The 57,671-nt window shown below is 40.8% G+C and carries 51 protein-coding genes and 1 pseudogene; 22 read left to right on the top strand and 30 right to left on the bottom strand.

Features of this window, described 5'->3' with window-relative positions; genetic code table 11:
* Positions 1-101: 101 nt before the first annotated feature.
* The 5 genes from V7K61_RS15950 to pgmB all read right to left on the bottom strand — a co-directional run bounded on the left by V7K61_RS15950 (position 102) and on the right by pgmB (position 6,625).
* On the bottom strand, positions 102-590 hold the full coding sequence (locus V7K61_RS15950) for a DUF2243 domain-containing protein (protein WP_335054523.1): 489 nt from the start codon (positions 588-590) through the stop codon (positions 102-104).
* Between the two features lie 97 nt (positions 591-687).
* Positions 688-1,080, bottom strand: coding sequence for a pentapeptide repeat-containing protein (locus tag V7K61_RS15955; protein WP_335054525.1), 393 nt, complete (start codon positions 1,078-1,080; stop codon positions 688-690).
* 80 nt (positions 1,081-1,160) lie between these two features.
* Positions 1,161-1,598 (bottom strand): RrF2 family transcriptional regulator, encoded by a 438-nt coding sequence (locus V7K61_RS15960; RefSeq protein WP_094351784.1) that lies wholly within the window; start codon positions 1,596-1,598, stop codon positions 1,161-1,163.
* 183 nt (positions 1,599-1,781) lie between these two features.
* Positions 1,782-3,131: a PAS domain-containing sensor histidine kinase gene (locus V7K61_RS15965; protein ID WP_335054527.1), complete on the bottom strand. Its 1,350-nt coding sequence runs from the start codon at positions 3,129-3,131 to the stop codon at positions 1,782-1,784.
* A gap of 389 nt (positions 3,132-3,520) precedes the next feature.
* Positions 3,521-6,625, bottom strand: coding sequence for a beta-phosphoglucomutase (gene pgmB, locus V7K61_RS15970; protein WP_335054529.1), 3,105 nt, complete (start codon positions 6,623-6,625; stop codon positions 3,521-3,523).
* Positions 6,626-6,669: 44 nt separating this feature from the next.
* Here pgmB and V7K61_RS15975 point away from each other — a divergent pair, with 44 nt between their 5' ends.
* On the top strand, positions 6,670-6,909 hold the full coding sequence (locus V7K61_RS15975; RefSeq protein WP_335054531.1) for a hypothetical protein: 240 nt from the start codon (positions 6,670-6,672) through the stop codon (positions 6,907-6,909).
* A gap of 80 nt (positions 6,910-6,989) precedes the next feature.
* On the opposite strand, the gene V7K61_RS15980 is transcribed toward V7K61_RS15975, so the two are convergent.
* The 4 genes from V7K61_RS15980 to V7K61_RS15995 all read right to left on the bottom strand — a co-directional run bounded on the left by V7K61_RS15980 (position 6,990) and on the right by V7K61_RS15995 (position 13,158).
* Entirely contained in the window at positions 6,990-7,151 is a 162-nt protein-coding gene (locus tag V7K61_RS15980; protein WP_335054533.1) for a hypothetical protein, read from the bottom strand.
* The gene (locus tag V7K61_RS15985) at positions 7,148-9,559 is read right to left on the bottom strand and encodes a sucrose synthase (protein ID WP_335054535.1); all 2,412 of its coding nucleotides are present in this window, start codon (positions 9,557-9,559) and stop codon (positions 7,148-7,150) included. Before V7K61_RS15985 ends, V7K61_RS15980 begins: the two co-directional genes overlap by 4 nt.
* A 611-nt stretch (positions 9,560-10,170) precedes the next feature.
* Complete coding sequence (locus tag V7K61_RS15990) at positions 10,171-10,554, bottom strand: beta-lactamase hydrolase domain-containing protein (protein ID WP_335054537.1); 384 nt, start codon at positions 10,552-10,554, stop codon at positions 10,171-10,173.
* Between the two features lie 138 nt (positions 10,555-10,692).
* Entirely contained in the window at positions 10,693-13,158 is a 2,466-nt protein-coding gene (locus tag V7K61_RS15995; protein ID WP_335054539.1) for a PAS domain S-box protein, read from the bottom strand.
* 625 nt (positions 13,159-13,783) lie between these two features.
* Between V7K61_RS15995 and V7K61_RS16000 the strand changes: the two genes are divergently transcribed.
* Complete coding sequence (locus tag V7K61_RS16000; protein WP_335054541.1) at positions 13,784-14,035, top strand: hypothetical protein; 252 nt, start codon at positions 13,784-13,786, stop codon at positions 14,033-14,035.
* Positions 14,036-14,380: 345 nt separating this feature from the next.
* On the opposite strand, the gene V7K61_RS16005 is transcribed toward V7K61_RS16000, so the two are convergent.
* Entirely contained in the window at positions 14,381-14,608 is a 228-nt protein-coding gene (locus V7K61_RS16005; protein ID WP_335054543.1) for a DUF4327 family protein, read from the bottom strand.
* Positions 14,609-15,252: 644 nt separating this feature from the next.
* Here V7K61_RS16005 and V7K61_RS16010 point away from each other — a divergent pair.
* On the top strand, positions 15,253-16,485 hold the full coding sequence (locus tag V7K61_RS16010) for a cysteine desulfurase-like protein (RefSeq protein ID WP_335054545.1): 1,233 nt from the start codon (positions 15,253-15,255) through the stop codon (positions 16,483-16,485).
* 182 nt (positions 16,486-16,667) lie between these two features.
* On the opposite strand, the gene V7K61_RS16015 is transcribed toward V7K61_RS16010, so the two are convergent.
* The 3 genes from V7K61_RS16015 to V7K61_RS16025 form a co-directional block, all read right to left on the bottom strand.
* A complete protein-coding gene (locus V7K61_RS16015; RefSeq protein ID WP_335054547.1) occupies positions 16,668-17,909 on the bottom strand; it encodes a molybdopterin molybdotransferase MoeA in 1,242 nt (413 codons plus the stop codon).
* 23 nt (positions 17,910-17,932) lie between these two features.
* On the bottom strand, positions 17,933-18,559 hold the full coding sequence (locus tag V7K61_RS16020) for a PEP-CTERM sorting domain-containing protein (protein WP_335054549.1): 627 nt from the start codon (positions 18,557-18,559) through the stop codon (positions 17,933-17,935).
* Positions 18,560-18,717: 158 nt separating this feature from the next.
* Positions 18,718-21,177, bottom strand: a complete 2,460-nt coding sequence (locus V7K61_RS16025) for a diguanylate cyclase (protein ID WP_335054551.1) — start codon at positions 21,175-21,177, stop codon at positions 18,718-18,720.
* Positions 21,178-21,601: 424 nt separating this feature from the next.
* Here V7K61_RS16025 and V7K61_RS16030 point away from each other — a divergent pair, with 424 nt between their 5' ends.
* The 6 genes from V7K61_RS16030 (at position 21,602) to V7K61_RS16055 (ending at position 25,200) form a co-directional block, all read left to right on the top strand.
* Positions 21,602-22,159 (top strand): RDD family protein, encoded by a 558-nt coding sequence (locus V7K61_RS16030; protein ID WP_335054553.1) that lies wholly within the window; start codon positions 21,602-21,604, stop codon positions 22,157-22,159.
* Positions 22,160-22,202: 43 nt separating this feature from the next.
* Positions 22,203-22,397 carry a 50S ribosomal protein L33 gene (rpmG, locus tag V7K61_RS16035; protein WP_099100649.1) on the top strand — a complete coding sequence of 65 codons (195 nt, stop codon included), beginning with the start codon at positions 22,203-22,205 and terminating at the stop codon, positions 22,395-22,397.
* A gap of 5 nt (positions 22,398-22,402) precedes the next feature.
* Entirely contained in the window at positions 22,403-22,618 is a 216-nt protein-coding gene (rpsR, locus tag V7K61_RS16040; protein ID WP_012411240.1) for a 30S ribosomal protein S18, read from the top strand.
* A gap of 112 nt (positions 22,619-22,730) precedes the next feature.
* Positions 22,731-24,791, top strand: coding sequence for a ribonuclease catalytic domain-containing protein (locus V7K61_RS16045; RefSeq protein ID WP_334701437.1), 2,061 nt, complete (start codon positions 22,731-22,733; stop codon positions 24,789-24,791).
* A 117-nt stretch (positions 24,792-24,908) separates the two neighbouring features.
* Positions 24,909-25,073, top strand: a complete 165-nt coding sequence (locus V7K61_RS16050) for a type II toxin-antitoxin system ParD family antitoxin (protein WP_335054555.1) — start codon at positions 24,909-24,911, stop codon at positions 25,071-25,073.
* Complete coding sequence (locus tag V7K61_RS16055) at positions 25,063-25,200, top strand: hypothetical protein (protein WP_335054557.1); 138 nt, start codon at positions 25,063-25,065, stop codon at positions 25,198-25,200. The genes V7K61_RS16050 and V7K61_RS16055 overlap by 11 nt, the downstream gene beginning before the upstream one ends.
* Positions 25,201-25,305: 105 nt before the next feature.
* On the opposite strand, the gene V7K61_RS16060 is transcribed toward V7K61_RS16055, so the two are convergent.
* Complete coding sequence (locus V7K61_RS16060; RefSeq protein ID WP_335054559.1) at positions 25,306-25,716, bottom strand: GNAT family N-acetyltransferase; 411 nt, start codon at positions 25,714-25,716, stop codon at positions 25,306-25,308.
* A 715-nt stretch (positions 25,717-26,431) separates the two neighbouring features.
* Between V7K61_RS16060 and V7K61_RS16065 the strand changes: the two genes are divergently transcribed.
* From V7K61_RS16065 to V7K61_RS16075, 3 genes and pseudogenes are all read left to right on the top strand, one after another.
* Positions 26,432-27,526: a hypothetical protein gene (locus tag V7K61_RS16065; RefSeq protein ID WP_335054561.1), complete on the top strand. Its 1,095-nt coding sequence runs from the start codon at positions 26,432-26,434 to the stop codon at positions 27,524-27,526.
* Between the two features lie 224 nt (positions 27,527-27,750).
* Positions 27,751-27,978: pseudogene (locus tag V7K61_RS16070) on the top strand (type II toxin-antitoxin system RelE/ParE family toxin); the annotation flags it as partial.
* Positions 27,979-28,017: 39 nt separating this feature from the next.
* Entirely contained in the window at positions 28,018-28,866 is an 849-nt protein-coding gene (locus V7K61_RS16075) for a 2-isopropylmalate synthase (RefSeq protein ID WP_335054563.1), read from the top strand.
* 33 nt (positions 28,867-28,899) lie between these two features.
* On the opposite strand, the gene V7K61_RS16080 is transcribed toward V7K61_RS16075, so the two are convergent.
* From V7K61_RS16080 to V7K61_RS16100, 5 genes are all read right to left on the bottom strand, one after another.
* A complete protein-coding gene (locus V7K61_RS16080) occupies positions 28,900-30,021 on the bottom strand; it encodes an NAD(P)/FAD-dependent oxidoreductase (protein ID WP_335054565.1) in 1,122 nt (373 codons plus the stop codon).
* A gap of 44 nt (positions 30,022-30,065) precedes the next feature.
* Entirely contained in the window at positions 30,066-31,664 is a 1,599-nt protein-coding gene (locus V7K61_RS16085) for a B12-binding domain-containing radical SAM protein (RefSeq protein ID WP_335054567.1), read from the bottom strand.
* A gap of 248 nt (positions 31,665-31,912) precedes the next feature.
* The gene (locus V7K61_RS16090; RefSeq protein ID WP_335054569.1) at positions 31,913-32,872 is read right to left on the bottom strand and encodes an NAD-dependent epimerase/dehydratase family protein; all 960 of its coding nucleotides are present in this window, start codon (positions 32,870-32,872) and stop codon (positions 31,913-31,915) included.
* A 181-nt stretch (positions 32,873-33,053) separates the two neighbouring features.
* Entirely contained in the window at positions 33,054-34,115 is a 1,062-nt protein-coding gene (gene hemE, locus V7K61_RS16095) for a uroporphyrinogen decarboxylase (protein ID WP_335054571.1), read from the bottom strand.
* A 358-nt stretch (positions 34,116-34,473) separates the two neighbouring features.
* Positions 34,474-35,157 carry an Npun_F0296 family exosortase-dependent surface protein gene (locus tag V7K61_RS16100; RefSeq protein WP_335054573.1) on the bottom strand — a complete coding sequence of 228 codons (684 nt, stop codon included), beginning with the start codon at positions 35,155-35,157 and terminating at the stop codon, positions 34,474-34,476.
* Positions 35,158-35,965: 808 nt separating this feature from the next.
* Between V7K61_RS16100 and V7K61_RS16105 the strand changes: the two genes are divergently transcribed.
* Complete coding sequence (locus V7K61_RS16105; protein WP_335054575.1) at positions 35,966-36,703, top strand: hypothetical protein; 738 nt, start codon at positions 35,966-35,968, stop codon at positions 36,701-36,703.
* Between the two features lie 33 nt (positions 36,704-36,736).
* The gene (locus tag V7K61_RS16110) at positions 36,737-37,360 is read left to right on the top strand and encodes a hypothetical protein (RefSeq protein WP_335054577.1); all 624 of its coding nucleotides are present in this window, start codon (positions 36,737-36,739) and stop codon (positions 37,358-37,360) included.
* 158 nt (positions 37,361-37,518) lie between these two features.
* Here V7K61_RS16110 and V7K61_RS16115 read toward each other — a convergent pair whose 3' ends face one another.
* From V7K61_RS16115 to V7K61_RS16130, 4 genes are all read right to left on the bottom strand, one after another.
* Entirely contained in the window at positions 37,519-38,838 is a 1,320-nt protein-coding gene (locus V7K61_RS16115; protein WP_335054579.1) for an ABC transporter substrate-binding protein, read from the bottom strand.
* An 18-nt stretch (positions 38,839-38,856) separates the two neighbouring features.
* Positions 38,857-39,510 (bottom strand): glycosyltransferase family 2 protein, encoded by a 654-nt coding sequence (locus V7K61_RS16120; RefSeq protein ID WP_334933430.1) that lies wholly within the window; start codon positions 39,508-39,510, stop codon positions 38,857-38,859.
* 130 nt (positions 39,511-39,640) lie between these two features.
* Complete coding sequence (locus V7K61_RS16125; RefSeq protein WP_335054581.1) at positions 39,641-40,609, bottom strand: glycosyltransferase; 969 nt, start codon at positions 40,607-40,609, stop codon at positions 39,641-39,643.
* 32 nt (positions 40,610-40,641) lie between these two features.
* Positions 40,642-41,748 carry a methyltransferase domain-containing protein gene (locus tag V7K61_RS16130; RefSeq protein ID WP_335054583.1) on the bottom strand — a complete coding sequence of 369 codons (1,107 nt, stop codon included), beginning with the start codon at positions 41,746-41,748 and terminating at the stop codon, positions 40,642-40,644.
* Between the two features lie 412 nt (positions 41,749-42,160).
* Between V7K61_RS16130 and V7K61_RS16135 the strand changes: the two genes are divergently transcribed.
* Positions 42,161-42,940 carry a class I SAM-dependent methyltransferase gene (locus V7K61_RS16135; protein ID WP_335054585.1) on the top strand — a complete coding sequence of 260 codons (780 nt, stop codon included), beginning with the start codon at positions 42,161-42,163 and terminating at the stop codon, positions 42,938-42,940.
* Between the two features lie 26 nt (positions 42,941-42,966).
* On the opposite strand, the gene V7K61_RS16140 is transcribed toward V7K61_RS16135, so the two are convergent.
* Together V7K61_RS16140 and dacB are read right to left on the bottom strand one after the other, a co-directional pair.
* A complete protein-coding gene (locus V7K61_RS16140; protein ID WP_335054587.1) occupies positions 42,967-43,875 on the bottom strand; it encodes a S66 peptidase family protein in 909 nt (302 codons plus the stop codon).
* A 29-nt stretch (positions 43,876-43,904) separates the two neighbouring features.
* Positions 43,905-45,374: a D-alanyl-D-alanine carboxypeptidase/D-alanyl-D-alanine endopeptidase gene (dacB, locus tag V7K61_RS16145; protein ID WP_335054589.1), complete on the bottom strand. Its 1,470-nt coding sequence runs from the start codon at positions 45,372-45,374 to the stop codon at positions 43,905-43,907.
* A 213-nt stretch (positions 45,375-45,587) separates the two neighbouring features.
* Here dacB and V7K61_RS16150 point away from each other — a divergent pair, with 213 nt between their 5' ends.
* Entirely contained in the window at positions 45,588-46,187 is a 600-nt protein-coding gene (locus V7K61_RS16150) for a hypothetical protein (protein WP_335054655.1), read from the top strand.
* A gap of 512 nt (positions 46,188-46,699) precedes the next feature.
* Positions 46,700-48,067 carry a sensor histidine kinase gene (locus V7K61_RS16155; protein WP_335054591.1) on the top strand — a complete coding sequence of 456 codons (1,368 nt, stop codon included), beginning with the start codon at positions 46,700-46,702 and terminating at the stop codon, positions 48,065-48,067.
* A 298-nt stretch (positions 48,068-48,365) separates the two neighbouring features.
* On the opposite strand, the gene V7K61_RS16160 is transcribed toward V7K61_RS16155, so the two are convergent.
* On the bottom strand, positions 48,366-48,611 hold the full coding sequence (locus V7K61_RS16160; RefSeq protein ID WP_335054593.1) for a type II toxin-antitoxin system HicB family antitoxin: 246 nt from the start codon (positions 48,609-48,611) through the stop codon (positions 48,366-48,368).
* A 190-nt stretch (positions 48,612-48,801) separates the two neighbouring features.
* Positions 48,802-50,403, bottom strand: a complete 1,602-nt coding sequence (locus V7K61_RS16165) for an alkaline phosphatase D family protein (RefSeq protein WP_335054595.1) — start codon at positions 50,401-50,403, stop codon at positions 48,802-48,804.
* A gap of 258 nt (positions 50,404-50,661) precedes the next feature.
* On the opposite strand from V7K61_RS16165, the gene V7K61_RS16170 reads away from it, so the two are divergent.
* Positions 50,662-51,564 carry an ABC transporter ATP-binding protein gene (locus V7K61_RS16170; protein ID WP_335054597.1) on the top strand — a complete coding sequence of 301 codons (903 nt, stop codon included), beginning with the start codon at positions 50,662-50,664 and terminating at the stop codon, positions 51,562-51,564.
* 2 nt (positions 51,565-51,566) lie between these two features.
* On the opposite strand, the gene V7K61_RS16175 is transcribed toward V7K61_RS16170, so the two are convergent.
* Positions 51,567-52,247 (bottom strand): tetratricopeptide repeat protein, encoded by a 681-nt coding sequence (locus V7K61_RS16175; RefSeq protein WP_335054599.1) that lies wholly within the window; start codon positions 52,245-52,247, stop codon positions 51,567-51,569.
* A gap of 652 nt (positions 52,248-52,899) precedes the next feature.
* On the opposite strand from V7K61_RS16175, the gene V7K61_RS16180 reads away from it, so the two are divergent.
* From V7K61_RS16180 to V7K61_RS16190, 3 genes are all read left to right on the top strand, one after another.
* Entirely contained in the window at positions 52,900-53,226 is a 327-nt protein-coding gene (locus V7K61_RS16180) for a YbjQ family protein (protein ID WP_094327544.1), read from the top strand.
* Between the two features lie 335 nt (positions 53,227-53,561).
* Complete coding sequence (locus V7K61_RS16185) at positions 53,562-54,194, top strand: hypothetical protein (RefSeq protein ID WP_335054601.1); 633 nt, start codon at positions 53,562-53,564, stop codon at positions 54,192-54,194.
* Between the two features lie 234 nt (positions 54,195-54,428).
* Positions 54,429-54,779, top strand: coding sequence for a hypothetical protein (locus tag V7K61_RS16190; protein WP_335054603.1), 351 nt, complete (start codon positions 54,429-54,431; stop codon positions 54,777-54,779).
* A 176-nt stretch (positions 54,780-54,955) separates the two neighbouring features.
* Here V7K61_RS16190 and V7K61_RS16195 read toward each other — a convergent pair whose 3' ends face one another.
* Together V7K61_RS16195 and sufR are read right to left on the bottom strand one after the other, a co-directional pair.
* Positions 54,956-55,216, bottom strand: coding sequence for a hypothetical protein (locus tag V7K61_RS16195; protein WP_229484329.1), 261 nt, complete (start codon positions 55,214-55,216; stop codon positions 54,956-54,958).
* Positions 55,217-55,281: 65 nt separating this feature from the next.
* Complete coding sequence (gene sufR / locus V7K61_RS16200) at positions 55,282-55,965, bottom strand: iron-sulfur cluster biosynthesis transcriptional regulator SufR (protein WP_335054605.1); 684 nt, start codon at positions 55,963-55,965, stop codon at positions 55,282-55,284.
* A gap of 241 nt (positions 55,966-56,206) precedes the next feature.
* Between sufR and sufB the strand changes: the two genes are divergently transcribed.
* Positions 56,207-57,646, top strand: a complete 1,440-nt coding sequence (gene sufB, locus V7K61_RS16205; protein WP_094351746.1) for a Fe-S cluster assembly protein SufB — start codon at positions 56,207-56,209, stop codon at positions 57,644-57,646.
* Positions 57,647-57,671 lie beyond the last annotated feature (25 nt).

Genomic DNA, 57,671 nt, shown 5'->3' on the forward strand with positions numbered 1-57,671 from the left:
TGACCAATGACCAATGACCAATGACCAATGACCAATGACCAATGACCAATGACCAATGACCAATGACCAATGACCAATGACCAATGACCAATGACCAATGACTAATTACTAATGACTCTTGACTCTTTTTTTATAATTAGCCAGCCGATGAGAACAAGTAGCGCACCGAATGCAAGAAATCCTATGTCCCAAGTTAACTCATTTGGGCCTGGTTTTACATGATGGACACCGAGAATTTGATGGTCAATTAAACCTTCAACCAAGTCGAATAACCCAGTCCCAATCAGTATCGATCCAATAAAGGTTTGTGATGACCAAGGAACATCATCACGTCTTCCAGCACGCCATAGTAACACTAGTCCTGCCACGGTGAATACCCAATTTATGGTATGAAAGAACCCATCCCATACCATGTTTAAATCTATATTCGCCCTGTTTGTTAGAGGTCTAATGTTACTCAGCATGTGATGCCACTGGAGGATTTGATGCAGTAAAATTCCATCAATAAACCCTCCAAGACCCACACCAAGAAAAATTCCAGCAGTAATTAGTGGTGCGCGTCGGTTGAGGGTTTCACTTTTCGCCTCCATTGTCAACCTCATAGATAGGCTTTTCTACCAAAATACAACTCTTTTGAGAGAAATATCTTCTATCTTGAGGCCAGTGCGATCGCTCAACTTAAATTAATCAATCTTCAAATTTAATCTGCATACCCGCTTTGGCTGGGTCGAAATCTTGGGGAAAATGGGTGTTGCCATCGCAGTCTGCTTTTTCCAGGTTCGCTCCTTTGAGAGCGGCTTGGCGGAGATTCGCTGACATCAATAATGCTCCCCTAAGATCGGCATCCTTCAGATTAGCTTGACTCAGATCGGCAAAGCTCAAATCACTTCCCCTCAAATTAGCGCTACTCAGGTTAGCTTCACTCAAGTCAGCATAACTTAGGTCAGATCCTTTCAAGTTAATGCCTTGCAAATCAGCATTACCCAATTCTGCTTTACTAAAGTTCCGTTTTCCTGCTGCATAACTCTCCACAAGAGTAGCGGCACTATTTATAGGCTGTTGAAAATTGACTTCAGGCATATAACAGCGTCACAGATTGTCTCGTTATTATTTTCACATACCCTTTTAATTACGAATTAGTAATTATTTGGCCATCCTTGTTAAATGTAATACATTAGCTCCTTCTGTTCTCGGATCGATCTTCGTTCACAAAGGTCTTGGAGTGTATATTTTTCCAAAACGGAGTTAGCAGCCTGACGTGCTTCTTGCCAAACTTCCTGAATTAGCTCACCTTCTACCGTGTTGGGAGTCGGCTCAGAAGGAGAGACAACAATATCTGATCCTTCCATGCAGCTAAAAGCATCCAACACTGTAATTTTTCCAGGATCTCGTGCCAGAACATAGCCACCTTTGGCTCCGCGTATACTCTTAATTAAACCTCCACGTCTTAATGTTGCTAGAAGTTGTTCTAAATAGCGGTTCGGGATATCTTGCAAGGCCGCTATTTCTCGAATTTGTAAGGCTTCACCCTTAGGGTAGCAGGTTGCTAACTCTAACAGGGCTAGAAGTGCGTATTCTGATTTGTTAGAGATTACCACAGGCGTAATATTTTAAGCTCATATTTAAAGATACAAAGTCTTTGAGTTCGTTTCCCTAAGCTACTGCGAAGAAAAACTTTACAATCAACCTATTGTTGACCGGCTTACTCTACTTTAAAGACCTTCCACCATACAAGCAAATACTTTTTTTTTTAAATTCGATAAATAAAAGTGATTGATTAGCTATATATGGAAATTTATTGAAAATGGCAGAATGACAGTAAAGGTAGTTCCCGTACCGATCGCACTTTCAACTGTAATCTCGCCGCCATGTAAATCTACAGCCTGTTTGACGATGGACATCCCCAATCCCATTCCTGCAATATTGGCTGTATTACTGGCGCGATGGAAGGGTTCAAAGATGTGTTCAATGTCAGAAGCGGGAATGCCAATACCAGAGTCTTGAGTCTGGAATATAGCTTGCTCGTTGGCAGTGGTTACAGAAAACCTAACCGTAGTACCAATGGGAGAATATTTTAGACAATTTGAGAATAAATTACTCAAGATTTGTCGGAGTAGTTTAGCGTCTAAATTGGCTGGTGTACATTGGCACTCACTGCTAAAAACGATCGCATGTTGGAAGCGATCGCTCTGTTGTAATTCTTCTAATAAATCGCGGCAAAATTCCACCAAATTTATGGGTGTTGGATTAAACTCTAACTTGCCTGTTTCATCCTGACTCACCATCAATACATCATTCAACAACTGGGTAATATGCATCACTGATGCTTGAATACGACGTAGATGGGTCTGTTGTCGCTGTTCGCTCCAGAGGTGGCGATAATGTTCTAGTAGTTCCGCAGAAGAGTGGATGGTAGCCAAAGGGGTGCGAAACTCATGTGAGGTAATGGTGAGCAAGCGGGATTTAAGTTCGCTAAACTCCCTTTCTTTGGCAAGTGCTTGTCGCATCGCCTCTTCTGCCCATTGCAGCTTGGCTTTGATTCGCTTGCTTTCGCTAATATCCCGCAATAGCCAGCGCAGACCAACTAACTCACTAGATTGATTACGGATAGCAGCAACCTTAACCGCAGCCATAATAGGTGTTTTGTCACGCGGTCGCAAGTTTACTTCCCACTCTTGCATTTTCCAGTCTGGGAATTGGGTGCGATCGCGCAGATGATTCAGTTTCAAATGAAAAGCAATTACTTCTTTCTCAAGCACAAAAATCCCTATGGATTTACCCAACAACAAACTTTTGGAAATGTTGAGCAGAGTGGTGGCGGCTGAGTTAGCTTCCTGAATTATCCCTTTTGTATCAGTCACAAAATAAGCGTCTGGTACTTCCTCAAATAATTCTTGGTAGCGTTGACCTTCTGCTACCAAAGCCTGTTGAGTTTTGGATAATTCTTCATTCTGTTGCTTTAAATCTTCATTCACTAGTTGGAGTTCTTCCAAAGCTAGGTAAACTTCTTTGAATACTGCGGTAACGAGTTCAATATCTGCTTGTGCTTTTTGCTGCTCACTTTGGCGTTGCAAGAGGGCGACGCGCTTACGCATGTTCTCTATCTGCAAAGCTAAATCGTCCAAATTCACGCTCTTGCTCCTAATTGCTCAAGTTGGGTTTTGTTTTAGATTCCCTACTTAGACGATCTTAGCTTTTGGAGTTTAGCAGTTATCAGTCATTTCAGTGTAGTTTTAGGTAGTTTTAGCAAGAAAGGCAGAGGGCAGGAGGCAGAGGGCAGGAGGCAGGAGGCAGAAGGCTCAGTTTAAATCCCCATAAATAAATTTAGGGGATTTAATAAGGACGCTGTAAATATGCGCTGCGCCACTCGTTATACATATTTTTTCTTTTTTTCATAAATAAATTTAGGGGCTTTAAACCCTTTTGGCAGAGGGCAAAAATTATAAATTATATTTTCTTCCTCCTGCCTCCTGCCTCCTGCCCTCTGCCTTTCTTCGGTAATCAAGCAGTTGTCGTTTGTTTAATGTTTTTGTCTGGAAATGTTACTCAATTGCTCTTGTAGGTCTGCCCATTTAATACCTTCTAGGCTGGGAAAAACAATATGAGCGGCTCCAACTCGTTCAACGGGGCCGAGTCCGACTGCCCACATCCCAGCAGCTAGAGCGGCTTCAACACCGGCTGCGGCATCTTCTACAACCACAGATTGCCCTGGTTCGATTCCTAGCTGCTTGGCTGCATACAGAAATAGGTCGGGCGCTGGCTTAGGTTCTTGTACACTGTAACCGTCTGCGATCGCATCTACTTTGTCCACAATGCCCAATCGCTCTAGCACTGGGCGGGCATTTTTACTCGCTGAACCAATACCGATCTTAATATCAGCTTGCCGCAATTCATTCAACAAGGCGATCGCACCTGGTAACAAATCCTGGGGTGTCATGTTTTGGATCAATTCGACATAGTAGCGATTCTTGCGCTCCATCATCTCCTCGATTTGTGCTTCCGAATACGGTCTATCCCCAACAATCAGCATCAGGGAAGCACGACGGGATACACCCCGCAAGGCTTCGTTAGCTTCCCGATTAAACGGTATACCCTCTTCATCAGCTAGCTTCTGCCAAGCTAGATAGTGAAGTTCTGCTGTATCTGTTAGTACACCATCTAAATCGAAGATGAATCCTTGGATGTTAAGCATGGGAGATGGGGCATCGGGTACAAGAGGCAGAGGGGCAGCACTTCGGCTACGCTCAGTGACCGAGGAGCAAAGGGGCAGAGGGGAAAAATTTCCTCCAACTTCTCCCCTGCTCCCCTGCTCCCCTGCCTCCCCTGCTCCCCTGCTCCCCTGCTCCCCTGCTCCCCTGCTCCCCTGCTCCCCTGCTCCCCTGCTCCCCTGCTCCCCTGCTCCCCCGCTCCCCTGCTCCCCAGTCCCCAATCCCTTCAAATCAAAGTCATGCCATTTCCCGCGCCAGTGCAGTTTAAACTTTAGGCGCGTCCAGCCAGGGGGTAGGTGGGGATTAGCTACGGGGCCATTTTCAGTTAGTTGGATACCGCCGAATCCAAAAATTACAGCTTGCCAAATTCCACCAGCACTAGCGCCGTGAATTCCGTCGTTGGTATTACCTCGGTTATCTTCAAGATCCACCATTAACGCCCGCATAAATTGTTCGTAAGCTACGGTTGATTTGCCCAAATCGGAAGCTAAAATGGCTTGAACTGCTGGGCCAAGGGACGAACCATAAGTAATATCGGTGCGGGGTGCGTAGTAGTCCCAGTTTGTCTGTAATGCTTTTTCGTTATAGGGAAAATCTGCTGATTCGCGCATTAAATATAGGAGCATTAATACGTCTGGCTGCTTTAGTACTTGAGATTTGTTGGTTTTATCAATACCCAAGATCGGTTGCATGGAGCGATCGCGTGGTTCATAATCTGCTAAGTTGATATCTTCCAATTGGAAAAATCCCTCGAACTGCTCGATTAGTTCTGTTGGTGGGTCATAGAAAAACAATATTTTGGCGACGATCTCTTGCCATTGCGTTCGTTCCTCTGGGGTCAGCTTTAGTTTCTGTTCTAGTTCGGTGGCTCGTTCGGGGAATTTGTGAGCCAGCCAATCATAGACAGCGATCGCTTTTTCTAAATGCCATTGCGCCATTCGGTTTGTAAAGGCGTTGTTGTGGACAAATTCATGGTATTCATCCGCTCCGATTACTCCCCGAATTTCATATTGGTCGCGCTCAGAATTGAATTCGACTCGGCTATTCCAAAAAATGGCGGCATCCAAAATCACCTCTGCACCGCACTTTTGCATCCAGTCATCATCACCAGTTGCTTGCCAATAGTTCCAAATTGCGTAGGGGATATCTGCATTGATATGAATTTCGCGATCGCGACACCAAATCCGCACGTCTTCACCATAAAAATCACTGCCGATAGCCCAACGTGGTGTCACTTCATCTCCAGTAGCAGCACTTTCCCAGGCAAACATTGCCCCTCTATAGCCGTAATGGGTTGCCTTGCGTCTAGCTCCTGCTAAGGTGTGCCAACGGTAACTGAGTAAATTACGGGCGATCGCTGGTTGAGTAAACAGAAATAGGGGTTGCATAAAAATTTCTGTATCCCAAAAAATATGACCGCGATAGCCAAACCCCGAAAGGGTTTTAGCAGGAATGCTCACCCTGTCATCATCCCGTGGCGCAGCAATCAGCAGTTGAAACAGATTGTAGCGAACCGCAAAAGTAGCTGTGCTATCCCCCTCAATCAGGATGTCACTTTGCTGCCAAACCTCATCCCATGCCTGCTCATTGGCTTTTAGTAATGTTACGTAGTCTGTCAGTTGTGCCAGTTTTTCTTGAGCTGCTAGAACTGGTGCTTCAATCTCCCGTGAGGTAAAAACTGTCACAAGTTTTTCCACCGTCACAGTCTGCTGCGCTTTACCCAAGAAGGTTGTACTCAAGGTAGGATAACCAGGTGCGGTATTGACTTGCAAAGATGCTTCAGTGCCTAGTATTGTCACCTTAGCTGCCATACCAAGTTCAATTCGAGAGTTGCGCGTGCGGCGTTGCAACCAGATTCCTTGGTTAGTCTTGCCCTGATCTAATTCTTCCCAGTGATTGAAACCCTGATTTTCGGGATAGCCATTGATGCTAGCTTGAACTTCGATTAACCCCTCGAAATCTATTGGTGTTAAATGGCAGCGTAGCGCCAACACGTGCGGATCTGCAAGACTAGCAAAGCGTTCAAAGCTAATGTCTATGGTGTTTCCACTGGGAGAGCGCCAACGCAAGGCCCGAGTCAGTAGTCCTTGGCGTAAATTGAGCTGGCGATCGTAGCTTAATATCTCACCTTGATCGAGACGGAAGCGATCGCCATTCACAATCACTATCAAGGGTAGCCAGTCAGGGCAATTTACCAGTTCAGTGTACACCACAGGCACATCATCGTAGACACCGTGGATAAAAGTAGCTGGCAATGTATGAGGATAACCTTCCTCAAAACTGCCTCTTGTTCCCAGGTATCCATTGCCGATTGTAAAGACGGTTTCTTTGGAGTGCAATTGCTCAGGGTCAAACTGGGTTTCGATTAATATCCAGTCTGTGTAGATAAAATGGCGAGAACGACCTTTTGTTTGCATAAGAAGTTGTGGGGATTGGGGACTGGGGATTTTGAGTCTTTGAGGTGGATGAACGGAGTTCCGAGGTGGATGAACGGAGTTCCGAGGTGGATGAACGGAGTTCCGAGGTGGATGAACGGAGTTCCGAGGTGGATGAACGGAGTTCTGAGGTGGATGAACGAGTATCTGAGGTGGATGAACGAGTATCTGAGGTGGATGAACGAGTATCTGAGGTGGATGAACGGAGTTCCGAGGTGGATGAACGGAGTTCCGAGGTGGATGAACGGAGTTCCGAGGTGGATTAACGGAGTTCTGAGGTGGATTAACGGAGTTCCGAGGTGGATGAACGGAGTTCCGAGGTGGATGAACGGAGTTCCGAGGTGGATTAACGGAGTTCTGAGGTGGATGAACGGAGTTCCGAGGTGGATGAATCCAGTTCTAACTCTCCCCTGCTCCCCTGCTCCCCTGCTCCCCTGCTCCCCTGCTCCCCTGCTCCCCTGCTCCCCTGCTCCCCTGCTCCCCTGCTCCCCACTCCCCACTCCCTCATCCCCCCTTATGCTTTTCCAAAATCTTTTCGACTCTGGGTTTATAAATGAGATGAAATAAGGTTTCCATGTAGCGATCTCTGGCTTCGTTATTTTCGGGAGCAACAAAGTTCCAAAAACTAAACATTTTAGCAAGCAGTAGTAATTGATTGCTATGTAAATGCCAATTATATTTGTGATGAATTCGCTGACTCATCCATTCTGAAACTTCTTGCCAGTATTCCGCACGAGCATCACAGTGTTCAAGGAAATCTAAAATTTTCGTTGCTGTTCCTTCTAAGTCTGTAGGATTAACATTAAATCGGTTTTCTTGGTTATCAAGAATTTCTAAAGAGCCGCCAAATTGGGTAGTGAAAGTAGGTAAGCCGGAAATCATGGCTTCCAAAATACTCCGCCCGAAGGATTCAAAGCGGGCAAAATGAATATAAATCCCCTGAGAATCTGCAACTACTCGGTAGGCTTCGCCAAGTTCATTGCTAGGGATACGCATCCCCACCCAGCGAATTTTGCCATAGAGATGATATTCATCAATAATGTTGTGGAGTTTTTGGATTTCTTCTGCTTCTTCTGAGTTTGTAGCTTCATCTGGACGCAGTTTACTAGTTAAGAGAATCAGATTGCAATGCTCTTGCAAAGCCTGACTTTTACCAAAGCATTCAGCTAAACCAGTGAGATTATTGATTGAGGTGACGGTATCAACGGCAAAGATTGATCGCTTATTAGGATCATCTAACTGACCAATAATTTGAGAGTCTTCGCGGGTAAAGAGTAAGTCGTGGATTTGTGTACGAAGGTTAGAGTCCCGATGTTCTTTTTGGCTATAGGGAAAGAAAATATTTTCATTTACCCCCGGCGGCACTAAGTTAAATTTAGGACTAAACAAATCAATGCCATCAACCACATGATACAACTGCGGCATCGTAAACCACTTGTACGACTCGTATTGACCTATCGTGTCAGGTGTGCCGACAATTTCTTGATAGGACGATGTAATAATGAAGTCGGCAGCATTCATACTAATCAAATCGGCGGTGAATTGTACGGAAAAGTGGTATTTATCTTCTAAATCTTGCCAATACAAATTGCTAAATAGATATTTAGGTTTTGCTAAGGAATGGGCAATATTGCACTGGGTGACTTTCATTCGGCGAGATAGGAGAAAAGCTACTAAATTACCATCACTGTAATTGCCAACAACTAGATTAGGCTTGCCTTGGAAATGAGCTAGTAATTCTCTTTCTGCATCTACAGCAAATTGCTCTAAATAGGGCCAAATATCAAATTTAGAAATCCAATTATTCGTAATTTCTGGATTGAATTCACCAAAAGGAACGCGCAATATCCAAGCATTCTCTGTATCTTGGACTTTTTCTAAGGGAAGGTTACAAAATGTTCCTTCGCAGTTAGGGATTAATCGAGTCAGAATAATTACATGAGGTTTAATGCCTAGCCGATCGAGTCCAGAGAGTTTGATTTGTTCGCGCAGTTCATTTTCTAAGCTGCGGGCTTGTTCGAGGACATAGATAACTTGACCAAGTGTTTCATCTCTTCCCAAAACATCTTCCTGTCCCACCCAGCCGTGAACGGAAACGAGAACGACGCGAAAGACGGCGGGGACGCGAGCTACAAATGTTTCTAAGATGCCAGGTTCCGGGGAGTAAATGAGTCGGTCGAGGAGTTCTAAAGTTTCAGAGACTCGCGCCGCAGTGTTACCCCAACCCGGCTCAAAGCCGAGTTCTTGGAGGTCGAAGCTAAATTTTTCATAAGGTTCATCAGGCGATCGCTCACTCAGCAATTTCAGCGCTGGCTTAATTTGTTTGGCTAACTCAATACCAGAAGAAATGCGATCGCTCAACAATAGGTCAATACCATTGCATTGCAACCTATGTAACGCTTTAAATAACATTTCTACCCAATATTCAGAGTCAGTCAACAATTGATTGCACAGGTAGCGGTTGAGGAAGGCTAAACCTTGACCTATATTTCTCGCGTCGTCAATTCTTGGAGAACTCTCATAGAAGGGGTGGAGATCGATTTCCAAAATATGGGGTTGGTAGCGGTTGACTAGACGATCTCTCACATCTAACAGCGCTTGAGGTGTCATCTGCTCGAACCTGCTAAAGTCGGCTGTCAGTTGCCAAACTTCTTGATTAGCAATCCTCGGTCGAATCACGAACCAAGTGCTTTCCTCTTCAAGAATTATTTCGTGGGTATATTGTATTAGTTTGCCAACAGCAGAAGAGTAGTAAAAATAAGCAGGCTTTTGGGATTGATGACAGTAATCAGCAAAAGCTTGCAAAATCTCATTTCTTAGGAAGTAATGCTTACCTGAAACACTCAACGCATAAATCAACTGATGTAGAGCAGTTTTTTCATCACCGTTGGAGAGAGCTTGAACTATTTCATACATGATGACGAATTCCAGAAATTTAGCTAGGTAACAACCTCATTTCTCTTTCCAGTTTTCGGTTTTGTGAGGTACATTTCCCCCATGATGGTAAATTACTATAAAAATCTTTGCGTCTAGCTATGGGATGAGAATCTGTAACCCTACATCCACCTTTTTTTTGCAAAGCCAAATTGGAGCGATCGCTACTAGAACATCACCCCATGAATAAATTAAATCCATCACAATACCTTTAGGTTAAGGGGAAAAGGGGAAGGGTAAAAGGGAAAATAAAAGCTTTTAACCCAAACCCAGTAACCTTTTCCCAAAGCCCAATTTCAAGTTAAAAATGCTTAACCGAACAGTATTCAAATCCAGCAATGTTTTATACCAATTCACGAAAATTCTGATATACCTGATACATATATATTTCTTGTAAGGGCATGGCAATGCTGCCCCTAATAGCGTATTTGTATGATTATTAAAGTGAAATGGTCTTAGCAGAATTAAATTATCTAAAAATACAATTTTATTTCTCAAAAATTCGTATATCTATAATCTTTTATTGCCTATTCCCTATCCCCTATCTTTTATCTCCTATCCTTACGAGTAGTTGAAAAATTCAAATCCTCGTCTTATATCAAGCCTAAATTAATAACTTTTTGCAGTGCTTTTTCAAATGCTATGCCTTGTTTGAGGGCGATATACAACAATACTATTGCAGCTGAACGAATTGAATTATCACAATGTATCAGAATCGGTTTGGGTAGTTCAGTGACGATCTGATATATCTGGAGCATACCTTGATGATTAATGTCTTCAGGTTTAGTTGGGATATTAACGTAATACAATCCCAAAAGCTCAGTCTTCTCCTGCTCATTAGCCAGCAAGCCTATTTCGTCGGGCAAACGTAGGTTCAGTACAGACTTATAACCCTCATCAGCTATTTGTCCCAGCTGATCTAGTGTAATTTGCCCTGCGATCGCTAAGTTATTATTAATCTTCCTAACAATATTCATCAGCCGGATAAACCCTATTTTGCCAACGTTGCCTACGCTCTAAATATAGGAAACCAATCTGAGGATCTTGTGAAGAATTGGGTATGGGATATGCTTATTCTTCTCGTCCCCCTTGTCCCCCTTGTCCCCTTTTCCTTACTAGCCTCTCAATAGGTGGTGTAAACTGTTCAATAATTCTCTGGCTGTATAGGGTTTTGATAAAACTGCTTGCACATTAACATCAGCAGCTTGAGCAAACACTTCCATTGAGTTCAGCCCGCTACAGGCAATGATTTGAAGCTGCTTGTTCATTTTTCGCAAGGTGCGAATAGCGGTAATTCCATCCATTTCTGGCATCATTAGATCCATCAACACAGCATTGATTTGATGCTTGTGTTGGGCATAAAGTGCGATCGCCTCAATGCCATTACTAGCAGTGAGTATCTGATAGCTATGATTTTCTAGGATGATTGTGGCAATCTCCCGAATTTGGGCTTCATCATCTACAACTAAAATCAATTCTCCCTCTCCTGGGAGCAAATCCAGGTCTTCTATCTTAAATGGGTGGGTTGCTTCTACAGCTGGTAAAAACAGGTCAAACTTGCTGCCTCTACCGACATTGCTAGACACTTTAATAAAACCGTCATGGCTTCTAATGATACCCAACGCTGTTGAAAGTCCAAGTCCCGTACCTGTGTTGACCTCTTTTGTGGTGAAAAATGGCTCAAAAATTCTATCTAATATTTTTGGCGGTATCCCAATTCCGTTATCGGCAACGGTAATCACAATATAATGCCCAACCTTGGCATCAAGATTCATTCTGGTATAAGCTTCATCAATAAACTTATTTTCCACAGAAATATTGATATTACCACCATCTGGTAAAGCATCGCGGGCATTTACTAACAGATTCATTAACACTTGATGTAGTTGTGTAGTATCCCCAGCGATCGCGCAAATGTCTTCTGGGATAATGGTGGAAAATTCAATAGATTTGGGAAATGTCTGTTTAGCAATTTGGATAATTTCTGAAATCAGATACTGGACTTGAATAATTGTCGGCTCTCCTTTATATCCCCGTACAAAGGATAAGACTTGCTTCACTAAAGCTGCTCCACGTTTGGCGTTGCTTTCTACGAGTGCCAGCAATTGCCCAGAATGCTCCTCGTCTTGGAAAAATTTTCCCTGTAATAATTGAGCCGATGCCAAAATTGGTGTCAATATATTGTTCAAGTCGTGGGCAATACCACCTGCAAGAGTACCAAGGCTTTCCAATCGCTGGGTGCGAAAAAACTGCTCTTCGAGTTGTTTCTTTTGGGTGATGTCAGTGTCAACAGTCAAGATGGATTTGGGTTCTTCCGCAGAATCACGCATCAATGTCCAACGGCTTTCCACAATAATTTTCTGACCGGATTTTGTAACTTTATGTAACTCACCTTGCCACGAGCCACTCTCAATTACGCTTTTTAGTGGTTCTTTCAATTGCTGCTGAATTCCGGCTGGGTATAAAATATCGTGGAGGTCTTTGCCAATAACCTCTGTAGAAAGCCAACCATACATCCGCTCTGCACCTTTATTCCAGAATAAGATTTGAGACTGGAAATCTCGAACTAATATGGCGTCGGTAGCGATATCAAGTAGAGCGGCTTGTTCGGAGATTTTTTGTTCCGCCAGCTTGCGCTCGGTGATATCTTCAGCAATGCCACCATAGTAGTTAACTTGTCCTTGGTCATTATAGACAGCAAAACCCCGATTCCAAATCCAGCGGATCGATCCATCAGGTCGCAAAATCCGATATTCTGCTGAAATGGATTGACTGCCACTAAGTAGTTGCTCAATTGATTGGGTGGCGCGATCGCGATCGTCTGGATGAACTGTGTCTACCCAAGATGTTGGCTGCTCAAATAGACCTTGGGAAGATCGACCCCAAATTTTCTCATAAGCAGGACTAATGTACAAAGGGTAGAATGAATCTGCGCTACTAATCCAGATCGTGGCGTGGGTGTTTTCGGAAAAAGTGCGAAATTTCTCCTCACTTTGGCGTAGTGCTGCTTCGGCAAGTTGGCGGTCGTGTAGCGCGGCTTGCTGTTCGGTAATATCTCTACCTACCTGTTGTATTTCAACAACCTCTCCTTTGTCATTATGGATTGCGATCGCATTCCATTGAAACCAGCGGATACCGTTTACTGTCAATGCACATCGTTCATAATTAGTCAAGGAATGGGATGAAGATCCTAAAGCTGTGATACTTTCCATCACTTGAGTCAAGTCATCTGGATGAAGAAACTGGAAATATGAGCGATCGCGAAACTCATCTTGTTTCCAGCCGAAGGTTCGACAAGCTGCCACATTGGCAAAGGTAATCTGCCCCTGCAAATCAATGCGGATAATTATGTCAGTTTGGCTTTCCACAAGCTGGCGATAGAGGTTTTCGCTCTGCCGTAATGCAGCTTCTGCACTTTCGCGTTCAATAATTTCTTGTTGCAACAGGACGTTAGACATCACAAGTTCTGCTGTCCTTTCCGTCACTCGTTGTTCTAACTCCTCGTAAGCTTGGTGCAGTTTTTCTTTCACAACCTGGAGTTCTTCGAGGGCTTGCTGAAGTTCCTGATTAACTTGCATCATTTGAGCCGATTGTGCCTCAACCCATAATTTTAAGTTATTTTGACTTTGGCTGCGGACTTGCTCTATTTCAATTGGCTGAATATTTTCTGACCGATCAAGACAATAGCTTCGACTAAAAAACTATCAGGGCTAATCGATCGTAGAGAATAATTAATAACATAATTTAAGCTATAGGATTACTATTTGATTTTTGAACAACACGTAGGGTGTGTTATCGCGAAGCGTAACGCACCATTCTCAAGGGTTTGGTGCGTTAGACTAAAGTCATAACGCACCCTACAAATACTTAATTTTTTTCAGAAATCAAACCGGATTCCTATAGCTAATTTAAGCAGTTACTCGTTGAATTTTATGGTTAATTTGTCAATTATAGTAATCTTCCGGGAATTTATCTGAATATAATTTGAGGATTTTGTGAAAAAACCGCTAAATCAGCCTGAAAGTATTACTTAATAAATAAGTATAAGTTTTGCTAAATAATTAAGTATTTTAACTATCCTCACAAGTTCTTTATATTTAAAGACTATAGTCAAAATATAGACAGTTTGTTTTAAATATTTACGGGCTTCTCAAGTAGCTGCCCTGAATTGCAATAACACTTTTATGAACAGGATTTGAGAAAAATATGAATTACTGTCCTTGCTGCTCAAGCTTACTTTTAGAACATATACGTGGTGCAGAGACTTACTGGTTTTGTCGCCACTGCTGGCAGGAGATGCCTGTTTATGATTGGAACGAATCCAGTTCATTCAGCGATGTTGTCATGGGTAAACTACTTAGAAAAACTCCAAAAGAAAAACGTAGCAGTACTACTGTTTACGTAAGCCAATGGCAATCTATTACCGAATGGATTGGGCTAGAAGAGTTATCTACTTAATACAACCTAATACAATTGACTGAAATAGGTTGGTATAATTATTTTCTCTTGGACTCAGTAATGAATTGCCATAAAATGCGAGGCTGCAACCCAACAGCAAGGTATTAACTGACACAACTAGAACAAGAAAACAGCCTTAATAGAGAATTATTGTATTGCTATGCTAGCGGTGGTTTTCTTCTCTTTTCCAGCACCTAAGCCATTCATCAAGATTTATTGCTGACTTTAATAGTCTCTTACTTATAACCCCCGATTAATTCGAGGGCTTTTAATGTTGAAAAATGAATTTGTAATTTTGATTTTATTGGGATGTAGCTAATGGTGGTTCAGCTTCTAAATGCAGTCTCAATCATCTTCCCATGATTCGTGATTCAGTAGGTCGATAATTCTATCTCTGAGTAAAAATTCATTTTTTTCTAACTCAAGTTCAAAATTAACCCAGTCACGATGAGGAATATATTTACAGATGGTGTAAATTGGGTGCTGACGGTTAAGAAGTCCCTTTTTAACAAGTTGAAGTGCCTCTTCCTTGATAACCTTGATGTCGTATTTAAGCGTAGTGGTAGTGTTCATAAGTCCTTCCTTTGTTTTCAATCAAGGAATTAAGACTCAAAACAATAGTTGCTTTGACTCTCCCTTAAACTTATCAAATAAAATTGGAGAGAATTGTGAAGAATCAAGACATTAATAGTTGCTATAAGTTAGATACAACAGATTTCAACTTCTCTACCAACGCGAACAGCGTGTAGGAGACAGAGGCTACGCCAACGTAAAATGCAGAAATACTCCATAACCTGGATTTCTCACAAGTGAGAAATCCAAGGGGTGTGGGAGGTGTGGGGAGTGTGGGAGGATGGGGAAGAAGTCTTACCCCCCACACTCCTCTTCCCGTGAAGCCTAAACTATGCGTGAGAAATCCGGGCATAATCTTCCGCTTAGTAAGAGTCGCCACTACGTTGAGCAGTCAGACTTGTTTGCTCTTAGCGTTCCCGATATTTAGCAAGTGGCGTGAGGGTTGGGTAGGGGTGTACTTTATGTAGTTACAAAACGTTGTATGTCATATCATTGCTACATCTCTTTACATTCTTTGTCACCAGATGTTTAGAGCAAGAAGGCTCCCACAACAAGCTGCAAAGACCAAAAGAGGATGTAGATGCTCTCTGGGCGACTTGTCAGAAGGTAGGCTAGGGTAAAGAATTCTCTAGAAAACTTATACTATGCTTCTGAATCTTGATAAAGTTCGTCAATATTTTCCGGCTCTAGCTGGTGAATGGACTTTTTTTGATAATGCTGGCGGGTCACAAACCCTGAAAAAGGTAGTAGATAAAATTAGCGAATTTCTCTTGAGTTCTAATGTCCAGTTAGGAGCTTCTTATGGGGTTTCTCAACTTGCGGGAGAACGATTGACTCTAGCAACTAGGGGAATGGCCACTTTCATTAATGCCAATTCTGATAAAGAAGTGGTTATGGGCCCATCTACTACAATGATGTTGAAAGTTCTCTCAATGTGTCTGGGTCAAACCTTTACACCTGGTGATGAGGTTATTGTTACTAATTGTGACCATGAGGCTAATATTGGTGCTTGGGTCGCTCTTGAAAAACAAGGAATGAAGGTTAAAGTGTGGAAAGTTCGCCCAGATACTTTAGAACTTCATTTAGCAGATTTAGAACTATTGATGAGTCATAGCACCAAACTGGTAGCCTTGACTCATGCTTCTAATGTTCTGGGAACCATCAATCCAATCAAAGAAATTGCTGCATTTGTACACGATCGCAACGCTATGATTTGTGTAGATGGTGTAGCTTATGCACCTCATAGATTAGTTGATGTCCAAGATTTAGATGTTGATTTTTATACTTTGAGTTGTTATAAAGTCTATGGGCCACATCATGCCTTACTTTATGGCAAAGAAGAACATTTATTAAGATTACCTGGTCTTAACCATTATTTTATTGACCAGACAGACATACCTTATAAATTTCAATTAGGCAATGTCAATTTTGAATTAAGTTATGGAATGTTAGGTTTATGTGATTATTTAAGTGAATTAGCACAACTGCACTACGGAAGTGAAACTGCACCTGATTTGAGAAATCAGATGGTGCAAGCATTTGATTTAATTAGCATACATGAAGAAAAGATTAGCGATCGCCTTTTAAATTACCTCAACAGTAAGCCTAATGTGCGAGTGATTGGTCAAGCAAAGGCTGACCGTCAATTCCGTGTACCAACTATATCTTTTGTCGTTGATGGAATAAATAGCTCAACCATTCCGGCAAAAGTTGACCAACATTATATTGGGATTCGCTACGGAGACTTTTATGCCAAACGGCTCATTGAATACCTGGGGTTAGCGTCCCAAGGTGGAATAGTCCGGGTGAGTATGGTGCATTACAACACCCTTGAGGAAGTTAACAGCTTGATTGAGGCTTTTGAGCAGATATTTTAGGATTGGGGATTGGGCATAGTTATTAGACCTCTTGCATAAATCAAAAATAAGAAAGAACCCCACCCCGCCAAAGCTACGCTTTGTCTCCCCTCCCCGCAAGCGGGGAGGGGTTGGGGGTGGGGTGTTAGGGACTTTTGCAAGAGGTCTATTCTCCTTGTCCTCCTCATTTCCCCGACTCCTTCTTACCCATTACTAAGCTGCAAAACTTGTACCTCTTCTTGTGGAGAAATTAATGTTGTACCAACTGGTAGAACAGCTAAGGCATTGGTTTGAGCTAAATTAATTAAATTCCCAGAACTGTGACTACCACCAGCTTTGTGAAATTCGTAAACACCATCAATTAAATGCAATTTACCCCAAAGGTAAGTTTCACGTTTGCCGTTCGATCGCAATTCATCATGCGATCGCACTTTCAAAAATACTGGTTCCCAACCTTCAGTAATTCCCGAAAGTTTCTTGATTGCTGGTAGCACAAATCGCCAAAATGTTACCAACACAGCAGCAGGGTTTCCTGGTAAACCAAAGTATAGTGCTGAGTGGGGAGTGGGGAAAGTGGCGACAGTAAGAGGTTTTCCTGGACTAATTTCCACAGCCCGAATGTGGATTTTTGCTTTTAGTGACTCTAGAATTTTGTCAATATAGTCATAATCTCCCACCGAGACACCACCAGAAGAGAGAACTATATCAGCGATCGCAATGGCGTGAGTAATAACTTTCTCCAAAGCAACTGGATCGTCTTTCACAATGCCTAAAATTAACGGTTCTGCGCCACTTTGTCTTACCAAAGCTGCCAGTGCATACTGATTAGAATCCACAATTTGCCCTGGTTGCAACGGTTGATCGACTGTCACCAACTCATCACCAGTGGAAAAAATTGCCACACGCGGACGACGGTAAACACTTAATTGCGGACACTGTGCTGCTGCCAATACGGCAATTTCTGAGGCATTTAACTTAATTCCTGCTGGTAGTAGTTGTGTTCCAGCTTGATAGAAAGATGCTTGGTGTCTGACAAATTCTTGCGGTTTTGGCGCATCCAGGATAAATACGCGGTTTTCCTCACGGCGTGTCTTCTCTTGCATGATTACAGTATCCGCACCTGCTGGGATCACCGCACCTGTGAAAATTCGTGCGGCTTGCCCTGGTTGAATCGTAGACTTGGGCTGATACCCAGCCGGAATCTCTTCAACAATTTCTAAAATAGCTGGTTGTTCGGCGTTAGAGTGCTGTACATTTTCGTAGCGAACTGCGTAGCCATCCATTGCCGAATTATCCCAATGGGGAAAATCTAGCGGACTGGTGACAGGTGTTGCCAAAATGCGACTATCGGCTGTCAATAAATCTACAACTTCTGTATCCCGTTGACGATCCAACGGCTGCACCAAATTTAAAATAATTGCTTGTGCATCGCTGACTGATAACATAGCGATCGCCTCCGACTTTTCTTTTATTCTTGGGTAGTTTTGTCTAGATTTCTATAAGCAGTAAGTCCCAAACTACACACTGCTAGTAAACCGATAATTATGCTTCCTTCGGGGACTTTGGATACCTGAACCGAATTGTTGCTTAAATCTAATATTTGCTCTGTGCCTGCTGCATCTCTCTTGTTCAAATGAAATTCTTTAGCTAGAACCTGATTGCTAAAACCTTCATCTATGAGTGCGAGATTATTATTAAGCCATGTGTCGCCAGGAAGCCCATCATCCTTGCCAAGATCAAAGGGGCCAAAGATTTGCTCTTTAGTGCTATCAAAGTTGAATCTCAAAAAGCTGTAGTTAGATATCCCACTAAGCACTGGAGTGAAACTGTTGATGAGATTACTCAAAGGATCGAAGAAGGAAATTGAGAGAGATTGCAAGTTCTTCGTAGTTCCCAAGCCTGTTTCAGAAATGACGCTGGGAGCAGTAGTTGTATCGTAGTTAAATGAACCTTTAGCTAAATAACCAGTGTCTCCTTTCCAGTTAAAGTTGAACTCAGCAGCATGAGCTAGGTTGTTGGTGGTTATGGCGATCGCTAACGCTAAAGTAGTAGTCGTCACCAGACTAATAGCTGTTTTAGTAAACAGATGTGTCATAGATACAACTTCCAAATTAATTAAAATAGTCCAAGCAAAGATTTTATCTTTTCTTAGTACACATTACCGCGAAAAGGGGTCGGAAATAAAAACTGCAATCCTACTAGACAAGTTTCATTCAAAAAGTGAATTCTGTACCTTATTTGTGGTGATTTATACTAAAAGGAAAGCCTATTTACAAATGAACGATTACGCCCTTGTGCTTTTGCTTGGTAGAGAGCTTGATCGGCTGCTTTGATTAGATCGAGAGTAACCAAATCAGTAACAGGTATTACTGTCGCAATTCCTATACTCAGCGTGATACATTGCTTTACAGACGATGCAGTATGCGAAATATTCATCTGTTGGATAGCTTCATGAATTTGTTTGGCAACATGGATAGCCCCATCCCTGTCAGAGTCTGGTAAGATAACAGCAAATTCTTCTCCTCCATAACGAGCAACCAAATCTGTAGAACGTTTAACAGTTTGTTTGAGAGTTTGGGCAACGAGGGTTAAACAAGTGTCTCCAGCAGCATGACCATAGGTATCGTTATATTGCTTGAAATAATCAATGTCACATAGGAGTAATGAGAGAAAAGATTTCTTTCGTAGGAGATCGTGCCAGATGTGATTCAGCTTGATATCAAAAACTCGTCGATTGGCAATCTGAGTTAATTGATCGACCATAGCGAGATTTTCCAACTGCTGATTGGCAAGCTGTAACTGTTGACAAAGTTGTGATTGTTGAATGGCAATTGCTGCTTGTGTTGCTAATTGCTTAAGTAGTTCACTTTCCCAAAGTTGCCACTCACGAGGAGCGCGGCAATGATGTGCAATTAACAAACCCCAAAGACCATCGCCTTGTAAAATTGGTACAACCAGCTTGGCTCTGACTTGCAACTGTTCCAATAACTCTAGATGACAAGCAGTTAATCCGCCGATGTAGATGTCTGGAGTAACCTTGATCGTACCCTGTTGATAGGACTGTCCCTGTGTCTCGACAAAATAGGTATCTGTAATTTCCATATTCAGGATTGCCTTCCAGCCTTCTGCCACAGACTCTGTGACGACGGTACCACTCCAATTGGCATTCAGGCGGTAAATAATCACGCGATCGGTTTGCAGAAAATGTCGCACATCAGCAACGGTTGTATTCAAAATTTCATCTAAATCTAACGACTGGCGGATGTGTTGAGCGATCGCAAAAACCATACGTTCTCGTTCTGCCTGGTTTTGCAGTGCAAGTTCAATCTGTTTCCGTGCTGTGATATCTGTAAATGAGGCAACCACTGCATAGGGTTTTAATTCATTGAGTCGAAACAATGGTTGAGAATTAATGGAAATCCAAGTTAAGCTGCCATCAGGTTTGTAAACCCCCATGACAACACTAGATTGTGGTTGTCCGGTGTGTAACGTAACGATGGCGGGATGGGTTTCTCCTGGAAAAGGAGTACCATCTTCATGAATGGCTCTCCATCGCGGATCGATAGAAGTTAGCCGCATCATTTGCTCAGTATTTAGCCCCAAAATTTTTTCTGCTCTTTCGTTACAAGCAGTAATGCGTCCATCAATTTGTTGCAGTACAATACCTTCTGCCATTGCTGTAATGACAGAACGATAGCGTTCTTCGCTTTCTCTGAGTGCGATTTCTGTACGTAAGCGTTCGCTGATGTCTTCAAAAATATATAACCTGCCAAAGTACCGATCTTGAATATCCCGAATCTGGCTGGAGAAACGCCGAATCGTGCGGCCATCTACAAATAAAATTTCATCCTCAACTATGGAACGATTATCCTCAAACTGTAGTGGTTTACAGGATTCAGCAAATGCTGTTAAATCTGCAATTAAGGGTAGACAATCAGGAATTATGTCATTGTTTTTCAACTCGCCAATTTGCATCTGGGTTTTCAAATGCTTAATACCCCAAATTTCACAGAAGCGATCGTTAAAATAAAGAATTTTATCTGTACGATTGTCAACAACATAGAATCCCAACAAAGAAGTGTCTGTCATGGAGCGCAGCAAAGCTTGCTGCCAGCGCAACTCGTCTTCCCCACGCTGGCGTTCTTTGATAGCAGATTGCTGGAGGGCGATTTCCAGTTGTGTTGCTACCAGTTGTAAAAACTCAATTTCTAAACAACTCCATTGGCGGGGACTACTGCACTGATGAGTAATTAGTAAACCCCACAATTGAGGAGATGAGGTAGAAATTCCATGCAGTTCCTGATTATTTACTAAAATTGGTACTACTAAATTCGCTCGAATCTGTAACTTGGTTAATAGCTGTTTGTAACAGGGAGCGAGTGGTTTAGTATCAATATCTTCAATCACACCGACTCGTCCCTGTTGATATTGCTTTACCCATTGGGCATTAAAGCAAGGATCGTAAATTAATTGTCCCTGAATTGGCATCCATTCTTGGTTGACAGATTCTTCAGCGACTACTCCATCTCCATTAGGTAAGAAGCGATAGATAATAGTGCGATCGCTATCTAAAGTTTTCCTAACTTCGGTGACGACTACCTTGAGAATTTCCACCAATTCTAATGACTGATGTATTCGCACAGTCAGCTTTCTAATTTGATGAATAATTTGCTCTAAACTAATTTCATTACCCGATAAACGATTAAAGGACATGGCAGCATGAAAGTATTAATATATAATACTAACTAAATAATGTTCTAATTATAAAAAAATATTTAAACTTACTTATTTAACTGATTATTTAATTCCAATATACTCAAATAATAAATTAAATATGAGCAAAGTTTTTAAGGTTTGCAGTAACTTCAAACTATTGCGTTTGCGAATCGATTTAAATAATCTAAAAAATAGAGATAAAGTCTTTTCTGAAGGATTCAAACAAATTTTTATTTATATTTAGAGAATCTCTCCGAGATATCACCAACATTACTAAACGATAATCGCTCAAAGGCTGAAAATACGTATGTATTTTCGTTAATTCACAAGATAATAAATTTGTATAGTGCGTAAGTCCTAATATATTAAAAACAGGAGCGATCGCTATTTCCCAACCCCTAAGTAAAAATACTTATTTTGTATGACTATCGAACGACTTCCCCAAAAACACTATCCCAAGGCTGAGATTGGGCGGCGAGGTATGGCATTGGGACTTGATTTCCTTGGTGTCTGGTTAGTCAGTTCCCTACTGGGAGGCGGCGATATCGGTATTCAATTTGTTGAAATTTTAGTTTTTGTAATACTTTGGCTGTTTTTGCGGGTAGTGGTGGTATACAACAATCAAGGGCAAAGTTTAGGGCGTTGGGCATTCGATTTAAAGGTGTTGGAAGTCGAAGATGGGGAAGTAGTAGGCAGAATTCCCGATTTGCTCTCACTAGTGAAGCGAGAGGCGATTATCGGTTTGGGTGCTTTATTAGTGTCAATTGCCCTGAGCAATATTAGAGCCAATCCCACTGCTATACTGCTAGTAATTCCCCTAGCCATTGATTGCGGGACTGCTTTCTCTGATACCCAGATGCGGCAGGCTTTACACGATCGCTATTGTGGAACTTTCATCGTTTCGTCGCGTCGTGGCTACTCGCTCGATATAAAAATTAAAAGATTAGTTGAAAATATGCGGCGGAATGTGAGAAGATAGTCATTTGTGTTAATTCTCTTCAGGCTTCACTGTTTGTAAGATTATGGCTAAGAGTAAAGGTGCCCGCATTATTATCACACTAGAGTGTACTGAGTGCCGGACAAATCCAGATAAGCGTTCTGCTGGTGTTACCCGTTATACCAGTACCAAGAATCGCCGCAACACCACCAACAGGCTAGAACTGAAAAAGTTCTGCACCCACTGCAACAAACATACCGTTCACAAGGAAATTAAGTAAAAAAGATGAGTTATTTCCGTCGTCGCCTGTCTCCGATCAAGCCAGGAGAACCAATCGATTATAAAGATGTTGATTTATTGCGTAAGTTTGTCACCGAGCGGGGAAAGATACTGCCACGTCGGATTACCGGGCTTACGTCTCAGCAACAGCGAGAGTTGACATTAGCAATTAAGCGATCGCGGATTGTGGCTCTGTTGCCATTTATCAATGCGGAAGGCTAAAAAGAGTGATGAGTTATGAGTGATGAGTGATGAGTTAAGAATCAAAACTCCTAACTCCTAACTCCTAACTTAAAACTATTTAAACTGTTCACCAAATTAGAGTGCGAGAGTTGTGGAGAAGGGGACGCTAGTTGAATTTAGGGTTCAAGGCGATCGCCGTCTGGGCATCGTAGAACGTCCAGACGGTAAAACCCGCTGGTTTGTGGTAGACGAACGTGGTCAATCCCACAGCCTCGCGCCTAGACAAATAACTTATACAGTTACAGGACAGACTTACAAGGCTTCTGAGATTGCCAGCTTTTTGGAGCAGATCAAGCCTTATTTAGACCCATCTAGCTTAGAAGTGGCTTGGGAATTACTGGTTGAAGATGGGGAAACAGTTACCCCAGACCAAATGGCGAATCTGCTATTTTCAGAATCAGCCGCGCCTCCTCGTTACGCCGCCTATTGCTTGTTATCAGACGACAAACTTTATTTCAAGCAAAAAGGAGACGCTTACGAGCCGAGAACTGCCGCTCAAGTGGCAGAACGCAAGCACCAACTGGAAGTAGAGGCACTAAAAGCTAAAGGACAGCAGGAATTTTTAACTCGCGTAGAGCAGGCGCTCAAAGGTGAAGCAGTAGAGTGGCAGCGCCACGATCGCCAGCGCTTAGAAGGACTAGAAAAATACGCAGCGCTAATAGCTGACACGGTGCGGACGGGAGTTAATTATGACTCCTTGGCTCGTGCTTATCCGCCCAGCGCTCCAGTATTAGAAACTATGACCATGCTGGGACGGCCTACAACGCCCCAAGGGGCTTTTCAACTATTAGTAGATTTGGGTTGCTGGAGTCCTTATGAAAACTTGTTCCTGCGTCGTTCTTCAATTCCGATTCAATTTCCTCATAAGGTATTAGAAGTGGCGCAACAGCGTTTGGATTTCCCGCCGATTGACTCAGATGCAAACCGCCTTGATCTGACTCACCTGAAGGTTTACACCATTGATGATGAAACTACCACAGAGATCGACGATGGTCTAAGTTGGGAAGTATTGCCTGATGGACGGGAACGCCTTTGGGTGCATATCGCCGATCCCACTAGATGGTTAGTACCGGAAGATGAATTAGATTTGGAAGCCAGAAAGCGCGGTAGTACAGTCTATTTACCGACGGGAATGATTCCCATGTTTCCAGAAGTGTTGGCAACTGGGCCAATGAGTCTGATCCAGGGAAAGGTTTGTTGCGCCCTAAGTTTCGGGATTATTTTAGGGACAACTGGGGGAGTAGAAGATTACAGCATTCATACCAGCTTCATTAAGCCGACTTATCGCCTCACCTACGAAGATGTAGATGAAATGCTGCAATTGCGGGTACAAGCAGAACCGGAAATTGCTGCGATCGCAACTTGGGCACAGCGGCGCAGAGCTTGGCGTTACGCCCAAGGGGCAATTAGCATCACCATGCCCGAAGCAACGATCAAAGTCAAAGGTGAGGAGATCCACATTGATATTTTGGACGATTCCCCATCGCGGCAATTGGTAGCAGAAATGATGATTGTTGCCGGTGAAGTTGCGGCTCGTTATGGTAAAACTCATAACATACCTTTGCCTTTTCGCGGTCAACCGCAACCAGAATTACCTCCAGATGAGGAATTGCTTCTACTTCCAGCTGGATTCGTTCGCGCTTGCGCCATGCGTCGTTGTATGCCCAAGAGTGAAATGAGCATTACACCTTTGCGTCATGCTGGTTTGGGCTTGGATACTTACACTCAAGCAACCTCTCCCATCCGCCGCTACAGTGACTTACTCACCCACTTTCAAATTAAAGCCCATTTGCGGGGTGAAGTTCTGCCATTTTCCGCAGATCAACTTAAAGAAGTGATGATGACTGTCACCAGCATCACCCAAGAGGTGACGATGGTGGAACGACAAACTAATAGATATTACGCTTTAGAGTATTTACGCCGTCATCCAGAAGAAACTTGGGATGTGACAGTATTGATGTGGCTGCGAGAAGACAGCAACTTAGCCCTAATTTTGTTAGAAGATTTGGGCTTGCAGTTGCCAATGGCTTTCAAACGTTCTGTGAACTTAGGTGAACAGATAGTGGTAAAAGTTAGCCACGCCGATCCACAAAAAGATATGATCCAGTTCCAAGAAATAATTTATCAAGAAGCTCAAACAGCGGCGAATTAATTAATTTGTCATTTGTCATTAGTAATAATCGCCTAGTATTATCAATTACGAATTATTTTAGCCTTGCTCCAACTCCTTTCGGTTAGGATATAGAGTAAACGGAATGAGGTAATAATTGTGAATGTATCTTTGACCCCAGAGCTGGAGCAGTTGGTTAAGGATAAAGTTAATAGTGGTCGATATCACTCAGTGAGTGAGGTGATGGGTGAAGCATTAAGATTGCTAGATGAACGCGATCGCCTTCGAGAAAAACGTTTAGCAGAATTCAGAATTGAAAGCTAAAATCCAAGTTGGTATCGAAGAACTCGAACGTGGTGAAGGAATTGATGGTGAAGAGGTATTTGCAGAAATAGAGGAAGACATTCGACGCGCCCAAGCCCAAATGCAACAAGCTGAGGCTGCTAAATAATGAGTAGGTGTATTTTAGCGCCTTCAGCTAGATTAGATTTGAAAGAAATTAGCAGATATATTACCGGCATCACCGATTTGCTTGATGGGATGTTTTAGCAGGCGATCACCCAGGTTGTAAAACATAAAAGGTTGTTGGAAACCCAGGTACTTGAGTTTCTTTGAACCCTCTTCTAATCAACCATGAAATAAATTCTTCTTTTTTAGTTGGGGAAATCTTAATATGGCTGCGTTTTATACTCCACATCTCCTGACTTATATATTTGAGAAGACAAGAACCATACCCGTTGCCTTCTTCATCTTCATAAATTAAAAATCTATCTATTTGCCAACAAGCGTAACTATTATTATACCGATAACTGGCGTTACCCACCTTTTTACCTTCAAAATAAATATTGTAGTAAGTGTAATCATCAGGATTTGAATCATCGCCTAGTGATTCTTTGTAATCATGTTTAGAGCCTTTTTTTATCTCAATGCCTTGTGGACACCTTTGTGGTAATTCATTGCTATTCATAAGTGGCTAAGTTGGGTAAATTACTAGATATTTTTTTTACTTTAGATAATACCAGATTCTACACGAGAGAAATCACACGGGTTTATTTACTGAAAAATATACCAAGCTGAATGCTCGACTTTGATTGAATTTTGATTGGGAGGATTTGTGATAATAAAACAGATTTTGGGAATACTATGCGTAGTGTCCTTTTAAAATATTAAAATGAGTTCTCATCACAGAAAAATTGCATTAAAAGTATTTTTAGATTCTTTGCCAAGCAATTATCCAAAAGATCCCTTGTTTTTAGCCATATATTCTTTTGTTTGTATTTCAATGGATAAAGCTAACTTTTATTATTGGTTTTATTGGTTTCCTATTTATAAAGCCTCTTGGCTTTACGGGAATAAGAGATTTGATGTATGAATGTAATACATTGGAAAATTTTAATCAAATATCAACAACTTGTACAACCAGAGAATGGGTTGGATTTTTTTCTTTCTTATTAACAGTTTTAATGTTCCTTACACCAGTAAGACCAGAGAATTGATAGATTTTATTGATGAATACCCGTTTCTTAACCTCATTGGCATTCAGCACATCCTCTAGAATAACTCCTGCTGGTACATATTCCTCTCCCTGTGACGTTGATATAGTTTTCTAAGTAACAGGTATTACACAGGGGACTTTCCCATTACATTGTTTGAGAACTATTATTTTTTATAGATAAAAAAAGATGGTGCAGCCAGAAAATCTATATTTCGATATCTATAAAGAGCTTGTGAGTTATTGCTATAGATTGATAAAAATTGACGAAGAATCGATCATATCAAGAGTTGATAGTGATTTTGAAAGATATTTTGAAAAAAATGATTTACGTAAAAGTATACAACATTGCTTTAGGGATGTTAGCATTTTTTATCAAGATATTGATGTTTTTGATATTTCATTAAAACGAAGTTGGTTAAGTAATTTCCGTCACCAATATACTAATTATGATGAAGTATTAAACTACCACACTACTCAGAAAGTAAAAAGCCTCACATCTCTTAGGTATGTTCAGATAAAGGACTTAGTTTATTATTATTACAGATATGATATATATGACATTGATGACTTAGATGAGCTATCTAAGTTTGACTCTATTCCTGTTAGACAGGCTATTTATATAGATATAAAATCTGCTATTAGCGGCAGTATAAACACAACTTGTACGTTACGGATTTATGAAAAATACAAAATTTTAGAAAATGAGCGATTGAGCAAACAGGAGATAGCACGACAAAGAGACATAGAGAAAGAAAGACTTTTAGAAGAATCCATTAAAATTCAGGAAGATATAACCAATGTAGAGAACATTTTACATGAAAATTTTAACAGCTTTTGTCTCAATACCACTTATCCAATTGAGTTTAAGAGAGATGCAAGCAAAAGCTTAAATAATGCCATTATTTGGGGTATATTTTTACCTACATCTTGGTTATCATTGATATTTTTATTTGTAATTGCTGTTACTATTTCAAATCCATCATCAGCAACATCTCAGGATATACCAAGAATGTTTGGTATTTTTATTTTTTCCATTATTCTTGGCTTACCCTATTTAATACCTCTTACAAAATGCTTGATTTTTTATTTTCAGTATCTAGAGCAAAAACCAATTTATCTGATAAATTTACAAAAATATAGAAATTCTTGCTACTATTTAATAAGTCAATATGATGAAAAAAATGATAGATTTTATCGTAATACAGGTAAGCGTCCTCAACATAAATATTACTTATATAATCTAAAGGAAATAGATATAAAAATAGAAGAATTGCAGAAATAATACCTTGAATTTATAACAAATTTGGCGAGCAGGGAAAATTTGAGTCCGCAGTTTGGGGGGAGTAGGGGAGTGGGTAGGTTGCGATCGCCTCCAGCGTGACTTTGCCCATCGAGCATTAAGAAAGGCAATACCGCGCAGAGATGTTGCGCGATCGTAACTCCGAATTTTTCTTAGCGTACAATTTTCCCAAATTGGCATGGTGATGCCTTACCCGATTTAATCCTGATGCGGCTCGAAGACTCAATGAAAAAATTAAACAGCAGTGTAAACTGTTGGTTGATTTTCCTAATATGGGGCAAAGTTTCAATAATTTTGCCCGCTGGTTACGGAGTTTTCCAGTAGAAGATTATTTAATATTTTATCGTCCCATTGATGGCGGTGTGGAAGTTGTACGTATTGTCAGTGGTTATCGAGATTTAGAGACAGTTTTCTTAAGTGAGGATATTCCTTAAGATTGCATTTGATGTAAGCGATCGCTATCTCTAGCCAATATGTCAGAAAATAATCATAAAGTAATTATTTTTGATACCACCATGCGTGATGGAGAATTGACGCCTGGTGTAAAGATGAATTTACAACAAAAAATCATCATCTCCCAATTGCTCGAAGAAATGGGAGTAGATATTATTGAAGTTGGTTATCCAGCAAGTTCTCAAAAAGATTTTGATGAAGTCTTTAATATTTCTAAAATAATTAAAAATTCTACTATTTGTGGACTAGCTAGTTCAAATTCAAATGAAATAATCACTCTTGCTGAAGCAATTAAACCAGCAATCAGAGCTAGAATTCACACTTATACTCCGGTAAATCTGAAAAATAAGTCTAAATTAACCAAAGAAGAAGTATTAGCAACAATCAAAGAGAGTGTTTCTCTGGCACGCAATTACTGTGATGATGTAGAATGGAGCGCTTTTGATGCTCCTAGAAGTGAGCCAGATTTTTTGTGTAAATCTATTGAAATTGCAATTAAGAGTGGTGCTACTACTGTTAGTATTCCTGATAGCTTAGGTTTGGCATCGCCAGAAGAGTTTTCGCAACTTCTGCAAATGATTTTTAATCGAGTACCAAATATTGATCGAGTTGTCGTTTCAGTACACTGTCATGATGATTTGGGTATGGCGGTAGATAATTCACTCATTGCTTTAAGTTGTGGCGTAAGGCAAATTGAATGTGCAATTAATGGTTTGGGTGCGAGGAAAGGTAACGCAGATTTCAGTAAAGTTATGATAGAGGTTTTAAAACAGGAGAATTATCAAATTGATATTGACACCTCATTAATTAATAGAGTCTCAGATTTAGTTAACGGAATAACTGGAATTAAAAAGAAAGAAGAAACCTAAAATATTATCAATACAGGTTCAGCTAAACTGAGGTCAGTAGGTATGGCTAAAGCGATCGACTGCGAAAGGACTCAAGTCTATCGAGACTGGTCTGTTAAGCACCAAATCGGCAGCGATCGCACCAGAGTAGGGCCCTACTTGCAGCCCATACCCACCGTGTCCAGTGACAAAATACACATTATCAAAGCCAGGTACTTGCCCAATAAAAGGTTTAGTATCCTGGCTCTGCGGACGGAAACCGATACGCACATCCTGTACAGTAGCAGACTCTAGTCCGATCGCCATTCGCAGCCCCTCGTTGATAATCTCCCGCATCCCGCCCATAGTCACACGATAGTCATAGCCGACATTATCGCGTGTTGCACCCACTACTATGCGATCGTTCGGGAAAGTCAGGATGTAGTGTGTAAATCCCATAACAATAGACCATCCTCCAGTCTTGGTCTTGGGAACAACTAAATGGGCGATTTGGCCACGCTGTGGATACACTGGCATCGTTATACCGAGTTGCTTGGCTAGGGTGGCTGACCAAGCGCCAGCAGCAACAATTACTGCTTCGGCAGCTATAGTCTGGCCTTCCACCGTGACAGCTGTCACTTTTCCTTTATCAACCACCAACTCAGCACGACCATGAACTAGAGATCCACCGCGCTGCCCAATTGCCCGTTCCAGTGCGCTACAGAGTAGTTGACCGTCAACACGAGCAGCTTCAGGAATATGAATCGCAGCCTTAACTGGGCTGAGGGCTGGAAAGAAGGATCTAGCGGTGTCGGAATCGACTATTTTGGCATCTCCGATGTGATTAAATCCAGCTGTTTGGCGTTCCTGGATTTGTTCCAGTAACTTCGACATTTGGGACGCCTCTTCGTCGGTAGTAGCAACATGAAGTGCCCCCACCTTCTCATACCCAGTATGGTATTCACCGTCCTCAGCCAGACTTGCAATCAACTTGGGGTAATAAGCGTGGGCTTCCTTTAAAAGCGGCAGAATCGGATCGCTAGACGGGAACCGATTGCCCGGCGATAAAATTCCTGCACCCGCCGTCGTAGCTTTGCCTTCATCAGCCTGATCAACCAGGACTACTGGCACGCCATAACGCGTTAGTTGGTACGCAGCGCTCATACCCACAAGTCCACCACCGATTACGACTACCACCTTGAAGTCCTTCTGCAATGGGATATTGTTTGATTTGGAAGTTATTAACTAACTACCGCTTCCGCTTTTTCCTCAGCTTTTTCCTTAACTAGAACATAAGGCGTTTCTGCACCTTGTGCTAAATACTCAGCTAGCTGACTTTCAATCTGATCGCGCACAATTTGGCGATACTCTAGAAAATGCTCGTTGTGGGCGCAAGCAGAGATGTAATGCTCAATAACTCCAGGGTTCCGTTTGAGAATGCTGAACAAATGATGCCAGAATTTCCAACGGGTTTCCCGTTTGATTCCTTGTCGCCAAATCACAATTAGCAACGCTTTTACAACTACCCACTCTGGCATTTTTGCTGGGGCTTTCCAAGTCGGCAAACCCATCATCAAGAAGCAGCGATAGGTGCGATCCAAGTACTGTACTGGGTCGTATAAAGTACAAAAGGCTTCAATATATTCTCTAGCAAGTTCTTCCAGGGGACGAGTGGGCAGGAAGTTCATCAATGTTGTTTGGTTGATGTTGCCATCTTGATTTTCCCGTAATCGTCCTTCCTTTTTCAGGCGATGCCAAAGCGCGGTGTTAGGTAACGCTTGTAACATGGCAAAGGTAGTTGAGGGAATTGCTGCTTGTTCCGCAAAACGGACAATGCGATCGCCTGCGCCGGCTTTTTCGCCATCAAAGCCAATAATAAACCCAGCCATTGGGCGCAATCCCGCTTTGATGATGGTTTCCACTGCCTCAGTTAGAGAACTGCGAGTATTTTGAAACTTCTTGGTCATTTGCAAACTATCCTCATCCGGCGTTTCGATTCCCAAAAACACCGCTGAGAAACCAGACTCAACCATCAACTCCAACATTTCTGAGTCTTGTGCTAAGTCAATTGAAGCTTCCGTGTCAAATCGGAAGGGATATTTGTGTTCTGCCATCCAGACTTTTAACTCTTTCAGCAACAACTTCACATTTCGCTTATTGCCAATAAAGTTGTCATCCACCATGAACACACCCCGCCGCCAACCCAATTCGTACAGGCAATCTAACTCTGCTAACAGTTGTGCCGGGGTTTTGGTGCGTGGTTTGCGCCCGTAGAGAACAATAATGTCACAAAATTCGCACTGGAAGGGACAACCACGCGAAAACTGCACCGACATCATGTCATAAGCATCCAATTCTAATAAATCAAAGCGGGGTATTGGTGTGCTTGTGACATCAGGTTTTTCTGTGGCGCGGAAAGTGCCAGAAGTTTCACCCCGTTGAATTGCCTCAATAAACATGGGCAGCGTGATTTCCCCTTCATCCAGAATCAGAAAATCTGCGCCAACATTTTCAACTTCGTGAGGTACAGAGGTAGGGTAGGGGCCGCCAACTGCGACTAACTTGCCACGTTTTTTTGCTTCCTGAATTTGGTCAAGTAAATCTTGTTTCTGGACAATCATCGCAGAGAGAATTACTATATCTGCCCATGCCCATTCTGCTTCTGTTGCGGGGCGGATGTTGCGATCGACCAGCTTGAATTCCCATTCTTGGGGCAGAATCGCCGCTACTGTTACTAAACCCAGAGGTGGTAGTAAAACCTTGCGATCGACTAACTCCAAGATTTTTTCATAAGACCAAAAGGTTTTGGGAAATATTGGATACACTAACAAGATTCGCATGTAGTATCAATCCTCACACTTTGATTGTTATCCCACTCTAACGAAAATAAAGACTTATTGACTTTTTATTAAAGTTGTTTTATTTTACCATTGATATTTTTAACTCAAATCAAGGCACTGGGGAGCAGAGAGGAAAGAGGTAATTTTCCATTCTTCACTCATACCCAATGACCCCAGACGCTCTCTACGAGATGAGGATAATTTTCTGCTAATATTTTCCAAACGTTGTCAAAAGCCACAGATTATAATCAATTTTTAGCCTTTTCAACACCGCTAATTTTCAAAACATCACTCATGGTTGCACAATAATTTGGCAAGCCGAAACTATCGGGATTAATGAATTTTTCATAAGTAAAATGCCGATAGTTCATGCAAAACCGATCCCAAGCGGCCATGCGAATGCGGAACAGAACAATAATCAAATTAGCCAATGCTATAGATATGGGAATGCGAAAGTAAATCTTTTTGCCCAGATAAGCACAAACTTGTTTGACTGCTTGATCGGCAGTTAACGGTGCTTGACCTAAAACCAGCCGACGTGGTTGATTATCTTTAGTAGAATGATCGATCAAATATCGCACGACAGTGGCAATATCTCGTGCGTGGATAAAGTGAAAACTGCCATCTGCTTCTAAGAAGCGAATTATATTAATATATTTTGTCACTTCTGTAATACCAGATGTGACAGCAGAATAAGGTTTATTCGCATCACCGCCCAATACTACAGTGGGAAAAACTGTGGTAATTTTGGGTGCGATCGCTAATTTTTCTTTTTTCTCTAAGCACTCATATTTAGAACGGATATAATCTGTCCCAATTTCCCCGGCTTCTTTCAATGGTTGATTGTAGCGATCCAAAACGCTAGCTGTCGAAAAATAAATTACCTGTTGGCAACGTTCTGGATCTAGCAGTTCGAGTAATTCTATAGTCTTAACGACATTAATATCAAATGTCTGATCGCCACCCCAAGCTGTGGCTGTGAGTACCGCTGTATCAATTGTGGATAGCAAATCGGCAAACTGGCGAATATTTTGCATATCACCTTGTAAAACGTTGATGCCTGTACGTGCCTTGGTATCAAATTGTAGCTTGCTTGGGTTTCTAACTAATAGATACAGTTCGTGATTTGTTTCTTTAATTAAGGCTTCTGTTAAATAATGACCTACACAACCACTTGCACCAGTCACTAAAATCCGTTTCTGGCTCATACTAAGATTTTAATAAGTTAGGAGTTAGGAGTTAAGAGTTAAGAATTAAGTTAAAAGTTCCGAATCAGGAGTTAAAAATAAAGTTAGGAGTGAGAAGTGAGGAGTTAAAAATAACTCTGTACCTCGCAACTGATAACTCCTAACTGATAACTCCTAACTCATAACTCATAACTCATAACTCCTAACTCTTAACTCCTGCAAGGTTAAGTTCCTTTGCCGTTTCAAAGAAGAAAGCGACATTTTCTTCGGGAGTTTCTGGTAAGACACCGTGACCGAGATTGAGAATATGACCCCAATTGCCAGCTTTGCGAACGGTATCGAGAATGCGATCGCGGATAAACTGTTTAGAGCCGAATAACACACCTGGGTCAAGATTTCCTTGAACTTTCATTTGTTTGCCCAATCTGGCTCGTGCATCTGCCATATCTACTGCCCAGTCTACACTGACAATATCAGCGCCAGATTGTCCCATTCTTTCCAACACACCCGCACTACCGCTAACTAGCAAAATCAAAGGTGTATCGGGATGGGTTTGCTTGACTTGCTGGAAAACTCTCTGTTGATAGGGAAGAGCAAAGGTATCATAATCTTGAGGACTCAATTGACCCGCCCAAGAATCGAACATTTGCACAACTTGCGCGCCAGAGTCAATTTGGTAGCGGGCATAAATGGCGATCGCATCTGCTAATTTAGCTAACAGTTGATGCAATATCGTCGGATCTGAGAATGCCATATTTTTGATGATGGAGTAGGTTTTAGAACCTTTTCCTTCCACTGCATAAGCTGCTAATGTCCACGGCGCACCCACAAAGCCCAACACTGTTGACTTGTCGCCTACTTCCGAACGCAGCGCTTGCAAAATTGTCTTGATAAATGGTAAAGCTGCTTCTGGTTCTAAAGGATGCAGAGCATCGATTTGTTCTTGAGTGCGGAGGGGTGAGTGAATGATTGGCCCTTTACCTTCGGCAATATCCATGTCAATGCCCAAACCAGGTAATGGGGTGACAATATCAGAAAATAAAATTACTCCATCTGGTTGGAAGGCTTTCCACGGTTGCAAGGAAACTTCAATTGCTACTTCTGGAATTTCGGAGCGATCGCGAAACGAAGGATACTTCTCTCTTAAGTCTCGATATGCTTTCATATATCGTCCCGCTTGTCGCATCATCCATACAGGGGGACGATCTACTACTTCACCACGAGCAGCCCGTAAGAGATGAGGAGTCGTTGAATAAACACCCATTTATTACTTCATCCTATTTATGCCACTGTTTAGCTTATCATTCTGGGATTACGCTTTTCCAGCAGGTTTTCAGGAAAAGGTGAATAGCAGGGCATAATAGTAATATTTTATAATATTTTGATTATTGGATATGAGCGATCGGTTGGCTTGACTAGAGTATTAATGCCAGCAAGCGCTACAATTTATTGTTTTTTTGGCTTATCCCATGAAATCATTGCTTTGAATTCCACGTAGAAATGCACCTCTGGCTTCTGCGTCAAGGGAACGTATGAGGAAAACTGCATAAAAAAATGTGTCTCTATGTCATGCATAGAAACACATCCTTAAGGATTTTCAACAGGGATCTGGCTGGATAAATTTATGCTTTCACTGTCGCTTTATGTTGTGAGCGTTTGAAGAGTGACATCATACCACAAGCACCTATTGCTAACACACCTAACATCCCACTAGGTTCAGGAACGCTGGCTAGTCTATAGGCGTGGTTATCTGTTTCAAAGGCAATACCATTTGAGCGCATCACAACTCGGTCAAATGTTTCTCCTGTATCAGCTACAAGATTGACAAACATATTAGCTTCAGAGCTAGTCCAACTACCATTAGCTATAGCAGTTGGCACATCTTTACCACTAAAAGTCTTTAACAACTGATCGCCTTTGTAAATGTCAACAAAGTTATAATCATCTAATGAACCTGCATAAAAACCGAAGTAATTAACAGCTTCTTTGAACTTAATATTGACCAAACCACTGTCGCCTGCAACATTACTACCTACTGGAGCAATTGTGAGAAATTTGGTGTTATCCCCATAAGGTGAGGCGTATTGACTAGATACGCTACCTTGAACAATGTTACTAGTAATATTAGAGTAAGTAACAAATCCATTAGGATCATTTGCTGTGCCATCGTCAAAGGTGACAGTTTTGGCATCCGCGTAGCTAGAAAAAGGGCCACTATTGACTTGCAGAGTTATTGCACTAGCTGGATTCGCACTCATAACCACAGCAGTCATTCCGAGTAAAGCCAAAGAGATTTTTTGCAGCATTCTAGTAATAAACCTTGAAGAACACAAAGATAATTAAGACTGAACTTTTCTTGAAACCTAGCTATGAAAAACTAGTTTCCTTACTCCAACAACTTAGAAAAAAAAATCACAAAGAGTTATTAGGTCTTTATATATGATTGATGTTGGGTAAAACAAGCTCGAAGATGTAAGTTTATCTTGATGCTTTGTAATCCTATTTTGATTTTTATAACTCGCAAAAGATACGGTGTATATACTAAAATATCTTTAAAGATTAAGTGAAGGCTCTTGTGCAATTGTAGTGGACAGGACAAACGCATCTAAATTACTCTTGATTGCAACCAAGCTTAAGAACCAATACAGTTCAGTTAAGAAAATAATCTGTTGAGGCAGGGGAAGCAGGGGGAGAGAAAAATACTTAAGTAAACCGTATTTGGGTTAAGAACCAACAAAAAATCACTATTTATCGTTTGGTTTAGTTTTCCAGACTCAAAGCGATGTCTACGATGGGCTACCCCTAAATCTTTAGTAAGAAGAATAGGTTAGGGATCTGCGGGTTAATAGTGTCGAAACTCGGTTTATTGGTACTTTATTTTCACGCAAGTCTCTTAAACAGATTCTATTGAGAATAGACCGTTATTATTGACATAATATTCTCGCCTTCAGGAAGTGGCGAGTGGGGAATGGAAAATAGGGACTGGTGATTGAGAAATAGAGTAAAACAAGAATCAATATTTAATTGAGAATTGGGCAAACAGGGCATTAGTTAATTCTCCCCCTGCTACCCTATCTCCGCGATCTCCCTATTCCCTCACTCCCTTAACTTCTTATGCAAACTGACTCTAACAGTCCCGATCATCTTGCATCTACTAATAACGAGCCTCATCCAGGAAAGTATTTGATTCCGCGATCGCAGCGACAGAAGTTCTTTATTCAGTTTACCTTAATGACGCTCATCGGATGGGTTGTCGGTGGTGTTGCCAGTATCGCCTTAGAGAAAATTATTCTCCAAAGTCTCTCATCTAACGTTGCTAATCAACCACAAACATGGAGTATTTTGGTCAGAAGTCTCAGTAACGTTGTATTTGCCGTGATTTTCGCTGCTGACCAGAGCCTTGTGCTTTACCGATATTTACCGGGTTGGCAGTGGCTATTTGCTACTAGTGTCGGTTGGCTGATTGCCAACGGTGTTTCTACAGCCTGGATTAACTACATTTCAACCATTGCCTCATCATCTTCTGAAGATACTTTGATTTTTGGCTTTTTGTCTGCGATCGCATATATAATTTCTGGAATTTGGCTAGGGATTTGCCAATGGCTGGTGTTGAGACGATATACAGCAGGTATCTGGTGGTGGAATTTTGTACCCTCAATCTCTTTTTTCTGCATCACTATTTTGGTTTGGTTGCTTTTTATTATGCAAAATTTGATTCCAGAAACCTACCGTACTCCCATACTATATTGGAGTGGACAAGGACTGACAGCAGCGATTTTAGGAGCCATACCAGCAATTAGTTTGTGTACATTAAAAAGAAATTTACATCCCAAAACTGAAATTTCTACCTGACTTTTGTCGATATATTCTATAACCTGAATATTTATGACTCGCCCGCGCATTCTCCAACTCGGTCAAAGTTATAAATTTAGTAAGTATTTTGAATTACCATATACCCCAGCAGATATCTTGGTAGAACTGGGATGTAGTTACGAGCGCACATCGCTACAACTACCACAATATTCAGGTGTAATTGACTATTTAGAATTTTTACAGCGTTACTTACGGCGCAATATCATGCGCGTAAATCCTATCACTGAAGCTGCAAAACGTGAAGTTTTAATTGCTCCTATTTTGTTGGAAATTTGCGACAAAACGCAAACTCAACTAAATATTGAGTACCCCATTAATGTTAGTGAACAACTCAAAGGAAGTTTTGATTACTATATTTCATCTTCCAATTCACTGTTAGTAGTTGAAGCCAAGCAATCTGATTTAAGCCGGGGGTTTACTCAACTTGCAATTGAATTGATAGCACTCGACCAATGGACAGATTCTCAAACACCAACTTTATATGGTGCTGTAACAAATGGAGAAAATTGGCGATTTGGAATATTTTATCGGCAAGATAAACGGGTCATGCAAGATATCAAACTTTATCGCGTTCCCGAAGGTTTGGAAGAATTAGTGCGAGTGCTTGTAGGAATTCTTACCAATGCTAATAGTTAATTATAGCGTTTCCTAATCACATGAGGTACATTTAAGCCCCCTCCTCGCTTGCGGGGAGGGGGTTGGGGGTGGGGTTCTTGTACCTCACTCAACCGAGAACCGCTATATATACTCAAGCCACTGCACCTCAAAGGATACCACGAGTTACCCAGTACCAGTTAATTGTTATCCCAAATAGTTTCTAAACGCTCTTGTGCTATTTTGAGAGCTTTGTCGGGAGATTCACCCAGCAATGTAGCCTCGATAGCTCGACCAAGACTGTCAGAAAGACGGCTATATCCGGCAATAATCGGTCGAGCGCCAGCTAGAGGAATTTGTTCCATAAACACTTTTAACCAAGATTTTTGGTTGAGGAATTGCTGATAAGCTTCACTTTGTGCAGCTTTAAGATTAACTGGTAAAAAACCGGTACCGATACTCCATTCTTTTTGGAATTCTTCACTCAAAACATATTCTAAAAACTTGAGTGCAGCTTGCTCTCTGGCTGGTGTAGTCTTCATCACATAAAGATTTCCGCCACCTGTCACCGTAGCTTGACCAACATTTGTAGGTATGGGAAATGCGTCGTAATCAACGTTAGATTTCGTAATATAAGTCCAAGGTCCCGTAATTTGCATAGCAACGCGACCCGCTATAAAGGCATCTTCTTCATAACCACGTTCTGGAGAAGAAAGCATTGCTGAACCATCTTTCAACAGCTGCTGCCAGAATTGTAAAGCTTTCAGCGCTCCAGCGTTCGTTAAATTCGGTCGGTTATTTGTCAGTACTTCTCCGCCAGCGCTCAATAAAAAAGGAAACCAGCTAAAAACAGTCCATTCTCCCTTCCCTAAAGGCAGTAGAATTCCGTACTGTTCTGGTCGGTTGTCGCCATTGCGGTCTATGGTTAATTTTTTGGCAACTTCCCTCAATTCTTCCCAAGTCTTGGGCGTTTGTGTAATTCCCGCAGCTTCAAAAAGCTTAGGTCTGTAAAAAATACCGATGTTACTTGTATATAATGGCGCTGACCAAAGATGACCATCTAATTGCAATTCTTCAAGTAGGTTCGGGGTGATTTCTGACTTTAGGGGCAATTTTTTCAACCAATCTTCTAAAGGTATAATTGCCCTTAAATCTGCTAACTGACCTGTAATTTGCGGATAGAATGCCAAGATATCTGGAGGCACATTACCCACAACAGCTGTTAACATTTTCGGCAAGTGGGGTTGAGCTAAAAATACAGATTCTACCTGCACATCAGTATGAGTCTGATTAAATTTGTCTACCAGTTTTTCAAACACATCCCGATTAGCAGGGGGATTGATTGCTTGCCATAGGGTTAAATGAATTACTCCATCATCCTTCTGTACTAGTCCCTGACAACCAGATAAAAATATTAGGAACGAACTTAGAACAATCCCTATAAGTAACATCTGCCAAACAGAAGCGATGACTCGGCGAGAATAATGGCTTATTTGGGATAGAAAAAGGATAATCTTCATACCAGGTAGTTAATCAGATTAAGAAATATTCTCCAAAACACTTTTGGTAATACTAGTTTCTGCTCTTGTGTAAATATAAGTTTGGGGTTCGGTTACTTTTTCAGTTCTGAATATTTTTGCCGCCCGATACCAAAAGTCTGTATCTTCTCCATAAGCAATATTATTAAATCCTTTCACTTCAAAAAATACCTGTCTCTTTCCAAAAAATGTTGGTCCTAAAACACATTCTCGGAGATTAATTTTTTGACCTGGTTGAAAATAATCTGCAACCCAAACCTCTTCTTCTGTGGCGAATCCACCTTCAATCAAATCAATTTCTGGATTAGCTCTCATATATTCAATTCGCGCATCCAGATGATTTACTTTGTACGCATCATCGCTATCTAAGAATGTTATGTATTTGCCAAAAGATGCCTGTATGCCAACATTTTTAGCATACCATAGCTTCCTATTTTGATGTTTCAAATACCGGATATTTTGAAATTTTTGAATATAAGAATTGACAATTTCAAAGGTATTATCTTGGCTGCCATCATCAACTATAATCAGTTCCCAATCTTTAAAACTTTGAGCAATAACACTATCAATGCAATTGTTTAGATATTTTGCCCGATTATAGGTACAGAGGATAATTGACACTTCATGATTGAAATCAAAAACTACAGTTTCCATTTTTAAATCATTATCGTAATTGTTCGCACAATAATCCCACTAATAAAAGAGGAATTTTTAATTATTGAGTAGTAAAGTATTAAGCTGTGTTGAACAGAACCAAATTATTAACAGTCTGAAAAATTACTCCTTAGCTGTGTAAGTTTATAAAATCGTGCATAATATCATTATAATGATAAATTATCCGGCTATAATCAAAGTTTTCTCGAACATATTCTAAAATTTGTGGACGATAATATTGGTTTTTCTCAATCATCTCGCTAATTGTATCGGTAACAATTTTATGAGCTTCTGGTGTGGTATCAGTTAAAATATTATCTGGCAAAATTCTAATGAATTCTTGGTGATGCAAATTAGCGCTAGCAGATTCGGAAACAACTATACATAAACCTGCTGCCATTGCTTCTAATACTACGAGTGGTGCAACTTCTCCTTCACTAATTAAAACTAAACAGCTATAATCTGTGAGCCGAGAATAAACTTGTTCTAAACTCCATACGCCTAAATGTTTTGTGGTTGTTCCTTCAACAAAATCAGGGTCATCTAGAGGGCCAACAAAATCTATTGCAATCTTTCCATCTATAATTTTTGCTAGTAATTTCTGCTGTTTTCTTGGCTGAATCCAACCTAAACAAATAGCTTTATTATTCCCTTTAGGTTGAAAATTTACTTTCTGAGTATCAATACCGTTTACTTGCACTGCTATGTATCCAGAATACCCTGCGTTCAGTAAAAAATCTTTTGTTAAATGAGAAAGAGCAATTATCCCAGGTGCATTAAAATAATGTTGATATGCTTCTCTAAATTCTTCATTCCATTTATCAGTTTTAAACAAATAACCATCATGGCAGGTAAAACAATACTTCTGTTTAAGGTTTCGATTAAATTCGCTGACAAAACTGTAGGCGTGTAAATGCACAAAATCATAATTATTATTATTAATATATTCTATGACTTCGTTAACATCTTTCTCGTTTAAGATATCGGCTTGATGTCCAATTGTTTCTAAAAAATTTTTGTATTCATTTATCACAGTTAAAACAGAATGTGATAAGGGGGGTTCAGGAATATACCCCCAGGCGACAAGAGCAATTTTCATAAATAATTTAATTTCTCCTCACACTTTTAGATTTACTTTTCAGCCAAAATACAAGTTGCGACGGGATAATCTGGATGGTAAGCGTCTAGTTCTTCAGATGTTAGTTCTTCTACGGCTATTCCATGATAACTAGCTATGACACTGGTAGGGTTGCCATAGACATACAACTTCTGTTGTGAGAAGTTTCTAAACATCCAGGCGAAAGCATCAGGTAAAGGTCGCCAATAGTCAACGGGAGTAGCATGAACTCTAATCGCACTTGGTACCATTGCAAAACATTTTCCACCAGGTTTTAGCCAAGTGTGGATATTTTCCACCACTATCCAGGGGGCATAACAATGTTCTAAAACGTTAAAAATGATCGCTGAATCCAAAGATTCTGGTTTAATAACGGATACATCGTGAGCATCCCCAACTATATCTACTCCTGGGCCTGCTTCTAAGTTGAGAATCTGATATGATGCGCCTGGATTAATTTGATAAAAATCTTTATCTTTTGGTGTTCCTCCTATTTCTAAGATATTGCCACCAATTTGGGTTTGAGTTTCTTTCAGAAATTTGCTGAGGTAGTATCTATCGACGGGTGTACCTCTTGTCAATCCAAATGCTTGACAAATGGGAACTGTTTTTTTCAAATCACCCCAATCTATCGAACCTGTAGCAGGTGATAGTAAACCAAGATTTTCTAGATGTTCTACTAATTTACGAAAGTCTTCTATATTCTCAATAGATTCTAGGTCATCTTCTAATTTATATTGGGAAAATAATTGTGGCAATACTTGGTAAGTTTCTCTACTTAATGAACCAAGTTCATATTGCATTTCCTTTTCGATAAAACTCCGAAAGCCTTTACCAAAAATTGTCAGGCTACCATCTGCTAAAAAAACTAGGGCGTTTTGAAGAAGCTGCTCATATTTTTTGATCTCCTGAATAACTTTCTCTGCTATAGGTTCTAATTTAATTTTTTGAAATATTTGGTAAGCTGTCTCTAATGAATGTTCGTGAATAAATATTTCCAGGATTGTCAACCATGATTTTGAGGGAATAATTTCTGCGGTTCGCTGACTCCAAGCAAAAATTGCATATAACTGTGAATCTTCAACTTTTAAAAAGGCATTAGGTACATATTGTTTTGGCATATAATTAATAACTCGAAGTTTTATAATCAGGAGGATGACTTGGGTATTATAAGCTATTTTCGATTTTATTTATAATGGCATCGCATTTATTTTAAGCTTGGCTGAAAATAACAATTTAGCGTTCTTGGAAGATCCTCTTTTCCAACCCTTCCCCGGTTGCAAGAGGCAAGTGTTGCTCTACTTCTCTGGTAAGTAAGGAGTCTGGAGGGTTAGGTTTGTGATTCCTGAATCGATGCTCTGCTCTAATTGCCGCAGTACCACACTAGAGGCGATTATCTTTATTTGGATAGTCAAGTTGGTCTTAGTATTAACTATTGAACCATAGTATGTTACTGTTAATCCTAATTTCCGTAATTTAATTGGTAAAGCTAACAAAACTAGTACATAATTAATCTTGGGAGAAAAATTAATAATGGCAAAAACTAATGAAGTTGTTCCAAATATCTCTTTGTCTAGTTGGGACTATATTTCACCTGAATTTGAGATAGTTCATCCTGATTCAGCTTTTCCCAATATGATTCTTGGAGACATCAATAATTGTTATTGGTCTTATTTACGTCGAGATATTCCCCATAAATGGTATGTGGATATAGATGAGCCATTTATAGGGTTCCTCAATAGAGATGAAGCACATATTTTATATAATACGGCACTCAGATTTGCCGGAAAAAAAGCTTTAGAAATTGGTTGTTTGCGGGGTTGGTCTGCCTGTCATCTAGCATTGGGTGGAGTGGAATTAGATGTAATCGATCCTTTTCTAGCCAGAGAAGATGTTTATGAAAGTGTAAGTAATTCCCTACGACTTGCTAATGTTCTTGACTCAGTTAATTTAGTAGCTGGTTATAGCCCACAAAGGGTAGAAGAGTTAGCTAAAGAATTACAACACAAGTGGTCATTGATTTTCATTGATGGCGATCATGAAGCACCTGCTCCGCTCAATGATACGATTGTTTGTGAACCATTGGCAGAGGACGATGCTTTAATTTTGTTTCATGATTTAACTTCCCCTGATGTAGCACAAGGTTTAGACTACTTAAAGGAAAAAGGTTGGAATACAATCATTTACCAAACTATGCAAATTATGGGTGCTGCTTGGCGAGGAAATGTTGAACCAGTAAAACATCAGCCAGATCCGAAAATTAATTGGAATTTACCAAAGCATTTAGAACATTATTCTGTGAGTGGATTATGACTGTTTAACTAGAAGCGGATCTGATTTTAACTTGGATGGGGATGCGCGATCGCTAATATTCCTGCATCCCCATCTAAAGTTACCTCTACACCCACTGGTAGGGCTGCATTGGGACTATCATGGCCAAAAGGCAAATCGGAGACAATGGGAATCCCCAAATCGCCCAAGCGATCGCGCAATACTTCTTCTACACTAAAACTAGATATAGTTGGCGGCGCTTCACAACGAGTAAAGCCGCCTAAAGCAATACCGCAGACTTGAGACAAAGCACCACTCAAACGCCACTGTGTCAGCATCCTGTCAATCCGATAAGGTGCTTCGGTAACATCCTCCAACGCCAGAATTACACCATCCAGATGTGGCAAGATTGGTGTACCCAAAAGGTGAGTAGCTACCGTCAGATTACCTGGTAACAAAGCACCAGTAACCACACCACCACCCCAACCGCAACCTTTGAGAGGTGTGAAAGAACTACCTTCTACCCAATCAAATAATCGTTTAATAGACCAATCTGACTCATCTGCCAAAGTTGTCATTACAGGTCCGTGAACGCCGGAAATCCCTGCTGTATAAAGGCTCCATAATAAAGCTGTGATATCAGAAAAGCCTATAAGCCACTTGGGAAGCCCTGAAGTTGGCCAATTCCAATTTTCTAAGATGCGGGTGCTGCCAAAACCACCTCTGGCACAGAGAATACCACGACAATCAGGATCTTGCCATGCTGCTGCTAGCTGTTGACGACGGGTTTCGTCTGTTCCCGCTAGATAACCCCATTTGTCATCTATCTGGGGACTGATTTCTAATTGATAACCACGCGATCGCCAAATTTCTAGACTCTGTTTAAATTCCTCAAATTCTCGCAAAGCACCACTAGGGGCAATTACTCGTAGTAAGTCTCCAGGTTTTAGGGGCGGTGGTAAGATTTTGGATGGCATGAAAAAAGTTATGAATGAAAAGTATAATATTAACAATGCTGTAACTGTGTTAACAACACAACAACCTCATCAATTGCCTGTCGTACAACTGTTGCAGACTGATCCGACTGATTCACGATAATACTAAAAACTAGCGGCTCATATTTCGGCGCATTCATATATCCAGATAGAGAAACTACACCCGTTAACGTCCCTGTTTTTGCTTGCACAATGCCCTCAGCAGGTGTATTTTGAAAGCGGCCTTTCAGAGTTCCACTTTTACCAGCCACGGGTAAAGATGCGCGATATATATATGCTGCTGGAGTTTTTGCCATTCCCCGCAAAATTTGGACAAAAGCTTCTGGTGTTACTAAGTTACGACGTGATAAACCGGAACCATCCACTAAAATATAATTTGCTGGATCGACCCCCAATTTAGTTAAACTTGCTTTGACAACTTCTAAACCGACATCAGCACTAGTCTGATTTTTCAGTCTGGTTTTTTTCACAGCTAATGCTCTCAGCAATGCTTCAGCATAAAGATTATTACTATTTAAATTAGTTTCTGCTAATAATTCAGCTAAAGGTGGTGACTCTACAAATGCTATTTCCTGTTGATTCACACCACCATTGACTACTAATGTTTGTCCCAAAGTAATTTTTTTTGTTGCTAAAGCAGTACGGAAACGTCGTAAGAAGTAATAATTAGGGTCAACTACAGGCAAATCTATTAAAGATTCTTCAGAATTCGTTGCCAGTTGTCCTTGAATTCGTAATACTGTTCCTGATAATTCGCGGGTGACATTGACGTAGCTCGGTTGATTTTGAGGGACGGTTATTGACTGATTAATTATCCGCCACTGTTTTGCTTCGCCAGCATCAATCCACAGCACTTGCAAAGATTTGCCTACAGCCTGTGGTACAAGTTTAAAGCTAAAAATATTTTGATTCAGAATAAAGCTGCTGACTGGTACGCCATCACTTGACTGCACATCTTCCCATTGCCAGGTGGGGTTAACAATATCACCTTGAATATAACTATCATCAGCACTCAACTGCTGAATTTGAGTAATATCTTTCTGTTTTAACTGCTGTGCCAATTTTTGCAGTTCTGTATCGCTTAAGCTAGGATCTCCCCTGCCGACAACACGTAAAACACCATTGCCATTCTGATAAATAGAGGTACGAATCCGAAAATTAGCGCCCAATTCCTGCAACGCTGCTGCTGTTGTCAGCAATTTGAGGTTAGACGCAGGAGTAAAATATTTTTGAGCATCTCGACTGTAAAGAGTTTGTCCAGTTGACAGAGGTTGTATCAAAATTCCCCAGCGCCCCCGACTAAATAAGGGACGATTGATTACAGCATCTATCGCTGTTCCCAGTTGGCTAGAGCAAATTGATTTTGTGGTAGTTGTTGGTGCAACTGGGGTTTGTGCTTTTGCAATAGAACTAAATCCTATCTGGCTAGTCAAAAATATTAATAAAACACCCAGTGGTTGATTTAAAATCTTAAGTCTCACCAATTTTCCTTATCCCAAAGACAGATATTTTTACTTTGCGAACAACTTCTTTCCGGAGAGAGAAGACTTGGCTCAGTAAAGTTACTTAATTAGTATAGGGAAGATGTTCACATATTTCATACATAGGCGATTGCACAAACATAATTTATGGGACTACAAAATAGAAACCCAAGTCAACCTGCATATACAGAAATACGAAATCGAGGCAATGGTGTGAGTACATTTTTATCTGGTGTAGCTGTATTACTCTCTACTTTGGCTTTGGGATGTAGCGGCTATGTAGCTTATGAAGTTTTTACGTTGCGGCAGACACTAAATGCTACTAGTACAGCCAGTAACACCATTCCCACTCAAGTTCCAAGTTCTACAACTACAATTTCTCCACAAGCAACAATATCACCATCCCCAGCTAGTGCTACAACTTCAGCAATTAGTCCTGGTCAATTTGTGCAGCCTGCTTTTGGCAAAAAGGCAGAAGTTGAGTTGCTTTCAGCAAAACGAATTAAAGATCCAGAAACTGGAAACCGTGATGTGGTAAATCTGCAAATGCGGATTCGTCGCCTTGCCACAGATGGAGTTGTTGGTAGCGATATTATCTCGGTGGCTAGTACAACAGCCCGCAATCCTGACACTAGCGTAACCTACAAAGGAGTTGCTCTTAATCGCTCAACAGGAAGCGTTTCTTTGTTCCAAGTACGTCCACAAGCCTCCGCAGATGCTTATATCTGGCTAAGAGTTCCCGATGGTATCAATAATTTGGACATTTTTATACCAGATACAGCCGCATTTAAAAATGTACCAATTTCATTTTAGCTAGCTAACTGATATCAAATGACTCCCCATGAAGGGGAGTCATTAGTCGTTGATTATACAAGATAATGCTTTAGTTCTCTAAACAGTAGCCTGCAACCGTGAGTAGCAGTCTGAGACATAATAAAATTTCCAAAACTTTTTTTAATTACTTTCTCTTCACTTCAGGAGGAATGTCGTTGATTGCCATTGATGCAGTTTTAGTGTTGTTTATAACTGAGGTTTAAGTTCTTTAATAACCATTGGTAAGAGCGTATCCCAAAATAATTTTAAATATTTTAAATAAACAAGAATTCTAACGTCACAAGGTTAGCGAATAGGTAACACGGGATTCTAATTAGTATAAATTGTCCAGTATAGAAAATAATCCGACGCGCTAACATCAGCAGTTTTGCAGCAGAACTGTGATTTTCAGCAGTAATCAGGGAAATATAAGTTTGATTAACTTTGCAATGATCGCAATGCTGGTTCGGGGTGTTATCAGAAATGTTAACTCAAGGTTAAGGATTTAAAGTATGTTGGCTATACATACCATGACAAATGCTAATAATCTGAACTTGCGATTAGAATCTACTTTGCAAGAATTACCACTTTGGTCTGTTTACGTCGAAGCAGATAGTCCAGCAAATGATTTGAATACACTCTTTAAGCAAGAGCCTTTACTACCAGGAATTATCCTGGTGAAAAATCATGACTATCTGGGGATGATTTCTCGACAAAGATTTTTTGAACACATGAGTCGTCCTTATAGTTTCCCACTATTTTCTAAACGACCTGCAATAAATCTGATTAACTTTCTTCAGCCAGATGTGTGTATAATTTCTGAGGATACGCTCATTGTAGAAGCAAATAAGGTAGCTTTGCAGCGAGAACCTCAATTTGTATATGAGCCGATTTTAATAGAAACTCAGGCAGGTAGTTATAAGCTACTCGATTTCCATCATTTACTTTTAGCTTATTCCCAAATTCATATTTTAACATTAGCTCAACTAGAGCAAGCACAAGAACAATCTAGAATCACCAAAGTAGGTTTTCGTACCCTTAAAAATAACTATGCACGATTAATTCAGAATGAAAAGATGGCGGCTTTAGGGCAACTCGTTGCTGGTATTGCACACGAAATCAATAACCCCGTCAACTTTATTGCTGGCAACCTTGTTTATGCGATTAACTACACCCAAGATTTACTACAATTAATTAGCCTATACCAACACCATTATCCTGCACCAGTAGCAGAAATTAAAGCTGCGATCGCAGAAATGGAACTAGAATTTTTAACTAGTGATTTCCTTAACCTTCTTAATTCTATGAAATTTGGTACTGAACGTATCCAAGAGATAGTTCTTTCTTTACGCAATTTCTCTCGCCTCGATGAATCTGAGAAAAAAATCGTTGATATTCATGAAGGTATTGATAGTACTCTAATAATATTACAAAGCCGTCTAACAAACCAGCAAACAGGTCAGACAATTACTATTGATAAACAATATGGAAACCTACCCCTAGTAGAATGCTACGCTGGGTTAATAAATCAAGTATTTATGAATATTATAGTAAATGCGATTGATGCTATCTTCGAGAGTTTTGAATCAGTTTCTTCAACTCTAAAATTACCTTTAATTCGTATTTGTACTGAAGCCACAGATAATCAACAAGTAGTTATTCGCATTGCCGATAATGGTACAGGAATTCCCAAGGATATACAAAAGCGATTATTTGACCCTTTCTTCACCACTAAACCCGTTGGTAAAGGCACTGGATTGGGGCTATCCATCAGCTATCAAATTGTTGTAGAAAAACATTGTGGTCAACTGCAATGTATATCTACTATAAAAGAAGGAACTGAGTTTATTATTACAATTCCTATCGAACTTAATTCCTGACAAGTTAGTTAAAAACCTTTATTTTGGGTAAATAGTAATCGCTCTAGGCTTTTTTGCGAGTACTTCGACGCGTAGGCGCTGGGATAGCTGGTTCATAAGCCTTGAGTCCCCCATCGCCCGTAAAACCGCGATAATAAACCCACACTAATATCACCCTCATGAGGATTGGTAATAATTACAGTAACATCACCTCGCCGCATTTGTGGGTGCTTTCATCCGGCATAGGGGCCTTCAAAACCCAATTCTTGCAGACGTTTTACTAAATCACGCCAAGAAACAGGAGTTAATCTAGACATTTTTATACAGGTTTAGTCAGTTCATTGAGGTTGATACCACCGATTACAGGAATCGTTAACCTCAAATGTAACCGTAGCGCTAGCCAGTCACTTAAAGCTTCTCTTAATTCCTGTCTACATCCTTCTAGAGTTTGATGATTTGCCCAGACTCCTTGTAAGCTTGGAATTTCACCCCAATAAGTTTGATCATCTTCAATGATCTCATAAAGCGCTAGTTCCATTGCTTGGTCAATGTAGCTTGCTAGCATAATAATTAGACAATCCAGTACCTATCTAAATTTAGCTCCTAACAGTAGCTAGGTAAAGCCCAACCCAGGCATCGCACAATTTTTTCATCCTTCAACATCCCATCCAAAAAACAGCAAAGCCAGCAGACAAAGTAAAAAATTGCGTAATTACTCTATCTAACTGGCTACATCTCACTATGATTTTGGCGATTTATTTTTCTGGCGGTAAATCTACACTGTAAACAGTCTTCCCAGCCAAGTTACGCAATGTTACCGTCATCACCTTTGTATTTCCATCAATTTTCACTCCTCCAAAGAATTGCAAACCTTCACTTGGCGGTCGATTTGCTTTTGTACCTGGAGGAAGACTTTGAAATACTAATTGTGGGCCAAAAGTATTTTCTAATTCGTTTGGCCCAAATGTACCAGAGTTAAGCGGCCCGGCAACGAACTCCCAAAAAGGCTTAAAGTCGGTAAACTTTGCTTTAGCGGGGTTGTAATAGTGGGCTGCTGCGTAATGTACATCAGCAGTTAACCAAACAACATTCTGGATATTCTTGTTTTTGATAAATCGTAGTAAATCGGCAAGTTCTAATTCTCTTCCTAAAGCTGGGCCATCTCCATTTGCCCAAGCTTCAAAATTAGTGCTACCGTCTCGAACTAGCAGTCCCAAAGGCATATCACTAGCAATCACTTTCCATGTTGCTTTTGATGACAGCAATTGCCTTTTCAACCATTGCACTTGGGTTTTGCTCAAAAAGTCTGTTTCTTTACTTGGTACTGGCTGATTATTGGGGGAATTTGGCCCCCGGTAGGTGCGCTCATCCAGCATGAAAATGTCTAATAATGGGCCATAGTTGAAAGAGCGATAAATTTTCGCTTTATCTGGATTATTGCTTTCATATCCAATAGGCAGATATTCTAAAAAGGCTTGTCTTGCCCTTTGAGCTAGCAAGTTAACATCCTTAACTGTATAACGGTCATCGTTGAGGATAATTTGTCCAGGATACCAATTATTTCTTGTTTCGTGGTCGTCCCACTGCGCCAATATGGGAACTTCAGCATTGAAACGCTTGATGTTTTCATCCAGCAAATTGTAGATATAGTTACCACGATATTCTGTGAGAGTTTCTGCTACTTTTGATTTTTCTGGTGTGGTGATGTTTTTCCAAATTGTGCCGTCGTCTAAAGTTACTTCTGATTGAATCGGGCCATCAGCATAAATATTATCGCCCGAATGAATGAAAAAGTCGGGATGAAGTTGGCGCATAGTTTCGTAAATTTTCATCCCACCAAAATCAGGATTAATACCCCATCCTTGACCGGCGGTGTCGCCACCCCAAACAAAGAATATATCTCGTCCAGATTTGGGGGGAGTTCGGAAAGTACCATAAAAAGGAGCGCTGTAGGTGCGTTGATAATCTAAATCTTGGAAAATCACCCGATAAAATAATTTTTGGTCTGGTGGTAGATTCTTCAGATAAAGTCGTGCTGTAAAGTCGCTATTCTTTAAAGCATTAGGCCCGACAACTCGCTGCACATTGCGAAAAGATTCGCTAGTAGAATATTCTACAATCATTTTTGCGGGGCGATCGCTCCGACTCCAAATCACGATGCTATCGTTAGATATATCTCCGCTTGCTACACCATAAGGTATGCCAGGACGCATTCTATCAGAGGTGATAATTGCAGGTGCTTCGCCAAAAACTGGTGATTTAGCGACAAAATTTGTGGAAATAATTCCACCAGCAGTGATAGCTGAACGTAGCAAAAACTGACGCCGATTTAGCTTCAATGGGTGATGAGATTCCATACTAAATAACAGCAACCTTTAACTAAAGTATTACAGGATAAGTGTTTACCACACCTTGTTATGTCAACAAGTAAAGATTGAGTTATCTAAGGGTTAATAAAATATATTTAGTTTGATGTAATCAGAATGGTAGTCTTGATTATGAACTGGTGTGAGCAAATTTATCCATGACCGAACAGAAAAGGATACAGAGCAACTAAATTTATTTATGAGTTGGTTAATTTTTAATTTCTAATTTTTAATTCGGAGCGAAGCGACGTGACTGCTGCTGTCTTTCTAGAAAATGTCTACAAGTTTTACAACAATGTACCTGTAGTTAATGACCTATCATTCCAAATTGAAGCGGGGGAGATATTTGCTCTACTTGGCCCGAACGGTGCGGGTAAATCAACCACAATTCGGATGCTGACTACACTCACGAAACCGTCCCAAGGACGCATAGAAGTAGGTGGATATGATGTTACAAGCCAAGCAACGTTGGCAAAACAGAGTATTGGCGTAGTCTTGCAACAAGTCAGTGTGGATAACGATTTAACCGTCTGGGAAAATATGGAACTGCACGGGAGACTACATCACATTAGTAACCCGCAGCGACAAAAATTGATTAATCAATGGCTAGAGTATGTTGAGCTAGCAGAAAAACGTGATGATTTGGTAAAAACCCTGTCTGGGGGTATGAAACGACGGTTGCAAATTGCGAGAGCCTTATTGCATCAACCGCAAATTTTGTTTTTAGATGAACCAACGGTAGGACTAGACCCCCAGACTAGGCGACGCCTCTGGGAAATTATTCGGGATTTGAATAAACAAGGGATGACGATGCTACTGACGACCCACTATATGGATGAGGTCGAATTTTTGTGCGATGCCTTTGGTTCTACCAAGCCAGGACGCATCGGTATTATGGATAGCGGTAAGCTGATTTCTTTGGGAACTTTACAACAGTTGCGTTCTGCTCACGGTGAAGGTTTGGTGATGAAACAATTAGGTGTATCTAATGTGGCAAGTGATGGCGTTCGTAATTGGGAATATCTGTTTTTCCCATCCTTGGAAGCAGCAAATATCTACTTGAATGAACAGCCCGATAAAACCGGTATGATGGTGCGTCCCTCTAATCTGGAAGATATTTTTGTGGAATTAACGGGACGCCAGTTAGATTAACCTCATCCTCCTAACTGCCGCAGCATGGCTTCTACCCTTTCTACGCCATCTGAGTCATTGCGTCGTTTGTACAAGTCACGGGCTTTCAGAAGCAAGCTGTTTGCTTGTTTGGCTTGTCGTCGCTGTTTATACATCGAACCCATTAACTCATAAGTCTGGGCGTTGTTTTTATCCAAGTCGATTGCTTGTTGGTATGCCCAGGTAGCGGCATTATAGTCTCCCATACGCGATTGGGTTACAGCCAATCCTAAATAGGCGTTGACGTTGTTACGGTTCAGCTGTATGGCACGACGATAACCTTCCTTTGCCCCACGTGTGTCGCCCAAATTGGCTTTGATGTAAGCCACAGCGTAGTAAAAATCGCTATTGTTTGGGCTGATACCGATCGCCCGACGATAAGCTGTTAATGCTGCCTGGTAATTTCCCTGTTGAGCGTATAAATACCCAATACCTGAATGGATTTTAGCATTCTTCGGGTCTATACTAGCTGCTTGCTGATAAACAGCGATCGCACCACCATAATCCCCGGCATTCACTAACCTCCGTCCTTCCTCCAGTAATTGCTTTAACTCTGGGTTTTTGGCCTGCGCCACTAATACCTGAGCTTGAGCCACTGAAGGTATGGTGAAAGCAAAACATCCTAGTAACACCACACTAAACACGAATGATGTTGGTTTGTACACAGTAAATTTCCTGAAATTTTAGAGGACTTTTTTCTTGTACATTAAAACAAAAATATGGACTTTTGAAAACTGTATTTCTTCGTATTGATTAAGATGTTAATAGTTCATTCTTCTTTCCTTTACATTTAGCACTACATAACAGAGTTTTTACTGAAGGATGAAGTGTAAGCGATCGAGCAGCAGGTAAAAGTACCCTACATCTAAACCAGTACTATAGCAAAACGACACATTTTTTAATCAGTAGTTATACGTGTTAGCGAGAAAAACTCAACAGGCATTTGACTTAATCTTAGATTCTGATGCACCAAGCTTATAGGCTTTGACATTTATTCCTATTTTTATTTCATTTCAGAGTTTGGTGATTCTGTATCCAATTTTTCTGACATTGTTAATCATTGATACTACCATTTGAGAACTTATCATCTAGGCATTTACATCCTTTTTTGGTCATTCAAAGATAAGATAAATTTAAACTGTCAAATGTTGGATTAATCTGTTTAGGACAACACTAAACCCCAAAGCGCAATCTAAAATTGTGTGAGAGGATGTTTATCAAACCTGTATTCTGTAATAATAGTTACAATTATTAAAATATTTATCCAAATACTTTAATAATAAATATCAAGATATATCCCATATAGGAGGTTAACTTATGATTATAACTACCACTGATGTCATTCAAGGAGCCGTGATTGAGTCATATTTAGGCATTGTGACAGCAGAAGTCGTCTACGGCAGCAATTTCTTACGAGATTTTTTGGCTGGAATTCGAGATATTATTGGTGGACGCACTGCTAGCTATGAGCGTCTATTTGAGCAGGGTCAACGCAAGGCATTAGAAGAATTAGAACAACGCGCACAACGTTTAGGAGCAAATGCTGTAATTGGGATTGAAATTGATACTGGCACAATCAATCTTGACCAGTCAGGAGTTCTTTTGCTGATTACTGCCACAGGCACTGCTGTGAGGATGCGTTAGTTTTTGATGATTTTTACTTTTGACATTCATTACAAAGCTTTAGTTAGATTAAGTCTAATGGCATACATCGTTAAAGCTGGTTTTTGATAGCTAGATAATAGTTATATTTTAAGTTAAGAGTTTTTAGATGGAAATTTTAGGAAAAATACATAAATAAACATTAAACTATATTAAAAATTGTTAAAAAAAGTTTGTTTTTTCTGGCTAAATATAGACCTATTAAATCTTTCTATCGATAGAGATTAAAACAGAACATTTAGTTATTTAATTTGAAGCATAAAGATGAATATACCTGAGCAGGAACTTTGCTGAAACAGCACTGGAGAACATAAGCGATGTCATACGTAAATCGGACAGGCAATGACGTTATATCTACTGATACTGTGGTAGCAGGTCGAGTAGCTGAATATCACGACCGTGTTCGCTGGGGGCCAATTATTGCTGGTTTGTTGGTTTCTTTAGCTACACAATTAATTTTGAGTTCTATCATTGCTGCGGTTGCGGCAGGCACAGTTGCAGGTTCAGGTGCACCTAGAACAATTGCTCCTAACGCTGCGGGTAATGCGGGGCTTTGGTCAACTATCGCTTTACTAATTTCCCTATTTACTGGTGGTTGGGTTACAGCCCGTGCTTGTGGCCCGATGAACCGCAATACAGCTCTTCTGAACGGCGCAATTCTTTGGGCAACGACTTTGGCAGTTAGCTCATGGCTTTTAGCAAGTGGAGTATCTGGTGCTTTTGGTGTTGCTGCTTCTAACGCAGGAGAAGTCATAAACCAGGTACAACAGCAAGGTGGTGTTAATGTACCACAAGCAAACATAAGTGCCCAACAGGCTCGTGAAACGGCAGCTAATTTACGTTCGGGATTGTGGTGGTTTGTGTTTGGTTCTTTGTTGGGTTTAATAGCCTCAATGATTGGAGCCGTAACTGGCGCTCGTAATCCTCGGACTAACAATTACAATGCTTAAATAATTGTTTGAAAAATCAAATGTTATTTATTTTAAATAAAAGCACCTTATCTCAAGGTGCTTTTTATTTATTATTTTAAGCTTGGCGTTTGTAGCGTCCGAACCATGTAAATTACCACAAATACAATGATACACCGTACTTTTCTTGTATGTATTTTCCTTTTCATCGGAATACCATTAAGCATTTTAAGCATATACTTTAGCTTAAATTCTTCAGGGTTCTGCTTTGCAAAGATGCGTTATCTCAGCGATTATGAGAAGCTCCAAGGAGCTTTCGATTTTCAAAATCACCGAAACAAAATACCTGCAATAATCCCAGGAAAAAAAGAACAGCTTTATGACTACATCAGATATAAAAGTTTTGATGAATATGTCAAACAAAATCCAGACTGCTGCTCTATCAATCCTGGTGGCCCTTACGATCTTCCACCGCCTGACTTTTTAGATCGTATATTTGGATTTCATTCTGGCGATGCCATTGTTATTAACTTTAAGGCACGTTATTTAGATGAAACCGGTAAGCAAAGAATAAAAGAATATAAAGTTGAACATGCTGTGCAAAACTGCGGGCAGTTCAAGTGGTAGCTTTTCCTATTAAATAACTCAAAAACATCGGAAAAAAATAATGACACAGTTCAATATAAATGATATTACAAAATTGTACTTGTACGGGCAATTATCAACTCCTACAAATCTTGTAGCAAGTATTTTGTTATTTATAGCGCTTGGCTGTACTAGACTTGTAAAATTTTTTAGACAAATTACCATTTCAGGTATGAACCTTCAATGCCCTGTTCACGTCGAATTTTGCCATCTTTTTCAAACCAGGCAATTACTTGCTGTGTTGTCAAATCTTCAATAGCAACACCGTACTCTTGGGCAATATGCTTCAAAAGCTTCAGTGATGAAATTGTCAATCTTGTTAAAAACTTTTCTGGGGAAGACAACAACGCGGCATCTACTTTTGCTGACTCTTCCAGAGTTAAAAATTGTGTTGATGGTTGCTGTGGTGGTACATCCATAAATGAAAAAATGAAATGCTATCTCAAAGTTAATTGGGTATTGGGTATTAGAAAATGACAAATGACTAATGGCGAATTTGTACTAAATACCCACAACGGTGTTCGCCATCAATAATCCAGTGGGTGCGTTCTACGGTACAATCTGGTAAGACGGCTGCAAACATTTCTAATTCGTGGCCACAGATGCTGGGGAAAGATTCGGCAACGTTAGAAATGGCACAGTTATGCTCCATTAAGATAAAGCGATCGCTCTCAAAGCAATCATTCACATCAACAGCATGATACTCTGCCATGAAGCCTTCTGCTTTTCTCAATTCTACTAAGTTGGCTACACGTTCTCGCAGTGAACCGCTACCCACGCGATCGCGATACTCTAGAGCTTTGCGCTGCCACTGTTTCTCTAAAATCGATTTAAATTGGTCATGTCCCACCGTTTCGGCTAAGGTGTCTAGCAGCGAAACCGCAAAATTTCCGTGGCCATCACCAAAGCGATCGCTCATTGTTCGATGCAAGCGATCGCGTCCTTGACGACTCAGTTGATAAAGATGCTGCGGACGCCCCATCCCTGCCGCCTGCACTGATGTCGAATACAAAACTAGCTCCTCCGTCTCCAAATCTTTGAGATGGCGACGAATAGCTTGGGGGGTAACGTCTAAAACTTCAGCTAGCTCCAAAGCCGTTGCTTTTTCGTGTTTGTGCAGATACTCTAAAATATCTTGCTTGGTTGAGGACTGGTGGGTAGTCGCCATCTTCATTTGGTGCGAGACGTTCAGCGAACATCACAAAAATTTTTTGGAAAATTTGACTTTGACAACATTGTTGTTGTTAATTTAGCGTAAAATGAAGATACGTTAAACAACAAAGCTGTTGTTTTAGTCTCCACCACTATTCTAGCAGGCGTGTAACCATTCCGTAACGGGAGATGGGAATCGGTTAGCCGCAGCCCGTCTCCCATCCTAAAAGAGTTCAGAACACGAGAGATTATTACTGATGAGTGCCACTGTCAAAACCTTAGTCAACCAACCCTACAAGTACGGCTTTATTACAGATATTGAAGCCGACACTATTCCGCGTGGACTAGACGAGGACGTTGTTCGCTTGATCTCCTCTAAGAAGAACGAGCCGCAGTTCATGCTGGACTTTCGCCTCAGAGCTTATCGCCAGTGGCAAAAAATGACGGAACCAACTTGGCCGAATGTCAAGTATCCGCCAATCAATTATCAGGATATCATTTATTACTCAGCGCCAAAACGCAAGAAAGAAAAACTAAACAGCTTGGATGAAGTCGATCCAACCCTTTTAGAAACCTTTGAAAAGTTAGGCATTTCCCTATCTGAACAGAAGCGACTAGCAAATGTCGCCGTCGATGCGATTTTCGATAGCGTTTCTGTCGCTACTACATTTAAGGAAAAGCTAGCGGAAGATGGCGTTATTTTCTGTTCGTTTTCGGAAGCGTTGCAAGAACACCCAGAATTAATCAAAAAATACCTGGGTAGTGTTGTTCCTATTGCTGACAACTATTTTGCCGCCTTGAACGCCGCCGTATTTAGCGATGGTTCTTTTGTCTACATTCCTAAAGGCGTAAAATGCCCAATGGAACTATCTACCTACTTCCGCATCAACTCTGGTGACACGGGACAATTTGAGCGGACTTTGATTGTCGCCGAAGAAGGTAGTTATGTTTCTTACCTCGAAGGTTGCACCGCACCGATGTATGACAGCAACCAGCTGCACGCCGCTGTGGTGGAACTCGTCGCCCTCGACAACGCCGAAATTAAATACTCCACCGTGCAAAACTGGTACGCTGGAGATGCCAACGGTAAAGGCGGTATTTACAACTTTGTCACCAAGCGCGGTTTGTGTCAGGGCGTAAATTCCAAGATTTCCTGGACTCAAGTCGAAACAGGTTCGGCAATTACTTGGAAATATCCTAGCTGTGTTTTGGTGGGTGATAACTCTGTGGGTGAGTTCTACTCGGTGGCGCTGACAAATCATATGCAGCAAGCTGATACGGGTAGTAAGATGATTCACGTTGGTAAGAATACCCGCAGTACAATTATTTCTAAAGGAATCTCCGCAGGTAATTCTAGTAATAGTTACCGGGGTTTGGTGAAAGTTAACCCGACAGCTAAAGGGGCGAGAAATTATTCTCAGTGTGACTCAATGCTGATTGGGGATAATGCCCATGCAAACACTTTCCCTTATATCCAGGTGCAAAATAACGGTGCGAAGGTGGAGCATGAAGCTTCTACTTCTAAGATTGGGGAAGATCAGTTATTTTACTTTGCTCAACGGGGTATTTCTTCAGAAGATGCTATTTCGATGATGATTAGCGGCTTCTGTAAGGATGTTTTTAATCAGCTACCGATGGAGTTTGCTGTGGAAGCTGATAAGTTGTTGAGTTTGAAGTTGGAAGGCAGTGTTGGATAAAGGGAAGCAAGGATAAACACAGGGG

The organism is Nostoc sp. (genome assembly GCF_036918015.1).
Classification (GTDB): Bacteria; Cyanobacteriota; Cyanobacteriia; order Cyanobacteriales; family Nostocaceae; genus Nostoc.

Coding starts and splice junctions, on each gene's coding strand:
- V7K61_RS15995 (WP_335054539.1), bottom strand. CDS start 13,158: ATGATGCAAGTTAATCAGGAACTTCAGCAAGCCCTCGAAGAACTCCAG.
- V7K61_RS16185 (WP_335054601.1), top strand. CDS start 53,562: ATGTCATACGTAAATCGGACAGGCAATGACGTTATATCTACTGATACT.
- sufB (WP_094351746.1), top strand. CDS start 56,207: ATGAGTGCCACTGTCAAAACCTTAGTCAACCAACCCTACAAGTACGGC.
- V7K61_RS15985 (WP_335054535.1), bottom strand. CDS start 9,559: ATGTATGAAATAGTTCAAGCTCTCTCCAACGGTGATGAAAAAACTGCT.
- V7K61_RS16130 (WP_335054583.1), bottom strand. CDS start 41,748: ATGCCAAAACAATATGTACCTAATGCCTTTTTAAAAGTTGAAGATTCA.
- V7K61_RS16180 (WP_094327544.1), top strand. CDS start 52,900: ATGATTATAACTACCACTGATGTCATTCAAGGAGCCGTGATTGAGTCA.
- pgmB (WP_335054529.1), bottom strand. CDS start 6,625: ATGCAAACAAAAGGTCGTTCTCGCCATTTTATCTACACAGACTGGATA.
- V7K61_RS16190 (WP_335054603.1), top strand. CDS start 54,429: ATGCGTTATCTCAGCGATTATGAGAAGCTCCAAGGAGCTTTCGATTTT.
- V7K61_RS16015 (WP_335054547.1), bottom strand. CDS start 17,909: ATGTTATCAGTCAGCGATGCACAAGCAATTATTTTAAATTTGGTGCAG.
- V7K61_RS16115 (WP_335054579.1), bottom strand. CDS start 38,838: ATGAAGATTATCCTTTTTCTATCCCAAATAAGCCATTATTCTCGCCGA.
- V7K61_RS16160 (WP_335054593.1), bottom strand. CDS start 48,611: ATGCTAGCAAGCTACATTGACCAAGCAATGGAACTAGCGCTTTATGAG.
- V7K61_RS16195 (WP_229484329.1), bottom strand. CDS start 55,216: ATGGATGTACCACCACAGCAACCATCAACACAATTTTTAACTCTGGAA.
- V7K61_RS16155 (WP_335054591.1), top strand. CDS start 46,700: ATGTTGGCTATACATACCATGACAAATGCTAATAATCTGAACTTGCGA.
- V7K61_RS16085 (WP_335054567.1), bottom strand. CDS start 31,664: ATGCGAATCTTGTTAGTGTATCCAATATTTCCCAAAACCTTTTGGTCT.
- V7K61_RS16025 (WP_335054551.1), bottom strand. CDS start 21,177: ATGTCCTTTAATCGTTTATCGGGTAATGAAATTAGTTTAGAGCAAATT.
- V7K61_RS16075 (WP_335054563.1), top strand. CDS start 28,018: ATGTCAGAAAATAATCATAAAGTAATTATTTTTGATACCACCATGCGT.
- V7K61_RS15950 (WP_335054523.1), bottom strand. CDS start 590: ATGGAGGCGAAAAGTGAAACCCTCAACCGACGCGCACCACTAATTACT.
- V7K61_RS16135 (WP_335054585.1), top strand. CDS start 42,161: ATGGCAAAAACTAATGAAGTTGTTCCAAATATCTCTTTGTCTAGTTGG.
- V7K61_RS16060 (WP_335054559.1), bottom strand. CDS start 25,716: ATGAATAGCAATGAATTACCACAAAGGTGTCCACAAGGCATTGAGATA.
- V7K61_RS15990 (WP_335054537.1), bottom strand. CDS start 10,554: ATGAATATTGTTAGGAAGATTAATAATAACTTAGCGATCGCAGGGCAA.
- V7K61_RS16005 (WP_335054543.1), bottom strand. CDS start 14,608: ATGAACACTACCACTACGCTTAAATACGACATCAAGGTTATCAAGGAA.
- V7K61_RS16100 (WP_335054573.1), bottom strand. CDS start 35,157: ATGCTGCAAAAAATCTCTTTGGCTTTACTCGGAATGACTGCTGTGGTT.
- rpmG (WP_099100649.1), top strand. CDS start 22,203: ATGGCTAAGAGTAAAGGTGCCCGCATTATTATCACACTAGAGTGTACT.
- V7K61_RS16000 (WP_335054541.1), top strand. CDS start 13,784: ATGAATTACTGTCCTTGCTGCTCAAGCTTACTTTTAGAACATATACGT.
- V7K61_RS16105 (WP_335054575.1), top strand. CDS start 35,966: ATGCAAACTGACTCTAACAGTCCCGATCATCTTGCATCTACTAATAAC.
- V7K61_RS16120 (WP_334933430.1), bottom strand. CDS start 39,510: ATGGAAACTGTAGTTTTTGATTTCAATCATGAAGTGTCAATTATCCTC.
- V7K61_RS16065 (WP_335054561.1), top strand. CDS start 26,432: ATGGTGCAGCCAGAAAATCTATATTTCGATATCTATAAAGAGCTTGTG.
- V7K61_RS15955 (WP_335054525.1), bottom strand. CDS start 1,080: ATGCCTGAAGTCAATTTTCAACAGCCTATAAATAGTGCCGCTACTCTT.
- V7K61_RS16140 (WP_335054587.1), bottom strand. CDS start 43,875: ATGCCATCCAAAATCTTACCACCGCCCCTAAAACCTGGAGACTTACTA.
- V7K61_RS16020 (WP_335054549.1), bottom strand. CDS start 18,559: ATGACACATCTGTTTACTAAAACAGCTATTAGTCTGGTGACGACTACT.
- V7K61_RS16010 (WP_335054545.1), top strand. CDS start 15,253: ATGCTTCTGAATCTTGATAAAGTTCGTCAATATTTTCCGGCTCTAGCT.
- V7K61_RS16125 (WP_335054581.1), bottom strand. CDS start 40,609: ATGAAAATTGCTCTTGTCGCCTGGGGGTATATTCCTGAACCCCCCTTA.
- V7K61_RS16165 (WP_335054595.1), bottom strand. CDS start 50,403: ATGGAATCTCATCACCCATTGAAGCTAAATCGGCGTCAGTTTTTGCTA.
- V7K61_RS16110 (WP_335054577.1), top strand. CDS start 36,737: ATGACTCGCCCGCGCATTCTCCAACTCGGTCAAAGTTATAAATTTAGT.
- hemE (WP_335054571.1), bottom strand. CDS start 34,115: ATGGGTGTTTATTCAACGACTCCTCATCTCTTACGGGCTGCTCGTGGT.
- V7K61_RS16030 (WP_335054553.1), top strand. CDS start 21,602: ATGACTATCGAACGACTTCCCCAAAAACACTATCCCAAGGCTGAGATT.
- rpsR (WP_012411240.1), top strand. CDS start 22,403: ATGAGTTATTTCCGTCGTCGCCTGTCTCCGATCAAGCCAGGAGAACCA.
- V7K61_RS15980 (WP_335054533.1), bottom strand. CDS start 7,151: ATGAGGGAGTGGGGAGTGGGGAGCAGGGGAGCAGGGGAGCAGGGGAGC.
- V7K61_RS16090 (WP_335054569.1), bottom strand. CDS start 32,872: ATGAGCCAGAAACGGATTTTAGTGACTGGTGCAAGTGGTTGTGTAGGT.
- sufR (WP_335054605.1), bottom strand. CDS start 55,965: ATGGCGACTACCCACCAGTCCTCAACCAAGCAAGATATTTTAGAGTAT.